Source organism: Arthrobacter sp. NPDC055138 (assembly GCF_053607305.1).
Genome location: NZ_JBSGTH010000005.1, coordinates 287,401 through 342,977, shown reverse-complemented (window position 1 = coordinate 342,977; position 55,577 = coordinate 287,401). Strand labels below are relative to the sequence as shown.

The 55,577-nt window shown below is 66.6% G+C and carries 56 protein-coding genes (2 of these 56 only partly in view); 34 read left to right on the top strand and 22 right to left on the bottom strand.

What is annotated here, in order from left to right; genetic code table 11:
• Positions 1 to 642, top strand: partial view of an ABC transporter permease gene (locus tag ACWF5H_RS14655; RefSeq protein ID WP_364648060.1) — the 3' portion only. 387 nt of this gene lie to the left of the window's left edge; only the last 642 of its 1,029 coding nucleotides appear in the window; its start codon lies off the left edge, out of view; the stop codon is at positions 640 to 642.
• A gap of 40 nt (positions 643 to 682) precedes the next feature.
• Here ACWF5H_RS14655 and ACWF5H_RS14650 read toward each other — a convergent pair whose 3' ends face one another.
• On the bottom strand, positions 683 to 1,306 hold the full coding sequence (locus ACWF5H_RS14650; RefSeq protein WP_452037698.1) for a PH domain-containing protein: 624 nt from the start codon (positions 1,304 to 1,306) through the stop codon (positions 683 to 685).
• Positions 1,307 to 1,386: 80 nt separating this feature from the next.
• Between ACWF5H_RS14650 and ACWF5H_RS14645 the strand changes: the two genes are divergently transcribed.
• From ACWF5H_RS14645 to ACWF5H_RS14615, 7 genes are all read left to right on the top strand, one after another.
• Positions 1,387 to 3,207, top strand: coding sequence for an ABC transporter ATP-binding protein (locus ACWF5H_RS14645; RefSeq protein ID WP_452037696.1), 1,821 nt, complete (start codon positions 1,387 to 1,389; stop codon positions 3,205 to 3,207).
• A gap of 133 nt (positions 3,208 to 3,340) precedes the next feature.
• The gene (locus tag ACWF5H_RS14640) at positions 3,341 to 3,877 is read left to right on the top strand and encodes a hypothetical protein (RefSeq protein WP_452037694.1); all 537 of its coding nucleotides are present in this window, start codon (positions 3,341 to 3,343) and stop codon (positions 3,875 to 3,877) included.
• Between the two features lie 634 nt (positions 3,878 to 4,511).
• Positions 4,512 to 5,984 (top strand): APC family permease, encoded by a 1,473-nt coding sequence (locus ACWF5H_RS14635; RefSeq protein WP_452037693.1) that lies wholly within the window; start codon positions 4,512 to 4,514, stop codon positions 5,982 to 5,984.
• Positions 5,981 to 6,430 carry a hypothetical protein gene (locus tag ACWF5H_RS14630; RefSeq protein WP_452037692.1) on the top strand — a complete coding sequence of 150 codons (450 nt, stop codon included), beginning with the start codon at positions 5,981 to 5,983 and terminating at the stop codon, positions 6,428 to 6,430. The genes ACWF5H_RS14635 and ACWF5H_RS14630 overlap by 4 nt, the downstream gene beginning before the upstream one ends.
• Complete coding sequence (locus ACWF5H_RS14625; RefSeq protein WP_452037691.1) at positions 6,427 to 7,770, top strand: M20/M25/M40 family metallo-hydrolase; 1,344 nt, start codon at positions 6,427 to 6,429, stop codon at positions 7,768 to 7,770. The genes ACWF5H_RS14630 and ACWF5H_RS14625 overlap by 4 nt, the downstream gene beginning before the upstream one ends.
• A 174-nt stretch (positions 7,771 to 7,944) precedes the next feature.
• Positions 7,945 to 9,867, top strand: a complete 1,923-nt coding sequence (gene typA, locus ACWF5H_RS14620; protein WP_364648082.1) for a translational GTPase TypA — start codon at positions 7,945 to 7,947, stop codon at positions 9,865 to 9,867.
• A 10-nt stretch (positions 9,868 to 9,877) separates the two neighbouring features.
• Positions 9,878 to 10,378 (top strand): hypothetical protein, encoded by a 501-nt coding sequence (locus tag ACWF5H_RS14615; RefSeq protein ID WP_452037690.1) that lies wholly within the window; start codon positions 9,878 to 9,880, stop codon positions 10,376 to 10,378.
• A 94-nt stretch (positions 10,379 to 10,472) separates the two neighbouring features.
• Here the strand turns inward: ACWF5H_RS14615 and ACWF5H_RS14610 are convergent, their stop codons facing one another.
• Positions 10,473 to 10,967, bottom strand: a complete 495-nt coding sequence (locus ACWF5H_RS14610) for an ArsR/SmtB family transcription factor (protein ID WP_364648088.1) — start codon at positions 10,965 to 10,967, stop codon at positions 10,473 to 10,475.
• A 67-nt stretch (positions 10,968 to 11,034) separates the two neighbouring features.
• Here ACWF5H_RS14610 and ACWF5H_RS14605 point away from each other — a divergent pair, with 67 nt between their 5' ends.
• On the top strand, positions 11,035 to 12,351 hold the full coding sequence (locus tag ACWF5H_RS14605) for an MFS transporter (protein WP_452037689.1): 1,317 nt from the start codon (positions 11,035 to 11,037) through the stop codon (positions 12,349 to 12,351).
• Here ACWF5H_RS14605 and ACWF5H_RS14600 read toward each other — a convergent pair.
• On the bottom strand, positions 12,339 to 12,599 hold the full coding sequence (locus ACWF5H_RS14600; RefSeq protein ID WP_452037688.1) for a putative acetyltransferase: 261 nt from the start codon (positions 12,597 to 12,599) through the stop codon (positions 12,339 to 12,341). The genes ACWF5H_RS14605 and ACWF5H_RS14600 overlap by 13 nt on opposite strands.
• Positions 12,600 to 12,690: 91 nt before the next feature.
• On the opposite strand from ACWF5H_RS14600, the gene fdxA reads away from it, so the two are divergent.
• The 3 genes from fdxA to ACWF5H_RS14585 all read left to right on the top strand — a co-directional run bounded on the left by fdxA (position 12,691) and on the right by ACWF5H_RS14585 (position 15,593).
• Positions 12,691 to 13,014: a ferredoxin gene (gene fdxA / locus ACWF5H_RS14595; RefSeq protein ID WP_127511272.1), complete on the top strand. Its 324-nt coding sequence runs from the start codon at positions 12,691 to 12,693 to the stop codon at positions 13,012 to 13,014.
• Positions 13,015 to 13,019: 5 nt separating this feature from the next.
• Complete coding sequence (dapC, locus tag ACWF5H_RS14590) at positions 13,020 to 14,147, top strand: succinyldiaminopimelate transaminase (RefSeq protein WP_452037686.1); 1,128 nt, start codon at positions 13,020 to 13,022, stop codon at positions 14,145 to 14,147.
• Positions 14,148 to 14,309: 162 nt separating this feature from the next.
• Positions 14,310 to 15,593: a citrate synthase gene (locus tag ACWF5H_RS14585; protein ID WP_452037685.1), complete on the top strand. Its 1,284-nt coding sequence runs from the start codon at positions 14,310 to 14,312 to the stop codon at positions 15,591 to 15,593.
• Positions 15,594 to 15,939: 346 nt separating this feature from the next.
• On the opposite strand, the gene galE is transcribed toward ACWF5H_RS14585, so the two are convergent.
• Positions 15,940 to 16,953 carry a UDP-glucose 4-epimerase GalE gene (galE, locus tag ACWF5H_RS14580; RefSeq protein WP_452037684.1) on the bottom strand — a complete coding sequence of 338 codons (1,014 nt, stop codon included), beginning with the start codon at positions 16,951 to 16,953 and terminating at the stop codon, positions 15,940 to 15,942.
• 184 nt (positions 16,954 to 17,137) lie between these two features.
• On the opposite strand from galE, the gene ACWF5H_RS14575 reads away from it, so the two are divergent.
• Positions 17,138 to 17,749 carry a hypothetical protein gene (locus ACWF5H_RS14575; RefSeq protein ID WP_452037683.1) on the top strand — a complete coding sequence of 204 codons (612 nt, stop codon included), beginning with the start codon at positions 17,138 to 17,140 and terminating at the stop codon, positions 17,747 to 17,749.
• Between the two features lie 15 nt (positions 17,750 to 17,764).
• Here ACWF5H_RS14575 and ACWF5H_RS14570 read toward each other — a convergent pair whose 3' ends face one another.
• Together ACWF5H_RS14570 and dapD are read right to left on the bottom strand one after the other, a co-directional pair.
• Complete coding sequence (locus tag ACWF5H_RS14570) at positions 17,765 to 18,625, bottom strand: hypothetical protein (RefSeq protein WP_452037682.1); 861 nt, start codon at positions 18,623 to 18,625, stop codon at positions 17,765 to 17,767.
• A gap of 21 nt (positions 18,626 to 18,646) precedes the next feature.
• The gene (dapD, locus tag ACWF5H_RS14565) at positions 18,647 to 19,618 is read right to left on the bottom strand and encodes a 2,3,4,5-tetrahydropyridine-2,6-dicarboxylate N-succinyltransferase (RefSeq protein WP_452037680.1); all 972 of its coding nucleotides are present in this window, start codon (positions 19,616 to 19,618) and stop codon (positions 18,647 to 18,649) included.
• A gap of 77 nt (positions 19,619 to 19,695) precedes the next feature.
• Here dapD and dapE point away from each other — a divergent pair, with 77 nt between their 5' ends.
• Positions 19,696 to 20,784, top strand: a complete 1,089-nt coding sequence (dapE, locus tag ACWF5H_RS14560; protein WP_452037679.1) for a succinyl-diaminopimelate desuccinylase — start codon at positions 19,696 to 19,698, stop codon at positions 20,782 to 20,784.
• A 98-nt stretch (positions 20,785 to 20,882) separates the two neighbouring features.
• Here the strand turns inward: dapE and ACWF5H_RS14555 are convergent, their stop codons facing one another.
• The 4 genes from ACWF5H_RS14555 to ACWF5H_RS14540 form a co-directional block, all read right to left on the bottom strand.
• Positions 20,883 to 21,746, bottom strand: a complete 864-nt coding sequence (locus ACWF5H_RS14555; RefSeq protein WP_452037678.1) for an amino acid ABC transporter permease — start codon at positions 21,744 to 21,746, stop codon at positions 20,883 to 20,885.
• Entirely contained in the window at positions 21,743 to 22,438 is a 696-nt protein-coding gene (locus tag ACWF5H_RS14550) for an amino acid ABC transporter permease (RefSeq protein ID WP_364648120.1), read from the bottom strand. The genes ACWF5H_RS14555 and ACWF5H_RS14550 overlap by 4 nt, the downstream gene beginning before the upstream one ends.
• Positions 22,439 to 22,505: 67 nt before the next feature.
• Complete coding sequence (locus ACWF5H_RS14545; RefSeq protein WP_364648123.1) at positions 22,506 to 23,360, bottom strand: glutamate ABC transporter substrate-binding protein; 855 nt, start codon at positions 23,358 to 23,360, stop codon at positions 22,506 to 22,508.
• A 58-nt stretch (positions 23,361 to 23,418) separates the two neighbouring features.
• Positions 23,419 to 24,237 (bottom strand): amino acid ABC transporter ATP-binding protein, encoded by an 819-nt coding sequence (locus ACWF5H_RS14540; RefSeq protein ID WP_452037675.1) that lies wholly within the window; start codon positions 24,235 to 24,237, stop codon positions 23,419 to 23,421.
• 166 nt (positions 24,238 to 24,403) lie between these two features.
• Between ACWF5H_RS14540 and ACWF5H_RS14535 the strand changes: the two genes are divergently transcribed.
• From ACWF5H_RS14535 to ACWF5H_RS14515, 5 genes are all read left to right on the top strand, one after another.
• The gene (locus ACWF5H_RS14535; protein ID WP_364648126.1) at positions 24,404 to 25,186 is read left to right on the top strand and encodes an LOG family protein; all 783 of its coding nucleotides are present in this window, start codon (positions 24,404 to 24,406) and stop codon (positions 25,184 to 25,186) included.
• A gap of 34 nt (positions 25,187 to 25,220) precedes the next feature.
• Positions 25,221 to 25,595, top strand: coding sequence for a DivIVA domain-containing protein (locus tag ACWF5H_RS14530; protein WP_364648129.1), 375 nt, complete (start codon positions 25,221 to 25,223; stop codon positions 25,593 to 25,595).
• A gap of 5 nt (positions 25,596 to 25,600) precedes the next feature.
• Complete coding sequence (locus tag ACWF5H_RS14525; RefSeq protein WP_452037672.1) at positions 25,601 to 26,836, top strand: hypothetical protein; 1,236 nt, start codon at positions 25,601 to 25,603, stop codon at positions 26,834 to 26,836.
• Positions 26,837 to 27,011: 175 nt separating this feature from the next.
• On the top strand, positions 27,012 to 27,191 hold the full coding sequence (locus tag ACWF5H_RS14520; RefSeq protein WP_127511285.1) for a DUF3117 domain-containing protein: 180 nt from the start codon (positions 27,012 to 27,014) through the stop codon (positions 27,189 to 27,191).
• A 12-nt stretch (positions 27,192 to 27,203) separates the two neighbouring features.
• On the top strand, positions 27,204 to 28,805 hold the full coding sequence (locus tag ACWF5H_RS14515) for a leucyl aminopeptidase family protein (protein WP_452037670.1): 1,602 nt from the start codon (positions 27,204 to 27,206) through the stop codon (positions 28,803 to 28,805).
• A gap of 51 nt (positions 28,806 to 28,856) precedes the next feature.
• On the opposite strand, the gene ACWF5H_RS14510 is transcribed toward ACWF5H_RS14515, so the two are convergent.
• Positions 28,857 to 29,489 carry an O-methyltransferase gene (locus ACWF5H_RS14510; protein WP_452037668.1) on the bottom strand — a complete coding sequence of 211 codons (633 nt, stop codon included), beginning with the start codon at positions 29,487 to 29,489 and terminating at the stop codon, positions 28,857 to 28,859.
• A gap of 292 nt (positions 29,490 to 29,781) precedes the next feature.
• Between ACWF5H_RS14510 and sigE the strand changes: the two genes are divergently transcribed.
• The 3 genes from sigE to ACWF5H_RS14495 all read left to right on the top strand — a co-directional run bounded on the left by sigE (position 29,782) and on the right by ACWF5H_RS14495 (position 32,006).
• A complete protein-coding gene (sigE, locus tag ACWF5H_RS14505; protein ID WP_452037666.1) occupies positions 29,782 to 30,387 on the top strand; it encodes an RNA polymerase sigma factor SigE in 606 nt (201 codons plus the stop codon).
• 8 nt (positions 30,388 to 30,395) lie between these two features.
• Positions 30,396 to 31,484, top strand: a complete 1,089-nt coding sequence (locus ACWF5H_RS14500) for an anti-sigma factor family protein (protein WP_452037665.1) — start codon at positions 30,396 to 30,398, stop codon at positions 31,482 to 31,484.
• 99 nt (positions 31,485 to 31,583) lie between these two features.
• On the top strand, positions 31,584 to 32,006 hold the full coding sequence (locus ACWF5H_RS14495; RefSeq protein WP_364648145.1) for a Sec-independent protein translocase family protein: 423 nt from the start codon (positions 31,584 to 31,586) through the stop codon (positions 32,004 to 32,006).
• Between the two features lie 40 nt (positions 32,007 to 32,046).
• Here the strand turns inward: ACWF5H_RS14495 and ACWF5H_RS14490 are convergent, their stop codons facing one another.
• From ACWF5H_RS14490 to ACWF5H_RS14480, 3 genes are read right to left on the bottom strand one after another with little or no spacing between them, the layout of a single operon-like run.
• Positions 32,047 to 33,198 carry an Mrp/NBP35 family ATP-binding protein gene (locus ACWF5H_RS14490; protein WP_452037664.1) on the bottom strand — a complete coding sequence of 384 codons (1,152 nt, stop codon included), beginning with the start codon at positions 33,196 to 33,198 and terminating at the stop codon, positions 32,047 to 32,049.
• A gap of 3 nt (positions 33,199 to 33,201) precedes the next feature.
• Entirely contained in the window at positions 33,202 to 33,804 is a 603-nt protein-coding gene (locus ACWF5H_RS14485; RefSeq protein ID WP_364648149.1) for a DUF1003 domain-containing protein, read from the bottom strand.
• A complete protein-coding gene (locus ACWF5H_RS14480) occupies positions 33,797 to 35,074 on the bottom strand; it encodes a magnesium transporter MgtE N-terminal domain-containing protein (protein WP_364648152.1) in 1,278 nt (425 codons plus the stop codon). The genes ACWF5H_RS14485 and ACWF5H_RS14480 overlap by 8 nt, the downstream gene beginning before the upstream one ends.
• A gap of 164 nt (positions 35,075 to 35,238) precedes the next feature.
• Here ACWF5H_RS14480 and ACWF5H_RS14475 point away from each other — a divergent pair, with 164 nt between their 5' ends.
• The gene (locus ACWF5H_RS14475; RefSeq protein WP_452037663.1) at positions 35,239 to 36,195 is read left to right on the top strand and encodes a general stress protein; all 957 of its coding nucleotides are present in this window, start codon (positions 35,239 to 35,241) and stop codon (positions 36,193 to 36,195) included.
• A 102-nt stretch (positions 36,196 to 36,297) separates the two neighbouring features.
• Here the strand turns inward: ACWF5H_RS14475 and ACWF5H_RS14470 are convergent, their stop codons facing one another.
• Positions 36,298 to 37,866 (bottom strand): aminopeptidase P family protein, encoded by a 1,569-nt coding sequence (locus tag ACWF5H_RS14470; protein WP_452037661.1) that lies wholly within the window; start codon positions 37,864 to 37,866, stop codon positions 36,298 to 36,300.
• Positions 37,867 to 37,940: 74 nt separating this feature from the next.
• On the opposite strand from ACWF5H_RS14470, the gene ACWF5H_RS14465 reads away from it, so the two are divergent.
• The 3 genes from ACWF5H_RS14465 (at position 37,941) to ACWF5H_RS14455 (ending at position 41,037) form a co-directional block, all read left to right on the top strand.
• Positions 37,941 to 38,804, top strand: a complete 864-nt coding sequence (locus tag ACWF5H_RS14465; RefSeq protein ID WP_452037659.1) for a PHP domain-containing protein — start codon at positions 37,941 to 37,943, stop codon at positions 38,802 to 38,804.
• A gap of 393 nt (positions 38,805 to 39,197) precedes the next feature.
• The gene (locus ACWF5H_RS14460) at positions 39,198 to 40,895 is read left to right on the top strand and encodes a sodium:solute symporter family protein (RefSeq protein WP_452037658.1); all 1,698 of its coding nucleotides are present in this window, start codon (positions 39,198 to 39,200) and stop codon (positions 40,893 to 40,895) included.
• Between the two features lie 10 nt (positions 40,896 to 40,905).
• On the top strand, positions 40,906 to 41,037 hold the full coding sequence (locus ACWF5H_RS14455) for a putative transporter small subunit (protein ID WP_240691681.1): 132 nt from the start codon (positions 40,906 to 40,908) through the stop codon (positions 41,035 to 41,037).
• Here the strand turns inward: ACWF5H_RS14455 and ACWF5H_RS14450 are convergent.
• The 3 genes from ACWF5H_RS14450 to ACWF5H_RS14440 all read right to left on the bottom strand — a co-directional run bounded on the left by ACWF5H_RS14450 (position 41,030) and on the right by ACWF5H_RS14440 (position 45,466).
• Entirely contained in the window at positions 41,030 to 41,947 is a 918-nt protein-coding gene (locus tag ACWF5H_RS14450) for a DNA-methyltransferase (protein ID WP_452037656.1), read from the bottom strand. The genes ACWF5H_RS14455 and ACWF5H_RS14450 overlap by 8 nt on opposite strands.
• Positions 41,947 to 43,566: a DEAD/DEAH box helicase gene (locus tag ACWF5H_RS14445; protein ID WP_452037783.1), complete on the bottom strand. Its 1,620-nt coding sequence runs from the start codon at positions 43,564 to 43,566 to the stop codon at positions 41,947 to 41,949. Before ACWF5H_RS14445 ends, ACWF5H_RS14450 begins: the two co-directional genes overlap by 1 nt.
• A gap of 328 nt (positions 43,567 to 43,894) precedes the next feature.
• Positions 43,895 to 45,466: an RNB domain-containing ribonuclease gene (locus ACWF5H_RS14440; RefSeq protein WP_452037655.1), complete on the bottom strand. Its 1,572-nt coding sequence runs from the start codon at positions 45,464 to 45,466 to the stop codon at positions 43,895 to 43,897.
• Between the two features lie 51 nt (positions 45,467 to 45,517).
• On the opposite strand from ACWF5H_RS14440, the gene ACWF5H_RS14435 reads away from it, so the two are divergent.
• Together ACWF5H_RS14435 and ACWF5H_RS14430 are read left to right on the top strand one after the other, a co-directional pair.
• Positions 45,518 to 46,213 carry a ferritin-like fold-containing protein gene (locus ACWF5H_RS14435; protein WP_127511297.1) on the top strand — a complete coding sequence of 232 codons (696 nt, stop codon included), beginning with the start codon at positions 45,518 to 45,520 and terminating at the stop codon, positions 46,211 to 46,213.
• 127 nt (positions 46,214 to 46,340) lie between these two features.
• Complete coding sequence (locus tag ACWF5H_RS14430; protein ID WP_127511298.1) at positions 46,341 to 46,676, top strand: 4a-hydroxytetrahydrobiopterin dehydratase; 336 nt, start codon at positions 46,341 to 46,343, stop codon at positions 46,674 to 46,676.
• A gap of 6 nt (positions 46,677 to 46,682) precedes the next feature.
• On the opposite strand, the gene ACWF5H_RS14425 is transcribed toward ACWF5H_RS14430, so the two are convergent.
• The 3 genes from ACWF5H_RS14425 to ACWF5H_RS14415 are packed head-to-tail and all read right to left on the bottom strand — an operon-like array spanning position 46,683 to position 47,891.
• Positions 46,683 to 46,982, bottom strand: a complete 300-nt coding sequence (locus ACWF5H_RS14425) for a hypothetical protein (RefSeq protein WP_452037652.1) — start codon at positions 46,980 to 46,982, stop codon at positions 46,683 to 46,685.
• Between the two features lie 5 nt (positions 46,983 to 46,987).
• The gene (locus ACWF5H_RS14420; protein ID WP_353915497.1) at positions 46,988 to 47,212 is read right to left on the bottom strand and encodes a DUF3107 domain-containing protein; all 225 of its coding nucleotides are present in this window, start codon (positions 47,210 to 47,212) and stop codon (positions 46,988 to 46,990) included.
• Positions 47,213 to 47,270: 58 nt separating this feature from the next.
• A complete protein-coding gene (locus tag ACWF5H_RS14415; protein ID WP_364648178.1) occupies positions 47,271 to 47,891 on the bottom strand; it encodes a TetR/AcrR family transcriptional regulator in 621 nt (206 codons plus the stop codon).
• A gap of 114 nt (positions 47,892 to 48,005) precedes the next feature.
• Here ACWF5H_RS14415 and moeB point away from each other — a divergent pair, with 114 nt between their 5' ends.
• A complete protein-coding gene (gene moeB / locus ACWF5H_RS14410; protein ID WP_452037649.1) occupies positions 48,006 to 49,190 on the top strand; it encodes a molybdopterin-synthase adenylyltransferase MoeB in 1,185 nt (394 codons plus the stop codon).
• 48 nt (positions 49,191 to 49,238) lie between these two features.
• On the opposite strand, the gene ACWF5H_RS14405 is transcribed toward moeB, so the two are convergent.
• Positions 49,239 to 50,570 (bottom strand): glutamyl-tRNA reductase, encoded by a 1,332-nt coding sequence (locus ACWF5H_RS14405; protein WP_452037648.1) that lies wholly within the window; start codon positions 50,568 to 50,570, stop codon positions 49,239 to 49,241.
• A 192-nt stretch (positions 50,571 to 50,762) separates the two neighbouring features.
• Here ACWF5H_RS14405 and hemE point away from each other — a divergent pair, with 192 nt between their 5' ends.
• From hemE to hemC, 5 genes are all read left to right on the top strand, one after another.
• Positions 50,763 to 51,824 carry a uroporphyrinogen decarboxylase gene (gene hemE, locus ACWF5H_RS14400; protein ID WP_452037646.1) on the top strand — a complete coding sequence of 354 codons (1,062 nt, stop codon included), beginning with the start codon at positions 50,763 to 50,765 and terminating at the stop codon, positions 51,822 to 51,824.
• A 2-nt stretch (positions 51,825 to 51,826) separates the two neighbouring features.
• Positions 51,827 to 53,302 (top strand): protoporphyrinogen oxidase, encoded by a 1,476-nt coding sequence (gene hemG / locus ACWF5H_RS14395; RefSeq protein WP_452037644.1) that lies wholly within the window; start codon positions 51,827 to 51,829, stop codon positions 53,300 to 53,302.
• A 64-nt stretch (positions 53,303 to 53,366) separates the two neighbouring features.
• Positions 53,367 to 54,074, top strand: coding sequence for a hydrogen peroxide-dependent heme synthase (gene hemQ, locus ACWF5H_RS14390; protein WP_364648191.1), 708 nt, complete (start codon positions 53,367 to 53,369; stop codon positions 54,072 to 54,074).
• A 56-nt stretch (positions 54,075 to 54,130) separates the two neighbouring features.
• Positions 54,131 to 55,264 (top strand): ferrochelatase, encoded by a 1,134-nt coding sequence (locus ACWF5H_RS14385; RefSeq protein WP_452037782.1) that lies wholly within the window; start codon positions 54,131 to 54,133, stop codon positions 55,262 to 55,264.
• Between the two features lie 2 nt (positions 55,265 to 55,266).
• On the top strand, positions 55,267 to 55,577 hold the start of the coding sequence (gene hemC, locus ACWF5H_RS14380; RefSeq protein ID WP_452037781.1) for a hydroxymethylbilane synthase. The gene runs 655 nt beyond the window's last position; 311 of the gene's 966 nt are visible here — the first part of the coding sequence; it begins with the start codon at positions 55,267 to 55,269; the stop codon falls past the right edge of the window.

The window sequence follows — 55,577 nt, the reverse complement described above, 5'->3', positions numbered from 1 at the left end:
ATCGGTGCAATGTCGGGTTACTTCCGCGGCTGGATTGAGACCGTGCTGATGCGGTTGACCGATGTCGTGATCGTGATCCCGCTGATCATCATTGCGGCCGTGATGGGTCAGGTGGCGGGGCGCGCCGTAGGCGCCGATGTCCAGCCGTACTTCCTCGGTCTGTTCGTGGGCGCCGTGGTCTGGACCGGCCTGGCACGCTTGGTGCGCGCCGAATTCCTGTCCCTGCGGGAGCGGGAATTCGTCGACGCTGCACGGATCGCCGGCGCGTCCAACGCCCGCATCATCTTCAAGCACATCCTGCCGAACGCCGTGGGCGTCATCATCGTCTCGGTGACCCTGAGCATGTCTGCGGCGATCCTGCTGGAGACCAGCCTGTCCTACATTGGGATGGGGGTTAAGGCGCCGGATGTGTCGCTGGGCTCGCTGATCAGCCAGAACCAGGAAGCATTCCAAACCCGTCCGTGGCTGTTCTGGTGGCCGGGTCTGTTCATCGTGGCGATCTGCCTGTGCATCAACTTCATCGGCGATGGGCTGCGCGACGCTTTCGACCCCCGGCAGAAGAAGTTCAATGCCAAAAGAGCGAAGGCCGCCGCGGTTTCCGCCCACCCCGAGACCGGAACCACCCAGACGACGGGCGTCTAAGATGCGAACCCGACGCTTCCCCGGCCGGACGCGGCCAGGCTCAGTTGGCCAGCGTCACCGCACTGAGAACCACCAGCGCGGTTCCGGCGGCAAGCAAAACCCAATTCGGCTTACGGCTCACCGGGACGCGGTCCGCCTCACCGATGCTGATCCTGTCCGCGGCCAGAAGCTCCGCCCAGCGTTTCCGGACCTGGTAGGCTGCTGCGCCGGAATCCGAGTTCGCCAGATCGCCCGGGCGGATCGACTGCGCCGGGCCGTATGTGGTCTCCGGAAGCCCTTGGACGTGATCGGTGCGGGCACGGTGGACACCGAACATTCCGGGAGCGGGTGCGGCCCACGAGCTGTACTTGCCGCGAGGGGTCACCAAGGTCAGTGCGTACTTGGTGTCAACGGTCACCAGGGCGTTCCAGGGCACGGAGATGGTCCGGACCGGGTTGCGCAGCACCACCCCATGGTCGCCGATAACCACCGCGGGGTACCAGGCCAGCCACCACGTCACGTAAGCGATAGTCAGCAGCGGCCAGGAGCCGAGCAAGCTGTCCGTCCCGTGCGTCAGCACCGAGGACGCCAAGCTGATTGCCACGATCGCCCAGACCACTCCGGTGAACCAGATTGCGGAGCGCGGACGGAAGACCGTGGAGCTGGCAGCAGCAGACGTTGTCATGCCCCCATAGTTTCAGGACTGGCCACCAGTTCTCCACTAGCATCAACCAACTGCGACAGGTTGGAAGGGAAAGACCAGCTATGACTGAAATCATCGATCCGACGCTGCCGGTAGGAAGCGTGGAAACGGCTCGCAGCTCAGCACCCGTCCTGGAGGTGACCAACCTCAGCGTCGATTTCGGCGTGGACAAGGAATGGGTACCTGCCGCGATCAACCTCACCTACGACGTCAAGGCAGGCGAAGTCCTCGCCATCGTGGGCGAATCCGGTTCCGGCAAGAGCGCCAGTTCCATGGCGCTGCTGGGCCTGTTGCCGTCCAACAGCCGCGCGACGGGGAGCGTCAGGCTCAACGGTCGGGAAATCCTGGGCCTGAGCAGCGCCAAGCTCCGGCAAGTCCGCGGCAACGATGTTGCAGTGATTTTCCAGGAGCCCATGACGGCGATGAACCCCGTGTACACCATCGGGTTCCAGATCGTGGAAACGCTGCGGCTGCACAATGCCATCTCGCCGGAGGACGCCAAACAGCGGGCGCTGCGGATGCTGGAACTGGTCGAGCTGCCCGACCCGGAAAAGGCCTTCCGGTCCTACCCGCACCAGCTTTCCGGTGGCCAGCGGCAGCGCGCCATGATCGCCCAGTCGTTGTCCTGCGATCCCAAGCTGCTGATCGCCGATGAGCCCACCACCGCGCTGGACGTCACCGTCCAGGCCGAAATCCTGGATCTGATGCGCAATCTGCGCAATAAGCTGGACAGCGCCATTGTGCTGATCACGCACGACATGGGCGTGGTGGCCGATCTGGCGGACAAGATCGCCGTGATGCGGCGCGGCCGGATCGTGGAGACCGGAACCGCGGTGGAGATTTTCAATAATCCGCAGCATGAATACACGCAGGCTTTGCTGGCCGCCGTGCCGCACCTGGGCGGAGGCTCAGAAAACGACGCCGAAGTGGACATCACAGCGGCCTTGGCCGCGGCGACCGGCGCCTCACTCAGCATCAACGAGACCGAGCTGCAACGGCGCGAACGCGAGAATGCCGAAGCCCTGGCACAGTCGCTCCATGACGTGGCCAGGGGCGAAGCCGTGCTTGAACTGGCCAATGTGGCCATCGAATACCCCAAGCAGGGGCGCGTCCCGGCTTTCCGCGCCGTGGAAGGCGCCAGCCTGTCCATCTACCCGGGCCAGGTTGTTGGCCTGGTGGGGGAGTCCGGCTCGGGCAAAACCACCATCGGGCGCGCCGCCGTGGGGCTGCTGCCCGTCGCGGAGGGCTCGTTGCGCGTGGTCGGGCAGGAAATCGCCGGTGCACGGCCCAAGCAGCTGCACACGCTGCGCCGGCAGGTGGGCATGGTGTTCCAGGACCCATCATCCTCGCTGAACCCTCGGTTGCCGATTGGCGAGAGCATTGGCGAACCCATGTACTTGGCCGGCGTGGCCAAGGGGGCCGCGCTGCAGCGGAGGATTGAGGCACTGCTGGACCAGGTGGAGCTGCCGCGGGCCTACCGCAACCGCTATCCGCACGAACTCTCCGGCGGCCAGAAGCAGCGCGTTGGCATCGCCCGGGCACTGTCGCTGGAGCCCAAGCTGATGGTGGCAGACGAACCCACGTCCGCACTGGACGTGTCGGTCCAGGCCACGGTGCTGGAGCTGTTCCAGAACCTGCAGCAGGAACTGGGCTTCGCCTGCCTGTTCGTGACGCACGACCTGGCCGTCATCGACGTGCTGGCCGACCGCATCTGCGTCATGCGGCACGGCCGGATCGTTGAGCAGGGCACCCGGGACGAGATTCTGCGCAACCCGCAGGAACTGTACACCCAGCGGCTCCTGGCGGCCGTGCCACTGCCCGATCCGGAGAAGCAGCGCGAGCGCCGCGAGCTGCGGGCCCTGCTGCTGGCCGCCGGCGACTGACTCCAACGAATTCCGCCATCCATAGTGTTGCGCCCCTGCCCATGGCGAAATGACGGGCAGGGGTTCAGCCCCATCCGGTCGGTGCGCTCAGCCGAGCGCACCGACCGGGCTACCGTTCACGTCAGGAGTGTCAGTGGTCCGCAGCATGAACATCGAGGCGATCGAAAACGGCATCGGCGTCAGCTGGTCCACGGTTGAAGAGTTCCTGGCCGGCATCGGTGCCGCAACGCTCAGCCACAAGGACATTGCCCTGGCCTTGAATGAGTCTGGTTTGGCTGAGGGATGGTGGGCGCAATCGGCGACCATTGCCTTCGAACAGCAGATCGGCCGGCGCCAGCCGGGCCAGGACTGCGACGGCGAGTTCCAGACCTCGGTGAGCAAGACGGTACGCGGCAGCATGGACGAGGCGCGGGATCAGTGGGTTGCCATAGTCGGCGGAGCGGAGGAATTCTCGGGCATAGTGGTCACCCGCGGACCCGAGTTGAGTGACACCGCAAAATGGCGTTACTGGCGCTGCGGCTTGGCGGACGGCTCCCGGGTCAATGTGCACATCTACGAGAAGGCCGCAGGAAAGGCTTCCGTCGGCCTACAGCATGAACGGCTTGAGTCGGTCGAGCAGCTCGATCACTGGCGGGCCTTCTGGAAGGCCAAACTCGGCGAGCTGGCCTGACCGCGGCCCTTGCGCCTCGACGCCGGAGAACTAGCGGGACCCTGGCTGGTCGCTGAAGCAGAGCGTGGACTCCCGCGGTCGCGGACGCCCTTCCAGACGAGATCCAGCAGGAGCGCTGCGGCCAGGATGACCACGAAGGCGATCGCGGTCTTCGGCTCGTCCACCAGCCGGGCCGGCTGCCTCCGCTGAGTCGACGACGTGCGCTTGGTGGAGGCATCATCCACAGGGGGTGAGAACCCCGCTCTGGCTGGCAGCTGATGAGTAGCTGGTGGGTCGCTGCATAGTCCCTTGGTGCACGGACCGACGGCCCCGGTACCGGCGAAGAGCCGCAGAAACCATTTCCTGCGTGGAGGGAGGCCCCCGGTCGGATCGGAGGAAACCCGCAGGTACTCTTCCGCCGGTCTGAGCTGCGGCAGAGTTCATCCTGCTCGGGGGATGCCGGACGACCCCAGGTTCTGCGACGATCCTCAGCATCAGATCGGTAACTCGACGCCACGGGTCAGAACATTGGGTGCCGTGAAGTGCAACGTCGAGGCGATTACCTGGAGGTGGACACCGTGGACATGCGGTTAAGTTTGGATCCTCACGGGTCCGCATGGCTGCGGGCAGCGATGCCCGGGCCGAGGAGGTCTTGATGAGTGCCGCCGATTCTTCAGACGGCCGCGCCAGCGCTTCGGGCCTGCCCGCGGCTAAGCCTCCCGCCGTCGCCTATATCTCGTGGGTCGCGCTGGCACTCATGACCACCGCTTCGGTGGCGAGCCTCAGGCCCTCGCCGACCATGGCGGTCTACGGGCTGGCTGCGGTCTTCTTATACCTTGTGCCGGCGATCGTGTTCCTGCTGCCGACCTCGCTGGTCTCGGCGGAGCTGGCGTCGGGGTGGAAGGGCGGTGTGTACAACTGGGTGGCCAAAGGCATTTCCAAGCCCATGGGCTTCCTCGCCGTCTGGTGCCAGTTCGCGATGACCATCTTCTACTATCCGACGCTTCTCGGGTTCGTCGCTTCGACGCTCGCCTACGTGATCAATCCCGACCTCGCTAGCAGCGGCCCATGGACCGCGCTGGTGATCATGGTCTGCTACTGGTCAGGCGTACTCATCTCGTCCCGCGGCACCAAGGGCGTCGCTGGCCTCGCCGGCGCCGGCCTGATCATCGGAACGCTGATTCCCGGAACCTTACTGGTGCTGCTCGGTGCTGTCTTCCTTGGTCAAGGGAACCCATCGGCGGCACCCATGACCGCCGCCAACTTCTTCCCGGAGTGGGCCGGCCTCGCCAGCCTGGTGCTCATCGTCAACAACTTCCTGTCCTACAGCGGCATGGAAATGAACGCGGTGCACGTGTCCTCGCTGCGCCAGCCCGCCAAGGAGTTCCCGAAGGCGATCTTCCTCTCGATGGGTCTGGTGCTGCTGATCTTCATCCTGCCGGCGCTGGCCATCAGCTGGATCGTTCCGGCCGACCAGCTCTCGCTCACCGCGGGGGTCATGCAGGCGTTCGACGCGGTGCTCGCCGTGTTCAGCTGGCAATGGCTCACCCCGATCATCGGCATCGCGCTGGTAGCTGCCTCCCTCGGCGGTATGCTGACCTGGCTCGCCGGGCCCTCGAAGGGCCTGCTGCTCATCTCCCGGCAGGAGGGGTATCTTCCCCCGTTCCTGCAGAAGCTGAACAAGAACGGCGTGCAACAGAACCTGCTGGTGACACAGGGGGTCGTGACCACGGTGATCGCCCTCGGCTACGCGCTCATCCCCAGCGTATCGAGCGCCTACTGGATCTTCTCCGTGATCACCACGCAGGTCTACCTGATCATGTACCTGCTCATGTTCGTGGCGGCCGTGCGACTGCGGCGCAGCCACCCCGACCACCCCCGCGGATACCGCGCCCCGATGCTCGTCGGCCTCTGCGGAGTCGGCTTCGCGGCATCGCTCGCCGCGCTGCTCGTCGGGTTCATCCCGCCGTCGCAGTTCGGCGGCGGCAACCCGTGGATCTACTTCGTGATCGTCGGCGGCGGCGCACTTGGCCTCGGACTGCTCATACCGTGGCTGTTCTACCGGTTCCGGAAGCCGTCCTGGAAGTCGCCGGACGCCGCCAGCGAGTCGGAGGAGGCAGCGGCATGAGCACTGTAACCGAGCAGCAGAGTCCACGCCAACGATCGGTGATCTACGTGGTGGTGACGGTGGTCCTTGTCATCCTTGCCGCGTGGGCTGTGGTTGCGTTCAGCACCGCACGCGAGAGCCAGCGGGCCGAGGAGAAGGCCACCGAACTCGTTCAGGTACTCAAAGACGCCGGCGCGACAGCTGCGCCCGCGCCGGAGGTCGTGGCCCGTGTGCTCGGCGACGACGGCGGCTCCGTCTGCGCCAATCCCAACCGGGCACTCAGCCGCTCGACGCTCTACGGACTGCTCACGAACGGTGCAAGCGGGCCCGGGATCCGCCCGGTCTTGGTGGACAACGCCCTCTTCCGCGGGCAGTTGGCGATCATCAAGGTCTATTGCCCCGATGAACTAAAGGAGTTCCAGCAGTTCGTCGACAGCCTCGAAACGACCGACTCGGCGAACGGATGACCATGGACCTGCGCGCCCGGATCAGCGAACTCATGGCGACCGTGCGTGCGGAGCTCTCGGAGCTGGTGGCCATGCAGTCGGTAGCCGACCCGCGCCAGTTCCCGCCCGAGGAATGCATGAGGACGGCGGAGTGGGTACGCGACAGGTTCACCGCGCTCGGTTTTGCCGATGCGCGTCTTGAACTCACCCCGGACGGGAGCCACGCCGTCGTCGGGAGGCGCATCGCCGCAGACCCGGACGCCCCGACGGTGTTGCTCTACGCGCACTATGATGTGCAGCCGCCGCTCGATGAGTCCGCGTGGCGCACACCGCCGTTCGAGCTCACCGAGGTTGGCGGCCGCTGGTACGGACGCGGGGCAGCAGACTGCAAAGGCAACATCGTGATGCACCTGCTGGCGCTGAGAGCGCTCGGCGACGACATTCCGGTGAACCTGAAACTCGTCGTCGAAGGTTCCGAGGAACAGGGCACCGGAGGCCTTGAATCCTTCGTGGAAGCCAACCCCGATGTCCTGCGCGCGGATACGATCCTGGTCTGCGACACCGGCAACGCGGCGGTCGGGCGACCCGCGGCAACCGTCAGCCTGCGCGGCATGGCGAACGTCGTCGTCACCGTGCAGGCACTAGCCTCCGAGGTGCATTCGGGCATGTTCGGCGGGCCGGCACCCGACGCGCTGGCCGCCCTCATCGAGATGCTCGCCGACCTCCGCGACGGGAAGGGCAACACGACGATCGCGGGGCTCGGCGCGACCCGTTCATGGCAGGGCGAGCCATATCCGTCCGAGCAGTTCCGCACCGACGCCGGCGTGCTCGACGGGGTGGAACTGCTCGGCGACGGAACGGTCTCGGACATGCTGTGGGCGCGGCCCGCCGTGACGGTTCTGGGCATCGACTGCCCTCCAGTGACGGGCTCTTCGGCCGCGATCGTGCCGCGTGCCGCCGCTCGGCTCAACCTCCGGATACCGCCGGGTACGGACGCTAACGAGGCCCACGACGCGTTGGTCGCGCAGTTGCGTGACACTGCCCCTTGGGGCGTGAATGTGGACGTGCGGACCGAAGCGATCGGCTCTCCGTTCGAGGCGTCCGTCGACGGACCGGGGTTTGGCGCGATGGGTGCGGCGATGCAGGAGGCGTACGGCACCCCGATGACCATGCTCGGGCAGGGCGGGTCCATCCCGCTGTGCAATGTGCTCGCCGATACCTATCCGGAAGCGGAGATCATCCTGATGGGTGTGGAGGAGCCGCTCGCGCTCATCCACGCACCGAATGAAAGCGTGGACCCCGGGGAAATCGAGCGTTTGGCGCTGAGTTTGGCGTTGTTCCTGCGCGGCTACGGCGCCTGACCCGCGGCGCGTGAGGCCGGGTTAGTGGTGCCGCCATCGGATTCGGATCCGGTCTCCGTTAGGCCATCAGTGGTACGCCGGATTACAATGGAGTGCCTACCCGCATCCGGGCACGGCGCTGGCTGTCCGATATTAGGCCCAGGTTCCATGTAATCCACGGAAGAGTAATCCCGCATGTCTGAAACCACCGCATCGACGCAGAGCGCCGTTCGCAGCGACCTTCGAAACGTCGCCATCGTAGCCCACGTCGACCACGGGAAGACCACCCTCGTGGACGCCATGCTGAAGCACACAGGTGCCTTCTCCAGCCACGGCGAAACCGAAGAGCGCGTCATGGACTCCGGTGAACTGGAACGTGAAAAGGGCATTACCATCCTGGCCAAGAACACCACCGTGTTCTACTCCGGCCCGGCCGCCCAAGGCGAGACCATCACCATCAGCGTGATCGACACCCCGGGCCACGCCGACTTCGGCGGCGAGGTGGAGCGCGGCCTGTCCATGGTGGACGGCGTGGTCCTGCTGGTTGATGCTTCCGAGGGCCCGCTGCCGCAGACCCGCTTTGTGTTGCGCAAGGCGCTGGCCGCCAAGCTCCCCGTCATCCTGGTGGTCAACAAGACCGACCGCCCGGACGCACGCATCGACGCCGTCGTTGCCGAGGCGATGGACCTGCTGCTGGGCCTGGCTTCCGACCTTGCCGACGAAGTCCCCGATCTGGATCTGGACGCCGTCCTCAACGTTCCCGTGGTCTATGCCTCCGGCAAGGCCGGCCGCGCCTCGCTGACCCAGCCCGCCGACGGCACCCTGCCGGAAGACGAGGACCTGGAGCCGCTGTTCGCCACCATCATGGAGCACGTTCCGGCCCCGTCCTATGATCCGGAGGGCGTGCTGCAGGCCCACGTGACCAACCTTGACGCTTCCCCGTTCCTGGGCCGTCTGGCGCTGCTGCGCATCTACAACGGCACCCTGCAGAAGGGGCAGACCGTGGCCTGGGCCCGCCAGGACGGACAGTTGAAGAACGTTCGGATCTCCGAACTGCTGGCCACCAAGGGACTCTCGCGTGTTCCGGCGGAATCCGCCGGCCCTGGCGAGATTGTCGCCGTCGCCGGCATTGAGGACATCACCATCGGTGAAACCCTGACCGACGCCGAGAACCCGCAGCCGCTGCCGCTCATTACGGTGGACGATCCGGCCATCTCGATGACCATCGGTATCAACACCTCGCCGCTGGCCGGCAGGGTCAAGGGTGCCAAGGTGACCGCCCGCCAGGTCAAGGACCGGCTGGACAAGGAGCTGGTGGGCAACGTCTCGCTGAAGGTGCTGCCGACCGAGCGCCCGGACGCCTGGGAAGTCCAGGGCCGCGGCGAGCTGGCGCTGGCCATCCTGGTGGAGCAGATGCGCCGCGAAGGCTTTGAGCTGACCGTGGGCAAGCCCCAGGTGGTCACCAAGACCATCGACGGCAAGGTCCACGAACCGATGGAGCACATGACCATCGACGTGCCCGAAGAGTACCTCGGCGCGGTGACCCAGTTGATGGCCGCCCGCAAGGGCCGGATGATCAACATGGCCAACCACGGCACCGGTTGGGTTCGGATGGAATTCATCGTTCCGGCCCGCGGCCTGATCGGCTTCCGCACCCGCTTCATGACCGAAACCCGGGGTGCCGGCATCGCGGCCTCCATTTCCGAAGGCTACGAGCCGTGGGCCGGGCCGATCGAGTACCGCACGAACGGCTCGATGGTGGCCGACCGGTCCGGCGTGGTCACTCCCTTCGCGATGATCAACCTGCAGGAACGCGGCTCCTTCTTCGTGCAGCCCACCTCGGAGGTCTACGAAGGCATGATCGTCGGCGAGAACTCGCGCGCCGACGACATGGACGTGAACATCACCAAGGAAAAGAAGCTCACCAACATGCGTGCCGCTTCCTCCGACAGCTTCGAGAACCTCACTCCGCCGCGGACCCTCACGCTGGAAGAGTCCCTCGAATTCGCCCGCGAGGACGAGTGCGTCGAGGTCACTCCGGAGGCGATCCGCATCCGCAAGCTGGTCCTGGACGCCAACGAGCGGCTCAAGGCCGCCCGTGCGCGCGCCAGGGCATAAACTGGACCGTATGACAGAGCAGAGGCAACCCGCCGGAGACCACGGCGGGTTGCCTTCCGCTTTTAACCCATCCGGCGAGGCGCCGGAACGGCCTGAGGCACGACGGCGGCGTCCCCCTTTCCAAGGCTGGGGCACCGCTGTCTTCGGAGCGGTGGTGACGGCGGTCGCCGGGACGGCCCTGCACTCACAGATCCTGTATGCCGAGGACGCCAGCTATCCGTGGGGAGCCGCGGCGGCTCTGCTGTTTGCCCTGGCGGTGATGGTCTGGGCCGGGCTCAAGACGCGCAATGTGCTGATGGCCGGACTAACCGGTGTTCTCGCGTATGTCCTGGTTGGACTGATGGCTCTGGCACCGGGAACCGAGCCGCTGATTGTCACGGGGACGTCCGCCGCGGTGGAATTGCCGATTGCCGTGGCCGGCCGGATCTGGATGATCGGGCTGGTGCCGGCCACACTGGCGGCGATGCTGGTCTGCATCTGGGCGCTCAAACCACGGCGGGCGAAAGCCTGATTCCATGGCCTGACTCCGTCCGGCCGGGGCCTGGTGCGTCCGGCCGGAGGCCTCACTCTGTCCGGCGGCAGCAGAGCAGGTGGGGCGAAGGGCGTCAGTTGGCCGTTTGATCCAGATGGTGGGCCAGGAAGATTGAGGTTGCCGTGCCGTCCTCGTCGGCGGGCAGCAGCGCGTATTCCTCGAAGATCGCCCGGATCTTCGCCAGCATCTCGTTGCGGTGCGCGTCGTTGAGCTTGATGCCCATCCGCGTCGTTTCGATCTCGTCCGGGGCCAGGCCCTCGATCTCCTGCAGGAAGGTTTCCACCAACACAGGTGCCGCATCCGGCATCTTGGCGCCCCAGGACATCCGGGTGGCACGGTAGGGGACTTCCTTGGCGCCCCGGTTACCCTTGCGTGGTTCTTCGGCCTCGAGGAAGCCGGTGTTGAGCAGCGTGCGCACATGGTGCAGCGACGTGGCCGGATTCAGGCCGAGCAGCTCCGCGATTTCCTTGTTGGTCCGGGACCGGTGCAGGCAGAGCCGGAGAATGCGCAGCCTGACCGGTGAGCTGAGCGCCCGCCCGGTGGCTTGCAGGTCCTGATCCGTAGGCATGAATCCAGCATACGACACCTGCGGCAGAATGATTGACTTTCCCCAATCGCTGATCAAGACTTTGACGGTGACCGAGCCTCCTGCCCCGCATGCTGCCGGAGCCACCGCGGAAGCCGAAGATTCCGCGCCGCGGGAAGCACCGCCGTCGTTATGGCGGGACAGGAACTTCGCCGACTTCTGGTCCGCCCAAACCATCAGCCAATTCGGGGTCCAGCTCGGCCACCTGGCCATGCCGGTGCTGGCGGTGGTGATCCTTGGCGCCAGCGAATTCAATGTGGGCGTGCTCACTGCCAGTGCCACCGCAGCGTTCCTGCTGATCGGGCTGCCGGCAGGAGCGTGGGTTGACCGCTGGCTCAAGCGGCGGGTCATGATCACGGCGGATCTGGTGCGGGCCGCCGCCATGCTGTCCGTACCGCTGCTGTGGTGGATGGACCTGCTGCAGATGTGGCATTTGTACGCGGTGGCGGGAGTGCTGGGCGTGGCCACCGTGTTCTTCGATGTGGCCTACCAGAGCTATGTGCCGGTGCTGGTCCGCAACGATCAGGTCCCGGGTGCCAATTCGAAGCTGGAGAGCACCGCCCAGTTGGCGAGGATGGCCGGGCCGGCCGCCGGAGGTGGCCTGCTGCAGGTGATCGCCGCACCGCTGCTGTTCCTGGCGGACACCGTGGGCTATCTCTTCTCGGCGCTGTTCCTGGCCCGAACCCGGGACCGCGAAGTGCCTGCGCCCAGGCACCAGCGGCGACCGCTGGCCGTCGAAATCAAGGAAGGGCTCGGCTTCGTGCTGCGGCATCCGCTGATCAGCCGGATCGCTGCCTGCACGGGCCTCACGAATTTTTTTGCGGGCTTGGCCTCGACGTTGTTTCCCCTCCTGGTGCTCCGCGAGCTGGGCCTGGGGCCGGCCTCATTGGGGCTGGTCTATTCGGTGGCCGCGGCCGGGGGACTGCTGGGAGCGGTGGCGGCGCCCCGGTTGGCCCGGTTGACCGGCGAGGGAGCCCTGATTCCGCTGGCCAGCCTTGCGTCGGCAGTCTTCCTGATGGCAATGCCGTTGTCGGTGCTCATGCCGGACAACGCGTCGGCGCTGGTCCTGTTGATCGTCGGCGAGGCCGGCCTGTCCTTCTGCTCGCTGGTCTACAACGTGATGCAGGTGACGATGCGCCAGCGCGTATGCCCGCCCCGGCTGCGGGGAAGAATGAACGCCTCCATCCGCTTTGTGGTCTACGGGGTCTTGCCGCTGTCCGGGCTGCTGGCGGGCGTGCTGGGCCAATCTATCGGATTGGTGTCCACGCTGTGGATCGCCGCGGCCGGGACCTTTCTCGCGGCGGCGCCGGTGCTGTTCTCCCCGCTGTGGTCCCTGCGCCAACTGCCGGACAGCTACGAGGGCTGACGGCCCGCCCGAGGAGCCCGCCGCGGCGGTGCGGGCGGAACCTGCTTGGCCGCCGTCACCGCAGACAACTGAACGACGACGTCCCCGTGCCGCGCCGTCCTGACCGTGCAGGTGTCCGCATCCGCGGCCAGCAGTTCACCGAGCGCGTCCGTGAACCCGCCCTCTATCCGGTAGCGGACCACCACCCGCGTTCCCGGCGCGGCGAAGGCCAGGAACGCGACAGGGGCTGAAGGAGTAGCGGGTATCACGTGACCATCCTAGGGGCGCGGCCTCCGGCTGGGGAGATAATGGTCCCAAGCGATACGCTTGGGCTAACTGTTCAGAAAGGTGCTGACGGACGTGACGTACGTAATCGCACAGCCGTGCGTGGATGTAAAAGACAAGGCATGTATTGAAGAATGCCCGGTGGACTGTATCTATGAAGGTGAACGGTCCCTCTACATCCATCCGGATGAATGCGTCGACTGCGGAGCGTGCGAACCAGTATGCCCGGTGGAGGCAATCTACTACGAGGATGACACTCCCGAGGAGTGGGCCGACTACTACAAGGCGAATGTGGAGTTCTTCGACGACCTGGGTTCCCCGGGCGGTGCTGCCAAGCTGGGCAACACCCACAAGGACCACCCGCTGATCGCCGCGCTGCCGCCGCAGAACCAAGACTGAACTCGATGAGCTCTTTCGGCTTGCAGCTGCCGGAGTACCCGTGGGATGCCATGGCGCCCTATGCGCAGAAGGCGGCAGAGCACCCCGGTGGCGCCGTGAATCTGTCCATCGGCACGCCGGTTGACCCTACCCCGGCCGTCATCCGCGAGGCCTTGACCGCCGCCGCCGACGCCCCGGGCTACCCGACCACGCACGGCACCGCCGATCTGCGTGCAGCGGTAGCTGACTGGTTTGCCCGCCGCCGCAATGTTCCCGGCATGGACCCGGAGGCGGTCATGCCCACCGTCGGTTCCAAGGAACTCGTTGCGTGGTTGCCCACCCTGCTGGGGCTCGGCGAGGGCGACGTGGTGGTGCGGCCCGTCGTCGCGTATCCCACCTATGACATGGGCGCCATCCTGGCCGGCGCCACCCCGGTGGCTGCCGACAGCCTGGCGGACCTGGACGCTCAGACCCGCAGCCGGGTGAAGCTGGTGTGGGTCAACTCGCCGGGAAACCCCACCGGCATCGTCCGGGACCAGGACGAACTGCGTGCCCTCGTCGAGGACGCCCGGACGCTGGGCGCCGTCGTCGCCTCCGACGAATGCTATGCGGAACTGGGCTGGGGGAGTTGGGACACCGCGCGCGGCGGACGGACCGTTCCCAGCGTGCTGGATCCCGTTGTAGCGCAGGGTTCGCATGAGGGCCTGCTGTGCACCTATTCGCTCAGCAAGCAATCGAACCTCGCCGGCTACCGGGCGGCCTTCCTGGCCGGGGACCCGGAGTTGATGCGCAATCTGATCAACAGCCGCAAGCACGCGGGCATGATTGTGCCGTTCCCGGTGCAGGCCGCGATGCGTGCGGCGCTGCAGGACGATGTACACGTGCAGGAGCAAAAGAACCTGTACCGGGGCCGGCGGGAGCGCCTGCTGCCGGCGCTGGAGAAGTTCGGCCTGGAGATCCACCATTCCGAGGCCGGGCTGTACCTCTGGGGAACTGCGGGTGAAGATACGTGGACAACCGTGGGCCGTTTTGCCGAACTGGGCATTGTGATCGGCCCCGGGGTGTTCTATGGCGACGCCGGGAACGGCTACGTCCGAGTGGCGCTGACCGGCAGCGATGAACGGATCGACGCCGCCGTCGAACGGCTTTCCTGACCCCGCGAAGATGGCCGCTGACTGTGGATACGAACAAAAATGTGAGTCGCGGATTAGATATATCGGTGACTGTGCGGGTAGCGTTTTACCCGAGTATGTGCATGCTCAGAGCCACAAGCGCCCGGCGTGCCGTTAGCTTCCAAACCTCCTGAAGGGGACTCAATGACTGAGCAGACCGGTGCCACGCTGCACTTTGCCGGCGGCGAACTCGAACTTCCGCGGCTCAAGGCCGCCGAAGGCAATGACGGTTATGACGTATCCAAACTGCTGAAGCAGACGGGCGCGGTCACCTTCGACCCGGGGTTCATGAACACCGCGGCGACCACCTCCGCCATCACCTACATCGACGGCGACGCCGGCGTGCTCCGCTACCGCGGCTACCCGATCGAGCAGCTTGCCGAGCACTCGTCCTTCCTGGAAGTTTCCTACCTGCTGATCTACGGCGAACTGCCGACGCCCACGGAGTTGGAAACCTTCGACCACAAGATCCGCCGGCACACGCTGCTGCATGAGGAGCTCAAAGGGTTCTTCGGTGGCTTCCCGCGCGACGCCCACCCGATGCCGGTGCTGTCCTCCGCCGTCAGCGCGCTGTCCACCTTCTACCAGGACTCGCTGGATCCGTTTGATGACGAGCAGGTGGAACTGTCCACCATCCGCCTGATGGCCAAGCTGCCGGTGATCGCCGCGTACGCGCATAAGAAGTCGATCGGCCAGGCGCTGCTGTACCCGGACAACTCCATGAACCTGGTGGAGAACTACCTGCGGCTCAGCTTCGGTCTGCCGGCCGAGCCCTATGAGCTGGACCCCACCGTGGTCAAGGCGCTGGACCTGCTGCTGATCCTGCACGCAGACCACGAGCAGAACTGCTCCACGTCCACCGTGCGCCTGGTGGGCAGCTCGAACGCCAATATGTTCGCTTCCGTCTCCGCAGGCATCAACGCCCTGTTCGGCCCGCTGCACGGCGGCGCCAACGAGGCCGTGCTGAACATGCTCCGCCAGATCCAGGCCAGCGGCCAGGAACCGGAGCAGTTCATGGAGAAGGTCAAGAACAAGGAAGAAGGCGTGCGCCTGATGGGCTTCGGGCACCGCGTCTACAAGAACTACGATCCGCGCGCCCGCCTAGTGAAAGCCACGGCGCACGAGATCCTGGGCAAGCTCGGCGGCAACGATGAGCTGCTGGACATCGCCATGCGCCTGGAAGAGAAGGCGCTGGCGGATGACTACTTCATCGAGCGCAAGCTGTACCCGAACGTGGACTTCTACACCGGCCTGATCTACAAGGCCATGGGCTTCCCGGAGAAGATGTTCACCGTGCTGTTCGCCATCGGCCGCCTGCCGGGCTGGATTGCCCAGTGGCGCGAGATGATCAAGGATCCGCAGACCAAGATCGGCCGCCCGCGCCAGCTGTACACGGGCTCCCAGGAGCGCCAGTACCCGGCCCGCTAAACCCGGTGGTCGACCAAGCGAGCGCCAGCGAGCGCGTGGAGACCATGCCGTAACGTCGACGGCCCCTGGAGCAATCCAGGGGCCGTCGGCATATCCCAAGGAGCGGGGACGCGCGGCCCGGTCTCCACGCGGCCGGGTCTCCACGCGGCCGGGTCTCCACGCGGCCGCAAGCGGCCTTGGTCGACCACCGGCCCCTGGAGCAATCCGGGGGCCGTCTGCATATCCAAAAGGAGCGGGGACGCGCGGCCCGGTCTCCACGGGGCCGGGTCTCCACGCGGCCGCAAGCGGCCTTGGTCGACCACCGGCCCCTGGAGCAATCCGGGGGCCGTCTGCTCCACCTACCCGATCAGCTGGCGTAGCCGTTGGGGTTGTTCTTTTGCCAGCGCCAATGGTCCTCGCACATCTGCTCCAGCGTCTTCGCGGCGGACCAGCCGAGTTCAGCCAGCGCGGCAGAGGGATCGGCGTAGCTGACGGCGGCGTCGCCGGGGCGGCGGTCGGTCAGCTCGTAGGGGATGTCGAATCCGGCGGCCTTGCCGAATGCGGCAAGCACCTCCAGCACGGACGATCCCTTGCCGGTGCCTAGGTTCCAGCGGCGCACTCCGGACCGTTGCGCGATGAAGTCCAGTGCCGCCAAGTGGCCGGCGGCCAGGTCCATCACGTGGATGTAATCGCGCACACCGGTGCCATCCGGCGTCGGGTAATCGCTGCCGAACACCCGGACCTTGTCCCGGCGTCCCACGGCCACCTGGGCCACGAACGGCAGCAGGTTGTTCGGTACACCGGTGGGATCTTCGCCGATCAGGCCGGACTCGTGGGCGCCCACCGGATTGAAGTAGCGCAGCAGGGCCACGTGCCAGCGCGGGTCGGAGGCGCCCAGATCGGACAGGATGTCCTCGATCTGCTCCTTGGTCCGGCCATAGGGGTTGATGGCGTCCAGCGGCAACTTTTCGGTCAGCGGGACTTCCTCGGTGGAACCGTACACCGTGGCAGAGGAGCTGAAGACAATGGTGCGGACGTTGTGGGCATCCATCGCCCGGAGCAGGTTCAGCGTTCCGCCCACATTGTTGTGGTAGTAATACAGCGGTTTCTCAACGGACTCGCCCACGGCCTTCAGCCCGGCGAAGTGGATCACGGCGTCGACGTCTTCGGCCCCCAGCACCCGGTCCAACGCGGACTCTTCCAGGAGATCGGCCTGGTAGAACCGTGCTTCCCTGCCCGACAGCTGCTGGACCCGGCGCAGCGATTCTTCGCTGGAATTGGCCAGATTGTCGAGCACGACCACGTCATGGCCAGCCTCCAGCAGAGCGAGGGTGGTATGCGAGCCGATGAAGCCGGTTCCTCCGGTGACCAAAATTCTCATGCCTATCAGCTTAGTAGCTGGCCCACGTTCCCCCGGCCGGATCCGCTGCAGGGCCCAGTAGAGCGGCTGGACAGCAAGGTCTAGAGTTGAGCTACCGGCAGCAGCGGAATCCCGTGCAGTAGACCGCAGCGGGAGCATTACGGCTGCGCTGCTCTCGCCCTACGAGCGAAAGGATGCGGACCGGATGCACCTCACAGGTGGACCGGGGTGGCGGGTTACCGCCGACACCTCTGGGCATATGCTGCTGGCCCTGTATCTTCGAGACGTCGCCGACCTTGAGGGAGCCGGATCACCGGCGGTCTCGCCGGTGTTGCCCGCCGTCCGCACTGCCGATCCACGCCAACTGACCGCGCACGTCGGCGGTCCCTCCGCGTTGCGGGGCGAGTGGGAGGAATGGTGGGAGGACCTGGTCCGGGAGCGCCCGGGAAACGCCGCCAAACTTACGCCGCCATCGTTTCCCGCCTTTGCCAACAGCCCGGCCTTGCAGCGGCTCCTTCAGGCCCACTTCGGCGCAGCGATGAGTTGGTCACGGGCCAGGATGGCCGAGTACGGAGAGCTGGCGCAGGAGCGTGAAGCCAAGGGCAAATCAGAGCTGGTTCGCGAACTCGTCCAGGACCGGGAGATGGAACTGGGGCGTGCGGCGCGGTCCTTCGAGTTGAAGCTGATCGAGCTACCGCTGTGCGAGCCCCGTGCCTGGTTCGTGGAGCCGGACCGCATCCTCATGTCCCAGACGCTGATGGACGACGAGTCCACCTTCCGCAGCTACGTGCAGCCGATTGTTGAGCTCATGGTTTAGCTCCGTCCGAACGGTTCAAACTTCGGTGCCCTGCGCCACGGTCATCACCACGTAACCGGTGGCGGTATCGGCGGCGACCCACGCGCCGTCGTCGCGCTGCCAGCTCAAGCCCGCATAGGCGACCGACTCCAGGTCGAGCTGCTTCGCGGACGCGACTGCCCACTGGGCAACGGCCCAACCTCGTTGATCGGTGGCGGCCACCCGGAGTTCGCGTCCGGCAACGGCCATGTCCAAACCGGGGTGCACGGCAGCCAGCTGCGCCAGCACCGCACTCGGGTCCCCGGTCGCCTCGGCTTCCTTAAGCACGCAGTTCAAAGCGGCAGGGGAGTGGCCGGTCAGCGCCGAAGCAAAGGCCTTGGCCTCGGCCTCATGGTCCGCATAGGCGAGGGGATAGGCGCTGCGCTGAACCGTCTGGGCGGCGTCGGTCACCGGCATCGACTCATAATCCGGAACCTTTTCGAGCACCTCGTAGAACTTGTTCGCCGCATACACCGGATCCTGTACCTGCTCTTCGGTGCCCCAGCCCTGCGACGGCCGCTGCTGGAACAACCCGCGGGAGTCCGGGCCGGCCGTATCGCCATAGTCGATATTGCGCAGCTTGGACTCCTGGATGGCCGTCGCCAGGGCAATCGACGCGGCCCGCGCGGGCAGCCCACGCTCGATGGAGACTCCGGAGATCAGCGCGGCATTCGCAGCCTGGTCCGGTGCCAGTTCAAAGGTGTCCGAGCCAACCACGGCGGTGCACCGCTCCCTGACCAGGGTCTGGCTCCGGTCAATGACGGTGGCGGCAAAGTAGACGCCGACGCCGACCAGGGCCAGCAGCACGATCAGGCTGACCAGACTTCGTCTCCGGCGTATGCGTGCTGCCCTGGACATGGCGGTGGCGTGGGAATGCGGCTAGTTGGCGTGCAGGACGGCGTTGAGTTCGACGCTCTGCCCCTTGCGCGGCAGGACTTCCACCGCGCCGCTGGTGGAGTTGCGGCGGAACAGCAGACTGGACAGGCCGGACAGCTCGACGGCCTTGACCTGGCGATGGTCCCCGCTGGCTACGTCGAGAAGGCTGACCCGGGTGCCGGCGGTAACGTACAGGCCGGCCTCGACAACGCAATCGTCGCCGATGCTGATGCCGACGCCGGAGTTGGCACCCAGCAAGACACGCTCACCGATGCTGATTCGTTCTTTGCCGCCGCCGGAGAGGGTGCCCATGATCGAGGCGCCGCCGCCGACGTCGGAACCGTCCGCCACGATGACACCCGCAGAGATGCGGCCTTCCACCATGGACGTGCCCAGCGTGCCGGCGTTGAAGTTGACGAAGCCCTCATGCATCACGGTGGTGCCGGCGGCCAAATGCGCGCCCAGCCGGACGCGGTCGGCATCGGCAATGCGCACGCCGGAAGGGACCACGTAATCAACCATGCGGGGGAACTTGTCCACGCCGTACACAGTCACCGGCCCGCGGCGGCGCAAACGGCGGCGAACTGATTCGAAGCCTTCCACGGCGCAGGGACCGAAATTGGTCCACACCACATTGGCCAGCTGGCCGAAGACGCCGTCCATGTTCAGCGAGTTGGGTTCCACGAGGCGGTGGGAGAGCAGGTGCAGGCGAAGGTAGGCATCCGCCGTGTCCGCCGGAGGAGCGTCCAGGTCGATGCTGCGACTGAGGACCTCAAGATGGGTGCCGCGGTCGGCGTCGGCGCCGTCAGCGGCATCGGCCGCCAGATCGGCTTCGGCCTCCTGGGCCGCCGGCGGGGTGCCCAAGGCCGGGGCTGGATACCAGACATCCAGGACGGTGCCGGCGTCGGTGACGGTGGCCAAGCCGGTGCCATAGGCGGTGCGGGGCGCGGTTACAGCCGTGGTGCTCTCAGTCATGGTTTCAAGTCTACCGAGCGCGCTTGGCGCCTTCGGTACGTTGAGGGCACCGCGGGTCGGCTGGCTAAGCTGGGGAAGTGACTTCTACCATCGCCCTGGACCTGACCGCCGACGTCGCCGACCTGACGGCCTCGCTGATCGACATTAACAGCGTTTCCGGGAACGAAACGGTATTGGCCGACGCCGTCGAGGACGCCTTGCGCGCCCTGCCCCATCTGGACGTGGTCAGGGATGGCGACGCCATTGTGGCCCGCACGCAGTTGCGGAGGAAGGAACGGGTCATCCTGGCCGGGCATCTGGACACCGTGCCGCTGCCGACCACTGCCGGCTCCCGCGGTACCGTGCCGTCGGCCTGGGACGGGACTGTGCTCTACGGGCGGGGCGCTACCGACATGAAGGGCGGAGTGGCCGTGCAATTAGCCTTGGCCGCCGAGCTGACCGCGCCGGCCCGCGATGTCACCTACGTGTTCTACGATCACGAGGAAGTTGAAGCATCACTGAGCGGGCTGGGCCGGTTGGTGCGCAACCACCCGCAGTTGCTGCAGGGCGACTTCGCCATCCTGCTGGAACCAACCGACGGAACGGTGGAAGGAGGCTGCAACGGCACCGCCCGGTTCGAGGTCGGCACCGTCGGGCAAGCAGCCCATTCCGCACGGGCGTGGATGGGGGTCAACGCCATTCACGCTGCGGCGGAGATCCTGGTCCGGCTCCGCGACCATGAACCGGCCACTGTGACGGTGGACGGGCTGGACTACCGCGAGAGCCTGAACGCCGTGAAGATCAATGGCGGCACGGCCGGAAATGTCATCCCGGATGGCACCACGGTGGAAATCAACTATCGGTTTGCCCCCGATAAGTCGCCCGAGGACGCCGAGCAGTATGTGCGCAATCTGCTGGATGGCTTCTCCGTGGTGCGCACCGATGCTGCGGCAGGGGCCCGCCCCGGCCTGAACCACCCCGCCGCCGCCGACTTTGTTGCCGCCGTGGGGGCGGAGCCGAAGCCCAAATACGGCTGGACCGACGTGGCACGGTTCAGCGAGCTGGGCATTCCGGCGGTGAATTTCGGCCCCGGCGACGCACTGCTGGCCCATACCGAAAACGAACATGTGCCGGCGGAGGCCATCCGTCAGTGTCTGGCCGCGCTCCGGCGCTGGCTGGCTGACTGACTTTGTGGCCGGATCCGTAGGATCAGGCTGCCGACCTAACGGTGAAGGGGAGGATGCGCAGGCATCCTCCCCTTCCTTGTCCCGCTTTCCGTCCGAGATCAGATCTTGGTGGCCATCGGCTGGGTGGTCAGCGGCTTGGTTTCGCCCGCCGTCCGGCTGCTCAGGAACCTGGACAACCAGTTTGCCAACCACGACAGGGCAAAGTTGATGATGATGAAGAGGACAGCAGCTACTGTCAGCGCCTGCAGAATCGGCCCGGCGGAACCGTAGATCTGCAGAGACCGCAGCAGTTCCGCGTAGGTGATGATGTAACCGAGGGCGGAGTCCTTCAAGATCACCACGAACTGGCTGACCAGGGCCGGCAGCATGGCCACGAGCGCCTGCGGCAGTTCGATGTTCCGCAACGACTGGCTCCGCGTCATGCCGATGGCCATGCCGGCCTCGCGCTGGCCCTTGGGCAGGCCGAACACACCCGAACGGACCAGTTCGGCGATGACCGAACCGTTGTACAGCGTCAACGCCACCACGACGGCGTAGAACGGAATGTCAGCCGGTGTGCCAATCTGCAGCTGTCCAAACAGCAGATAGAAGAAAATCATCATCAGCAGCACGGGGACGGCCCGCAGGAATTCGACAATCACGCCGCAGATCCGGCGGAGCGTGGCGTTCGCGGCGAGCCGGCCCACGCCAAAGAGCAGTCCGAAGATGACCGAGGTGACAATGGCCACCGCGGCGGCCTTAAAGGTATTCATCAGGCCCGGCAGAATGGTGAACTGCCAGACTTCGGCGGTCAGGAAGGGGCTCCACAGTTCGGGTGCCAATTGACCTTTGTCGCTGAGACCCTTCAGCACAAAGAACGCTGCGGCTAGGAAAATGACGATTCCGAGGATGTTGGTTCCCAAGATCCGTGCCCTGGCCTTGGGGCCGGGCGCATCGAAGAGGACGCTTTGCTTGACGCTCATCGTGCCACCGCCAGTTTCGTCGAGAGCCATGTGGTCAGCAGGCCGATCGGTATCACGATGAGAACGAAACCGGCGGCAAAGGTGGCGAAAATAGCCAGAATGACGTCGGGCCGGAACTCAATCATGGTCTTCATCAGGCCGGCGGCTTCGGGGACCGAGGCCGCTGCTGCCACGGTGGTGTTTTTGGTCAGGGCGATCAGCGTGTTGCCAAGTGGGGCAATGGCTCCGCGGAAGGCCTGCGGCAGGATGATGATCCTGGCCGCCGGCAGGAAGCTGAGGCCGATGGCACGTGCCGCTTCGGCCTGGCCCAGCGGCACGGTATTGACACCGCTGCGGATGGCTTCGCAGACGAAGGCGGCGTGGTAGACGGTCAAGCCGACAACGGCCCAGAGGAAGAAGTTGAAGTTGAAGTCGCTTGAGAGGTTGATTTGCAGCTGGAACACGAGGACCAAGATGCAGAAGGTCATGATGATGGTCAGCGGCGTGTTGCGGAAAATATTGACGTATGCAGAACCTACCCATTGAAAGCTGGGCACGGGAGAGATACGCATCAGCGCCAGGACAGTGCCCAGGACCGCGGAGCCCAGTGCGGCCCAGAACGCGAGCTGGATATTGACCCAGAAGGCTCCGACGACGTCATAGCTCTCCAGCGCCGTCAGAAAGCTCTGGAAATACTCGGACAAACTGTCCATCCCCTTTCGGTGGGAAGAGGCGTGTCATGCTGTGGGGCGGGAATGCCCCGCCCCACAGCAGTTCTGGCTAGGCGCAGGCTTCGCCCGGCTTCGGCGGGTTCAGCTTGGTGTTGTAGGAGTAGTCGACGCCCTCTGTGTTCTTCTTCAGGGCCTCTTCCCACGAGCCGTCTTCGACCATCTTGTTGATCGCGGCGTTGATATCGGCGCACTTGTCGGTGCCCTTCGGCAGACCGACGCCGTAGTTCTCCTCGGAGAACGGGTTGCCGACCACCTTGTACTTGCCGGCATTGTTCGGCTGCGCGGCCAGGCCGGCCAGGATGATGTCGTCGGTGGTCACCGCGTCGATCTGGCCGCCCTGCATGGCGGTGACGCATTCTGCGTAGCTGGGCCGCTCGACCAGGTTCACGTTGGAGGCGTGCTCGTCCTTGATCCGCTGGGCCGAGGTGGAGCCGGTCACCGAGCAGAGGTTCTTGCCGTTGAGCGAGTCCGGGCCGGTGATGGAAGTGTCGTCCGCACGGACCAGCAGATCCTGGCCGGCCACGAAGTACGGGCCGGCGAAATCGACAGTCTTCTTCCGCTCATCGGTGATGGAGTAGGTCGCGAAGATCATGTCCACCTGATTGTTGGCGAGCATGTTTTCGCGGTTGGCCGAGGGCGACTCGACGAATTCGATCTGGCCCTCGGAGTAGCCCAGCTCGTTGGCCACGTACTTGGCTACGTCCACGTCGAAGCCGCTGAACTGGCCGCCTGAGGAAAAGCCCAGGCCCGGCTGGTCGTACTTGATGCCGATGCGGACCTTCTCGCCGCCGCCGCTGCCGCCGGACGCTTCTCCGCCGCCTTCGGTGCCGCCGCCGCCACAGGCGGACAGCACGAGCGCGGCTCCGGCCGCCATCGCAGCCAATCCGTAACGAGTCTTTCGCATGTCTTCTCCTTGCGTTTGTCGACCCTCCTTGGGCGGAGGGCCAGGTGTGTAAGGGGTCTTAGTGTTCGAGAATCTTGCCCAGGAAGTCCTTGGCCCGGTCGCTCTTCGGGTTGGTGAAGAATTCTTCCGGCGTGGCCTGCTCCACGATCCTGCCGTCGGCCATGAAAATCACCCGGTCCGCCGCCTTGCGCGCGAAGCCCATCTCATGCGTCACCACGATCATGGTCATGCCCTCCTTGGCCAACTGCACCATGGTGTCCAGCACTTCGTTGATCATTTCCGGATCAAGCGCGGAGGTGGGCTCGTCGAAGAGCATCACCTTGGGCTTCATGGCCAGCGCCCGGGCGATCGCCACGCGCTGTTGCTGGCCGCCGGAGAGCTGAGCCGGCAGCTTCTGCGACTGGTTGGCCACGCCCACCCGCTGCAGTAGGCTCATCGCCAGTTCCTTGGCCTCGGATGGCTTCATCCCCTTGACCTTGATCGGGCCCAGAGTCACGTTCTCCAGAATCGATTTGTGGGCAAAGAGGTTGAACGACTGGAAGACCATCCCGACGTCGGCGCGCAGTTTGGCCAGAGCCTTGCCTTCGGCCGGCAGCTTGGTGCCGTCGACGAGGATCTCGCCGTCGTCGATGGTTTCCAAGCGGTTGATCGCCCGGCAGAGGGTGGACTTGCCCGAGCCGGACGGCCCGATCACCACCACCACTTCGCCTTTGGTGACTTCCAGGTTGATGTCCTGCAGCACGTGGAGGGCACCGAAGTGCTTATTCACGTTCTTCAAGGAGACCAGCGGCTGACCCGTCGGGGTGGCAGACCTGGCTCCGGTTGCCGCCGCCGGAGCAGCAGGCGGCGTTTCACTATGCGATTCGTCACTGGTCATGGAACGAATCTAGCGAAAGATTCCCTTCAAGCAATGCATTAGCGACCGGACGGTCGGAATTGTGATTCAAGAGCAACCTGCCCAGGGAGGGCCAAAAACGCCGAATCCTTAGCCGAATCGATGGAAAAACCGCCCCGGACGGCCGCCGAATCTGTAGCCTTGGGAAATGACAAACCAGCAAGATGTTCCGCTGCCGTCCCAACGCCCCGGCGCTCCGAAGATCCGTTTCAAGGGACCGGTGGAACTGCGGCGCGGCCAAGCGGACATCCCGCAGGCCGATCAGTATCTGTTGGATACCAAGGACCGGGCGGAATTCACGCATACGGATCCCTGGCGGGTGCTGCGGATCCAGAGCGAATTCGTGGAAGGCTTCGGCACCTTGGCCGATCTTGGCCCGGCGATCAGCGTCTTCGGCTCCGCCCGCACCAAGTCGGGCAGCAAGCATTACGCCATTGCGGAAGAGATTGGGCGTTTACTGGTCCGGCAGAACTTCGCCGTCATTACCGGCGGCGGTCCCGGTTCGATGGAAGCGGCCAACAAGGGGGCCAGCGAGGCCGGTGGCGTCTCCGTGGGACTGGGCATTGAGTTGCCGTTTGAGCAAGGGCTGAATAACTGGGTGGATCTGGGTATCAATTTCCGGTACTTTTTCGCCCGCAAGACCATGTTCGTCAAGTACGCTCAGGGGTTCATTGTGCTGCCCGGCGGCCTGGGCACCTTGGACGAACTGTTCGAGGCGATGGTGCTGGTCCAGACCAAGAAGGTGACGTCCTTCCCGATTGTGCTCGTTGGCACCGCTTTCTGGTCGCCGCTGATCGACTGGATCCGGAACACCCTGCTGACCGAGACCATGATCGCGGAGGTCGACCTGGACCTGATCAGCGTGGTGGACACGGCCGAGGAAGCGGTCCAACAGATCGTCTCCGGGTTGTCTGCCCGCACCGGTTTCTAAGCCCGCGGCGCACGCACTCTGGCACGATGGTCCTGTGAGCGTATTTCTGGTTTTCCTTGCCATCGCCGTCGCCGGCGCGGCTGCTGTGGCCGCGTCCGGACGCTGGGGGCGGAAGAAGGCAACCAGCGACGATGACGCCGCCGGCGGCTGGGAAGTGGGACACGTGGCCGCCCTCCACGGACTGAGCGAGCATGAGGCGCGGCTGCCGGCGGTGCTGCTGCCAGAACATCCGCGCGCCGAAGACCTGGACAGCCTGCGGTTTTCCACCGCCTTGCGGGGCTACCGGATGGACCAAGTGGACGAAGTGCTGGAGGTCCTGCGGTCCGAACTGGGTGCCAAGGAGCGGCTGATCCGGCAGTTGAGCCAGCCACAGCACGACGGCGGGTCCCGCCCGGCGCGGGAAGGGTGACTCGGGTGCAGGACCGTCTCCCGCGGACGCGGGTGCTGCGGGAGGCCGTGAACGCCGAGTTTTTCTTCTGGCGCCAACGGATCGCCGGCTGGCCGTGGTGGATCCAAGTCACTCTGCTCTATGCCGCCTCACGGGTGTATTCGCTGGTGGTCTTCCTGGCGGTGGCCCGGCAGCAAGGCCCGAATCCGTGGACCGACGCGCACCCGGAATATCTCTCCTTCATCGGCATTTGGGACAGCGCCTGGTACCACCAGGTCTATTTGGAAGGCTATCCGTCAGACATTCCGCGCGGTGTGGATGGGCGGGCGGTGGAGAACCAATGGGCGTTCTACGCCCTCTTCCCCGGCATTGTGCGCGGCCTGGCGGCAGCCACCGGGCTGGGCTGGCAGGTGCTGGCCCCGCTGGTGGCCACCATCGCCGGCTTTGCGGCCGTGCTGGTGATCTTCAAACTCTTCCGGCGGTACGCACCGCACGGCACCGCACTCTGGGCCGTGGCGTTTGTGGCGGTCTTTCCGGTCTCGCCGATCCTCCAGGTGCCGTACGCGGAGTCGCTGAACCTGGCGCTGTTGGCAGCGGCGCTGTTGCTGCTGGTGCAGCGGAAGTACCTGCTGGCGATTCCGGTGGTGGTGCTGATGTGCCTGTCCCGGCCGGTGGGCGTGCCCTTCGCGGCGCTTGTTGGCCTGCACCTGCTGTGGCGGATCAAGCGGCGCCGCATGGACCCACTGGACACCCCGGAGTTCCTCCGCGCGGCAGCGCTGGCGCTGGTCAGCTGTGCCGCCGCCGTGGCTTGGCCGGTGTTGGCCTGGTCGGTCACCGGGGAGCCGACCGCCTACACGGACACGGAGACTGCCTGGCGGGGTGATGACCTGGTGCTGTTCAGGCCGTGGTTCGACATGGGCGTGCACTTGTTCGGGCCGGTGGGCGGAATGATGGCGCCCCTGCTGCTGGTCGCCGCGGCGGCCTGGTTCTTGTGCAGCCCGCCGGTCCGGAGCATTGGCGCCGATTTGAGGCTGTGGTGTGTCTGCTATCTGGGCTACCTGCTCGCCTTCCTGCACCCGCAGACCAGCACGTTCCGGCTGATGCTTCCGCTCTTCCCGCTGGCCCTGGCAGCGGCCTTCGTGTCCCGCAGCCGGGCCTACCGTTTCTGCCTGGCCGTGATGTTCCTGGCGGGGCAGATTGTCTGGGTCGCCTGGCTCTGGTCCTGGTCGCAACTGCCCGGCGGCGGGGACTATCCGCCGTAGCGGCGGGCCGGTGTCCGCCGCACCGCGCCGGGGCGGAATTAGCACCCGGTTGTGATGTACGCGATAATAGAAAGTGGTTGGACATGGCGGCCACACAAATGAAGGCCGTTGATGTGAGGTTGGCGGGCAGTGCGATCACGGATCGGACTGCCCCATGGCGGAAGGGAATTCCCAGATGGCTGCGATGAAACCGCGTACCGGTGACGGTCCGATGGAAGTAACCAAGGAGGGGCGCAGCCTCATCCTGCGGGTTCCCATCGACGGCGGCGGGCGTCTGGTGCTGGAACTCAACGCCGAAGAAGCGGGCAACCTCAAAGACTGCCTGCTGGGCGTCACCAGCGACGTGGCGAGCTAGGAACCGTTTGCTGTGAGCCGCGTTCCCGCCTCCGCAGCGGAACACACCGCCCACACTCTGGAGTCGACCCTGACCGAACCGCCGATGGCGCAGGTCCGGGCACACTCCCCGCTTGGTCGAGGAGAATCGCCGGTCCGGGCTGCCGCCGGCGTCGCGGTGGTTGCCGTGCCGATTGCGGCGGGCGAGGGCGGCGCTGAGCGGGCCACGCCACAACCCCGCCACGGTGCGGGCGAAGCGGCGGCGGACTTCGGCGTCGACGTGGTGGCCTTGGCCGAGGTCCACGGGATCTCCGGCAAGGCTGGCGACGTGCTGGCCGTGCCCGCCCCGCCGCATTCCCAGGGTCTGCCCTCGCGGCTGGTCCTGATTGGGCTGGGCAGCGGCAGTCCCGCAGAGCTGCGCAAGGCCGGGGCCGCCCTGGCACGGGCGACCATGGGCACCGAGACGGTGCGCACCACCGCCGTCGACAGTTTGCCCGAAGAGTTGCAGCAGGCGTTTATCGAGGGATTCCTGCTCGGTGGCTACCGGCCTCCGCGTGCGGGTTCCTCGACGGCGCCGCAGCCGATGGCGGCGGTTTTGGAAGTCAGCGGCCTGGCGGAGGGGACGGCCACGGCTGCCTCTGCCGGTGCCCGGGCCACTTGGCTGGTCCGGAATCTGGCGAACATGCCGTCCAACGTTAAGAACCCGGAGTGGATGGCCGGCCAGGCCAGCCGGATCGCCGGCGCCAGCGGCTTGAGCATCCACGTCTGGGACGAGCAGCAATTGGCTGCCGAGGGCTTCGGGGGACTGCTGGCCGTGGGATCGGCGTCCCCGACTCCGCCCAGGCTGGTCCAGCTGGACTACACGCCCGCACACGCCGGCAAGGACACCAAGCACATTGTGATCGTCGGTAAGGGCATTACCTTCGACACCGGCGGGCTGTCACTCAAGCCGCGTGAGCCCATGGTCCCGATGAAGACCGACATGGCGGGCGCCGGCGTCGTCATGGCCGTGCTCGCCGCCGCCGCGGAGCTGGGGGTGCCGCACCGTGTCACCGGACTGCTAGCCCTGGCCGAGAACTCCATCGGCGCCGGCTCCTACCGGCCGGGCGACGTGGTGACCGTCTACAACGGCACCACGGTGGAGATCGGCAACACGGACGCCGAGGGCCGCATGGTGCTGGCCGACGGACTCGCCTACGCCGTGGCGCGGTTGCAGCCCGACGTGCTGGTGGACGTCGCCACCTTAACCGGTGCCGCATCCATGGGCCTGGGCAAGCGGCACGCGGCGCTTTACGGCACCCTGCCGGGCCTGCTGCGTGCCTTCGAAGCCGCCGGTGAGGCAACCGGGGAGCGGGTCTGGCACATGCCGCTGGACGAGGTGGCCGCCGAGTACAGCTTCGCGCTGGAGTCGGGCATCGCCGACATCTCCCACATTGCCTCGCAGAAGTCGAAGGTCGGCGGCGGATCGATTACCGCGGCCCTGTTCTTGCGCGAGTTCGTGGGCGGGACGCCGTGGATCCATCTGGACATCGCCGGTCCGGCGCGCGCCGACTCCGATCAGGGCGAAGTCACCAAGGGCGCCACCGGCTACGGTGCCCGGCTGCTGTTGTCCTTCCTGCGCTCCTACCGGGGCTAGGCCGGAGCGCCCGGGCCCAGCCCGCAGGTGGGCAGGGCGGCATCGGAGCCGTCAGCGTTTGACGGCCAGCAGCAGCCCGTCGCCGGTCGGCAGGATAGTGGACACCAGCTGGTCGTTCTCGCGGATAGCCTTGCCGACCTTGCGCAGCGTGGTGGTGGAGTCTTCGCGGATGGCCGGATCGGAGACCCGGTCACGGTCCAGCGCATCGTTGACAATCAGCATGCCGCCGCGCTTGAGCAGCCGGACCGCTTGCTCCACGTACAGCGGGTAAGAGGGCTTGTCTGCATCGACGAAGACCAAGTCATAGGCGTTGTCCGTCAGCCGCGGCAGCACGTCCGCCGCGCGGCCGGAGATCGTGCGGGTGCGGTTGCCGGGGACCCCGGCATCGACGAAGGCCTGGCGCGCGGCCCGCAGGTGGTCGACATCTGCGTCGATAGTGGTGAGCACCGCGGCCTGGGGCAGTCCGCGCAACAAGCAGACTCCGGAGACGCCGGCGCCGGAACCGATTTCCACCACGGTTTGCGCCTTGGTGCCGGCGGCGAGTACGGTCAGGGCCGCACCCACGCCGGGTCCCACCGCTGCTACTCCCAGCTCATAGGATCGTTCCCGGGCGCGCAGCAAGACGTCATCCTCGGCGGGAAGCCCCTCCGTGTAGGACCAACTCGTCTGCTTGTCGGCGCTCATGGATCATCGCTTTCTCTTCAGGTTCTTCAGGGGAAAACGGCCAAGGGCCGCAGTGCCAAGCCTACTGCCAGAAATAGCCGCATTTCCGCGCGTGCGGCGGGAACCGAGGCCATGGTCGGCAAAAGGAGCGCAACGCCGCCGAGGTTGGCGGGGTTCGCAAAGCTTGTTTACAGAATTCTCCCAGTTTTCTGGGCCAAGATGGTTACCCGGGACGCCGTTAGCCAGACCGGCAACTCGCGCGCCGCATTCCCGGATTTGAGGGACGGTGGCGAGCCGTGGAAGGGGCACTACGATGACGAAGCTTCAGGGCGCCGCGCAGGACGCAGCGGCCAGCCAGGAACAGTGGGTTGCCCCGACCTGGGAAGAAGTGGTCCGCAACCACTCGGCAAAGGTTTACCGGCTGGCGTTCCGGCTGACGGGAAACCGTTACGACGCCGAAGACCTTACCCAGGAAGTGTTTGTCCGGGTCTTCCGGTCGCTGGATAATTTCAAGCCCGGCACACTCGACGGCTGGCTCCACCGGATCACCACCAACCTCTTTCTGGACCAGGCCCGGCGTAAGAGCAGGATCCGCTTCGACGGACTCAGTGAGGACGCCGAGGCCCGGCTGCCCGGCAAGGACCCGGGGCCCGAGCGCAGCTTCGAATTCAACAACCTGGACATCGATGTCCAGGCCGCATTGGAGGAGCTGCCGCCGGACTTCCGCGCCGCAGTTGTGCTCTGCGACCTGGAAGGGTTGTCCTACGAGGAGGTCTCCGCAGCCTTGGACGTCAAGCTGGGAACTGTCCGCTCGCGCATCCACCGCGGCAGGACCATGCTCCGTGAAAAGCTCGCGCACCGGGATCCGGGCGGCAAGCGTCCGCGCCTGAAACTGCCCCGGATCGTCGGAGCCCGCTGATCGCTGCAATGCTCCACCCGGACAAAGAGCTGGCGGAGTACTTGGACGGTGAACTTTCGGATGATCGCCGGCCTGCCCTCGAACGCCATCTAAAACGCTGCAAGCGCTGCCGCCGCAGCGTGGACGAGTACCGCTACATCCAGGAGCGGCTGCGTTCCCTGGACGTGCCGCCCCCTGGCGAGGACCTGACCGCCCGCATTATGCGCTGCAGCCAGTCCGATGGCGCGACGGCTGAGGTCAAACCCACCGGCACGGGGGCCCGGGGGAACAAACCAGCCGACACCGGATCGTTGATCGAGTGGTCCGGCGCGCCAGCGGACCGGCCCGATTCGGCCGTTCCCGATGCCGAAGTCGGGCAAGCCGACGCCGGATCCCCGGCGGACGACCCGGCTCCGGCAGGCAAACGGTCCGCGCGTGTGGTGGTGGTTGTCGGCGGTGTCATGGCTGGCTGCGCCGCCGTGGCGTTGTCCGCAGCCTACGTCCTGGGCGGCGAGGCACAGACCGCAACCTCGGGTTCGGGCTCCGGGTTAACCTGGGCGCAGGTCTCCGCGAATGCGGCCGTGGTGCGGCCGGTCGCCTTGGACAGTTCGGGCCTGGATGCACTGCGCCGCAGCGGTTGGACCTGCCCGCTGTTGCTGGGACTTGGCTACCGCTTGCAAAGCGCCGAACAGCTGCTCGTGGGCGGCCAACCGGCCGTCAGGCTCGACCTGAGCGATGACAACCACCGGGTTGTCATCACCGAACAGCGGCGGACCGGCGCCAGCGGGGCGGGAGCGGAATCCGCACACCCCACGCCGCCGCTGAACGCCGCGACGGGTCATCCCGTGACCATGGATGGCTTCCAGGAAGTCGCCGGACTGGATCGCGCAGTCTGGGTGCGCGGCGGCGACGAGTGGACGGTGGTCCTCGACTCCGAGGATGTGACCTATACCTTACGGTCCGACCTTCCGATGGCGGAGATGCCGGATACCGTCAGCCAGGTGGTCCTGATGGAGAACTCGAGTCTGGAGCTGCCGCCTCCGGCCCCGTCTGACGACCCGCTCAGCCGCATCATCCGCGGGCTGGGGATGATGGTCAGCCCGCCATCTTCGGATTGACCCGCAGCCGGGACGGGCGGAAAGTCACAGGACCACACTCAGGGCCGGAATACAGCGCCAAAGTGGCTGACCGGCACAACGAACGGGTAATCTTCAATCGTGTTTGGAATCAACGGCTCAGAACTGATCATCCTGGCAATCCTTGCCGTGGTGATCCTCGGTCCTGAGCGGTTGCCCGAATATGCCGCCCAGCTGGCCCGGTTCGTCAAGCAACTGAAAACGATGGCCGCCGGCGCCAAGGAACAGCTGCGCGAAGAAGTCGGCGACGACATTGTGGATATGGACTGGCGGAAGCTGGATCCGCGGCAATACGACCCCCGCCGGATCATCAAGGAAGCCTTGTTGGACGACGACGATGCGCCGCGTCCGGCGCCGGCGGCACCCGCAGTGGCCGCGGCGGCAGCAGCGGCGGCCGGCACCGCAGTGTCCACCGGCTCACGGGCGCCGGGACGTCCGGCATCCAAGCCGGCAGTACAGCTGGCTGCGGGCGAGCCCGCCCCGTTCGATTCCGAGGCGACCTGAGCTAGGCAGCGCAGCACCCGCCGTCGTTCGGCAGGGGCCCTCAGCGGGGCGTGACGCCCAGCGGGCGTCCGGCCAGCCCGCGCGGGCGCGCAGCCAATTCCGCGGCTATCCTCCGCAGCTCGTCCGCGGCGGCTCCCGCGTCGGGTTCGGCGTCCCGGTCCAGGACGATCGGTCGTCCTGCATCGCCGCCGGCACGCAGCGCCGGTTCCAGCGGGATGCTTCCCAATAACGGTACCGGCGCCTCCAGCACCGTGGAGAGCCGCTCGGCGACCGCGCTGCCGCCGCCCGAGCCGAAGACCTCCATCTTCGATCCGTCCGGCAGGAGCAGCCAGGACATGTTCTCGATCACTCCCGCCACCTGCTGCCCGGTCTGTGCGGCAATGGCGCCGGCGCGCTCGGCCACCTCGGCTGCGGCGGTCTGCGGGGTGGTCACCACCAGGATTTGCGACGCCGGCAGCAGCTGGGCCACCGAGATGGCCACGTCCCCGGTGCCCGGCGGCAGGTCCAGGAACAGCACATCCAGGTCGCCGAAGTAGACGTCGGTCAGGAACTGCTCCAAGGCCCGGTGCAGCATCGGTCCGCGCCAGGCGACCGGCTTGTTATCCGCGACGAACATGCCGATGGAAATAACCTTCACCCCGAACGCCACTGGCGGCAGGATCATCTCGTCCACCTGGGTCGGGGCCTGCGTGATGCCCAGCAGCCCGGGAACGGAGAACCCGTAAACGTCGGCGTCGACGATGCCCACCCGGAGACCCTGGGCGGCCATGGCGCAGGCGAGGTTGACGGTCACGCTGGATTTGCCCACGCCGCCCTTGCCGCTGGCCACGGCGTAGACGCGGGTGAGCGAGGAAGGATCGGCGAACGGGTTGCCGCGTTCGGAGCCGCGCAGCTGTTCCTTCAGCTCGGCCCGCTGCTGCGGCGTCATCACGTCCAGCTCCACCTGCACCCCGGATACTCCAGGAACGGCTGCCAGCGCCTGTTCGACGTCGGCGGTAATGGTGCCGCGCAGCGGGCAGCCGGCGATGGTGAGCAGCACACCCACGGTGACCAGTCCGGCGTCGTCAATCCGGACGTCTTTGAGCATGCCCAGTTCCGCGATGGGCCGGCGAAGCTCCGGGTCAATCACCGTTCCCAGCGCGCGCCTCACGGCCGCCGGGTCCGGTAGCAGGGACGTGTATGGATCAGCCATGAATCAGTACTCCTGGGCGCCGTTCTGGGTCTGCGGCAGCCTGGGCAGAGCGGCGGTGGCGTCGGAGGGCCTGCGCCGGCCGCGGCGGCGTTGTTCGTCCCCGGACTCGTCCTCCAGCAGTTCCTCCAACACCGAGCGGAGCTCGCTGCGGACAAAGTCACGGGTGGCCACTTCGCGGATGGCGATCCGCAGCGCGGCCAGCTCGCGGGTCAGATACTCGGTGTCGGCCAGATTGCGTTCGGCGCGCTGGCGGTCCTGCTGCAGCGAGACTTTATCGCGGTCGTCCTGCCGGTTCTGCGCCAGCAGCAGCAGGGGAGCAGCATAGGAGGCCTGCAGCGAGAGCATCAGGGTCAGCGCGGTGAAACCCAGCGCCGCGCTGTCGAACTTCAGTGAGTCGGGACCGAAGGTGTTCCAAGCGAGCCAGAGGACACAGAAGACGGACATCCACATCAGGAACTGCGGGGTGCCCATGAAGCGGGCGAAGTTCTCGGTGGCATGGCCGAAGGCATCCGGGTTGGGCCGCAGCCGGGTCAGCAGGCGGGTACGCGTCTCGCGCGGGGTGTCGAGTCCGGCGACTTTGATTTTGCGGTCAGTCTTTTCAGCCAACGCGTCCGCCTCCAATCACGGGGGAGTCGTCCTGTGCCCGCCAATCGTCGGGCAGCAGATGGTCAAGCACATCGTCAACGGTCACGGCGCCAACCAGCCGGCCGGCCCTGTTGACCACAGCCAGTGCGTTCAGGTTGTAGGTGGCCAGGGTGCGGGCCACGTCGCTGACGTCGGTCTGGTCCAGCACGGGTTCCAAATCCGAGTCCACAATGTTGCCCAGCGCCTCCGGCGGGGGATAGCGCAGCAGTTGCTGGATATGGACCACGCCCAGGTACTTTCCGGTGGGTGTCTCCAGCGGCGGGCGGCAGACAAAAATGGCCGATGCCAGCGCCGGCGTGAGTTCTTCGCGGCGCACGTGGGCCAAGGCTTCGGCCACCGTGGCTTCCGGCGGCAGGATCACCGGCACCGGCGTCATCATGGAACCGGCCGTGTTTTCCTCGTACTCCAGCAGCCGCCGGACATCCTTTGCTTCCTCCGGCTCCATCAGCTGCAGCAGCTCTTCCTTCTGCTCCTCGGGCAGCTCGGCGAGCAGGTCCGCGGCATCGTCCGGGTCCATTTCTTCCAGCACGACGGCGGCGCGCTCCGCATCCAGCGACGTCAGGATCTGCACCTGGTCGTCATCCGGCAACTCCTGCAGGACATCCGCCAGCCGGTCGTCCTGCAGTTCGCTGGCGACTTCCAGCCGGCGCTTCTGCGTCATTTCGTGCAGCGCCTCGGCGAAGTCGGCGGGCTTGAGGTCCTCATGGCTGGCCACGAAGGTGGCGGCGGCCTGCGGTTCGTGGCGGGCGCCTTGGAATGCCTCCTGCCAGTCAACGATCAGCGTTTCGTTGCGGCGCAGGCTGCGCAAGGGCGAGCTCGAATACCCGCGCCGGACGAAGAGCTGGGACACATACCAGTCGCCGTCGCGGGACTGCTCCATGCCGATGTCCAGAATGGTGGCATCGCCGCTGCCGTCGGCGAGCGTGACCCGACGGTCGAACATTTCGGCGACCACCAGGGTCTCGGCGCCGCGCTGTTCGAACCGGCGCAGGTTGACCAGCCCGGTGCAGATGATCTGCCCGGCGTTGATGGAGGTGACCCGGGTCATCGGGACGAACACCCGCTTCTTGCCCGGGACTTCCACGACCAGACCGACGACCAGCGGCGGCTTGGCCGGGCCGTAGTCCAGGACGACGGCGTCGCGCAGCCGGCCCAGACGGTCGCCAAGCGGGTCGAAGACATCCAGGCCCAGGAGCCGGGCGACGAAGACGCGGTTGGTTTTTGTGCTCACCCCTTTAGGCTACGTGCTGGGCCCCGAAATCCGGGATCCGGCAGGCAACTGGGTGTCGGACTGCGGGTCGCCTCCGCCGCTATAACCGAGGCCAAAACCGGGTATCGCGTTCACCTGAAGCGATACGCAGACCATCTGCCGGGTATATCAGGGACAATGAGGGTATGTCGATGCTTGGCCGCACAGATTCCCGGGACCTCAACCGTGCTCTTCCACAGGGCGAGCTGATCGGTAACTACCGGTCCTACCTGGATGCCCAAAAAGTGGTGGACTACCTGGCGGACCAGGAGTTTCCCGTCCAGCACGTGACCATCGTCGGCAATGACCTCAAGACCGTCGAACGCGTCACCGGCAGGCTCAGCTACCCCCGCGTGGCCCTCTCCGGGGCCGCAACCGGCGCCTGGTTCGGCCTGTTCGTCGGGCTGCTGCTGATGCTGTTCGGCGGCGGCGAAACCTACGTGCTGCTGATCTCGTCGATGGCCATGGGTGCGGCCTTCTGGATGCTGTTCGGCATCATTTCCTACGCACTGCAGCGCGGCAAGCGGGACTTCACCTCCACCAATCAGGTGATCGCCACCAGCTACGACGTGGTTGTTTCCACTGAGGTGGCGCAGGAAGCACGCCGCCTGGCCGCGCAGTTGCCGATGGCCGGGACCGCCCATGCGGGAGCGCCGGTCAACCAGGCGCCGGCGCCCTTTGGCCAGCAACCTCCGGCCGGTTATGGCCAGCAGCCGCCCTTTGGCCAGCAGCCGCAGCCGCCGGAGCGGCCCGCCCAATGGGGCGACGACCCGTATCAGGGCAATGCCCCGGTCCAGCAGCCCCAGCCCGGGCCGGGCGGGCAAGAAACGCAGCCCGGACCCGGCCAGCCGGTGCGCGGACGCTACCCGGACCTGCCGGACGGCCGCCCGCAGTATGGAATTCGCGTGACTCCCGAACCCCAAGCCTCCCCGACGCATCAGCAGACCGGATCTGGACAGCAGACGGAGCCGACACAGCAGGCGGGCCCGGCTGAGTCCGAGGCAAGCAGCCAAGTGGCCGGCGCGCCCCAGGCCGACGGCAGCGCGGAAGGTCCGGAACGGAACGACGGTTCCTCCGACGGTAACGGCCGCTCCGGTACGTAGCTTCCCAAAGCGCAACAGCACCGAAACGCGCAAGGGGTCCGCCGTGGCGAACGGCGGACCCCTTGCGCGTTGTCTGGGTTAGGCCGCTGCCGGCCGTCCCGTTTACTCAGATGTGCCGTAGATACCGGCCATCCAGGATTCTACGTCCTCGGGCTTGCGCGGCAGGGCCGCCGACAGGCTGACCGGACCGTCTGCGGTCATCAGGATGTCATCCTCGATCCGGACGCCGATGCCCCGGTATTCGGCCGGCACCGCCAGGTCTTCGTTCTTGAAGTACAGCCCGGGCTCGATCGTGAACACCATGCCCGGCGTGAGCACACCGTCCAGGTACAGGTCACGCTTCGCCTGGGCACAGTCGTGGACGTCGAGGCCCAGATGGTGGCTGGTGCCGTGCGGCATCCAGCGCCGGTGGTGCTGGCCTTCTGGGGAGAGGGCCTCCTCCAGCGGGACGGGCAGCAGGCCCCATTCATCCAGCCGCTCGGCGAGCACGGTGACCGCGGCGGTGTGGATGTCACGGAACTTCACGCCCGGCTGGGCGGCGGCGAAACCGGCGTCGGCAGCGTCGAGGACCGCCTGGTAGACCTTGCGCTGGATGTCGGTGAAGGTGCCGTTGACCGGCAGCGTGCGCGTCACATCGGCGGTGTAGAGCGAGTCGGCCTCCACGCCGGCATCGAGCAGCAGCAGGTCGCCGGACTTCACCTGTCCGTTATTGCGGATCCAATGCAGGATGGTCGCGTTGTTTCCGCTGGCGGCGATGGTGTCATAGCCCAGATCGTTGCCTTCTTCGCGAGCCCTGGCGAAAAAGGCGCCCTCCACCACGCGTTCGCCGCGTTCATGCGTCAGCGCACGCGGGAGCACCTTGACCACCTCGTGGAAGCCATTGACCGTGGCCGCCACTGCCTTCTTCATCTCCTCGACTTCCCACTCGTCCTTGAGCAGGCGCAGCTCGGACAGAGCTTCGGCGAGTGTGCCGTCGAGTTGGTCGGACTCTTCCAGATCCACTCCGGTATTGATCCGGGAGGTGTCCACCAGGGCGTCTACGTTCAGGTCGACTTCGCGCAGCAAGCGGATGCGCATGCCGCCCACATGGACCACTCCGGCATCTTTGGTGATCGCAACTTCCAGCTCTCCCAGATCAGCGGTGGGCAGCCCCAGCCGCCGGTTCAGCTCTTCCAAGGTGGGCCGGGGCCCGATCCAAAACTCGCCGTAGCGGGCGTTTGCGTAGAACTCGGCGGAATCGCGGCCGGACATCGGGCGGAAGTACAGTGTGGCCCGGTGATGGCCGCCGTCGTCGCCCGTTCCTGCCTCGGTGGGCTCCATGACCAGCACCGCGTCGGGTTCATGGTCCAGGCCCAGGCCGGTGAGGTGCGCGAAGCCCGAGTGCGGGCGGAAGCGGTAGTCGGTGTCGTTGGAACGGACCTTCAGAGGGCCGGCCGGAATGACGAGGCGCTCGCCTTGGAACTGGTCGGACAGGGCCCGGCGGCGACGCGCTGCGTAGGGCGCCACGGCCGACGGCTCAGCGGCGGACGAGTCGGCCGGAGCCCAGTGGCTGCCCATGAATTCCTTGAAGGCATCGGATTCGGGGCGCTGGGAGCGGTTGTTGACGCGGTCTTCCAGCGGCTGCTCTCCGGCAGGCGGCTGCGAGGCGTTTTCGGTCTGGTTAGTACTCACCGGTCCATCGTCTCACCGGCCCAAGATGCTGCCAACATCCGCCGTCCGTGGAGGTCCTGGCGTAAATTGGTCCTGTGATGATCGACCTGCACGCGCATTCCACTGTTTCCGACGGCACTGAGCCGCCGGCCGACGTGATGTGGGCCGCTGCGGCCGCCGGGCTCGACGTGGTCGCGCTGACGGACCACGACAGCACCGCCGGCTGGGAAGCGGCACAAAGCGCCGCGATCGCGGCAGGCATTGGCTTTGTGCCGGGCATGGAAGTCACCTGCCGGACGGTGGACGGCATCAGCGTGCACGTCTTGTCCTACTTGCATGATCCAACCCATCCCGGCCTGCTCGCTGAAATCGGCAAGGCGCGTGAAGCCCGCATGACCCGCGCCGAACGGATGGTGGAGCTGCTCGCCGAAGACTTTCCGATCACGTGGTCCGAGGTCGCCAACCATTTCGGCCACGGCACCACGATCGGCAGGCCGCACATCGCCGACGCGTTGGTGGCCGCCGGCGTCGTGTCCGACCGCAGCGAGGCGTTCGCGCAGATCCTGACCGCGCATTCGCGCTATTACGTGCCGCACTACGCCCCGGATCCCGCCACCGCCGTCGCTTTGGTTCGGGAGGCTGGAGGAGTGCCGGTCTTTGCGCATCCGGTGGCCAGCAGCCGCGGCCGGATTGTCGGCGATGTGGTCTTTGCGGAGATGATTGACGCAGGACTGGCCGGCGTGGAGATCGACCACCGGGACAACCCGGAAGCGGGCCGGCAGAAGCTGCGCCGGATCGCCGCCCGGCATGAGCTGCTGATCACCGGATCCAGTGATTACCACGGTGCCGGCAAGCCCAACCGGCTGGGCGAAAACACCACCGATGAGACCATGCTGGACCGCATCCTGTCGATGGGCAGCGGCACTAAGGCATACCTTCCGGGACGCCTCGCCCGCTGAGTTGGTTACGAGTTTGTTGTCACCTTCTTCCAGCCCGGACGCCGAAAAATGTTACAGTCATCCTGCACTTGACGCTGGCTCAGGCCAGGTTTCCGATGTCTTGGATCCGGAAATCGCCTGACGCTGGCGTCCATGTCCCGCGGTTGGCTGACGACCAGCAACCGCCTGTGTAGAGGACGGCGCGGATGCGATGCGCCGTCATTTTTATGCCGCACAAGCGGCTGGTTTTGGGGTCCGGGTCAGTTCCGGGCGGGACTGCGCGCTTCGAATCCTCCACCGGATTCCTTGGTCCGATGCACTTTGGCCGGACCACACGGCAATCGAGCCTGACTGCTCGGCGCGCACTTGGTCTGGTTGGCATCCGGTGGGCCGGCCATGAACGAGAGGAACGGAATGACGCAGCCTAATGCGGATTTCTATCAACTCAGCGGCTGGACCGTGATCCTGCTGCTCGTGCTGTTCTATGGCGGCACACTCCTGATGTCTGCCCTCATCGGGAAGAAGAAGGAGAACGCCGACGGCTACATGACCGCCGGCAACAAGCTGGGCTTCGGCATCTCGGCCGCCAGCATGACGGCGACCTGGATCTGGGCGTCGTCGATGTATGCCTCGGCAACTTCCGGCTACACCTACGGTATTTCCGGGCCGATCCACTACGGCCTCTGGGGCGCGTTGATGATCCTGTTCATCTACCCCTTCGGCCGGCGGATCCGCGCGGTGGCACCGAAGGCACACACACTGGCGGAAGTGATGTACGTTCGGCACGGCCGGTCCAGCCAGCTGATGCTGGCCGGCTCCAACATTGTCGGCAGCTTGATCAGCCTGACCTCCAACTTCATCGCCGGTGGCGCGCTGGTGGCGCTGCTCTCCCCGTTCAGCTTCGGCCAGGGCGTCATCGCCGTGGCAGCCGGCGTGCTGCTTTACACCCTGTGGTCTGGTTTCCGCGCCTCGGTGCTGACCGACTTCGCCCAGGTGCTCGCCATGCTGGGCGCCGTCGTCGTGATCATTCCTGCGGTGTTCTTTGCGGCCGGGGGACCGGGGATGTTTGAAGCGGGGGCGCAGAACCTGACGCCTGAGCAGTCCAACTTCTTCTCCAGCGAGGCCTTCCTGAACCAAGGCGCCCCGTACATCGCGGCGGTCCTGGCCTATGCCATTGGCAACCAGACCATCGCGCAGCGGCTCTTCGCGGTGCGCGAGGACCTGATCAAGAAGACGTTCGTCACGGCCACCGTGGGCTACGGGGCTACCGTGATCGGGGTGGGCATGCTGGGCGTGATGGCGCTCTATCTGGGCCTGGCTCCCGCCGGCGGCGACCTGAACAACCTGATCCCGCAGATGGCTTCCACCTACCTGCATCCGATCCTGCTGGGCGTTTTCCTGATCATGATCATCGGGGCGCTGTCCTCGACGGCCGATTCGGACCTCTCCGCGCTGTCGTCGATCATGATGGCCGACGTTTACGGCCAGACCGTGGGCAAGGCCAAGGCCAACGCCAAGACCATGCTCCTAGTGGGCCGCGTGACCATGATCGTGGCAACTGCCGCCGCGTTGTACTTCGCCAGCGGGCAGATGAGCATCCTGGACCTGTTGGTCTTTGTGGGAGCCCTGTGGGGCGCGCTGGTCTTCCCGGTGATCGCCAGCTTCTACTGGGAGAAGGTCACCAACAAGGCCTTCACCGTGTCCGTGCTGGCGGCGCTGGCCGTCTTCCTGCCGGTGCGCTTCGGCTGGATGCCGATGAACGGTGCCGTCGGCATCGCGATCGACGTCATTTCCGTCATCGGCATCGGCGTGGTGCTGGGCCTGATGGCCTTCGGCTTCTTCGGCCTCAAGTGGGCCAAGATCATTGCTGTCGCCGGCGCCATCATCTCCGCCCCGTTCGCGCTCGGCAACCTGCACGAGTACACCGTGCTCAGCGGTTCGCTGGTCGCCTACGCGGTCAGCACCGTGGTCTGCTACCTGATGTCTGCTCGCAGCACCATGAACTTCGACTTCGACACCATCAAGGCGCGGATCGGCGACTTCGACCCGAGCGAGCCGGCATCTTCCAGCACCGAAACTGAAGCTGCGGGCCACACCGCGGCCCTGAAGTAAGGAGACTTATATGGAGACTCTGCTCCTGACGGTTTACGTCCTCATCTGGCCGGTCATCGTGGCCGGCACCCTGTACGTGATTTCCCGCGGCTTCTTCAAGGAATGGGCCGAGTCGCGCCGCGAGGGCCGCAGCATCATCTAGCTGCCCCTCGGCGGAACCACTTTTCCCGAACGACGGCGGCTGCCTCGCCGGCATCGATGACCGTGGCATGGCTGCCCAGCCGCTTGCGCATGACGTCGATGGCCTGCGGGTTCTGGTCCACGCAGACGAACCGCCGGTCCAACCGGGCTGCCACCGCGCCGAGGGTCCCTGAGCCGGCGAAGAAGTCCAAGACCCAGTCGCCGGGCCGGCTGCTGGCGGCCACCATCCGGCGCAGCAGGCCTTCCGGCTTCTGCGTCGGGTACCCGGTTTTCTCCCGGCCGGTGGGGGAGACGATGGTGTGCCACCAGACATCGGTGGGCAGCTTGCCGCGTGCGGCCTTCTCCGCCGTCACCAGGCCTGGTGCCATGTAGGGCTCGCGGTCCACTTCGGTGTTATCGAAGTGGTAAGTCTTGGGGTTCTTCACGTAGACCAGGATGTTGTCGTGCTTGGCCGGCCAGCGATTGCGCGCACGGGCGCCGTAGTCGTAAGCCCAAATGATCTCGTTCAGGAAGCTCTCACGGCCGAACAAGATGTCCAGCAGCACCTTGGCATAGTGCACCTCGCGGTAGTCCAGGTGCAGGTACAGCGTGCCGTCGTCGGCCAGCAGCCGCCAGGCTTCGGACAACCGCGGTTCCAGGAATGACCAGTAGTCGTCGAAGGCGTCGTCATAGCTGGCGAGCGTGCCTTTGACCGTCTGGTAGGACCTTCCCTTGAAGCCGATCCGGTCACCTTCGCCGTCGGCGCTGCGGACCATCGAGGTCTGCTGCCGGCGCTGGACCCGCCCGGTGTTAAAGGGCGGGTCCAGATAGATCATGGTGAAAGCGCCGTCGGGCAGCGTGGGAAGGAAGTCGGCGTTGTCCGCCTCAACTACCAGCGAGCTGCCGTCCTGCGTCCACCGGGCGGCGGCCACTATTCCCCGCTGGCGCCGTCGGTGCCCTGCTGGGCCGCCTCATTGACGACCTCGCCGTTGCGGCGGCGGGTACGCGAGCGCTTCCGGCGCGGCTTCTCGGCGGAGGCGCCGGCCGGGCTCTCGGCCGGGGCTTCCTCGCCGCTGCGGCGCTGGCGGCGGTTGCCCGAGTCGGACCGGCCCTGCGGGCCGCCCTGGTGGGCGCCGGCGCGGCGTGACCCGCTGCGTCCGCCGTCCTGCCGCTGGCCGCCGGACCGCGCCGGGCGCTTTCCGGTCTCACCGAGGTCCTCGAGCTTTTCGGCGTCGATACCGGCGAGCTTGCGCTGGCTGCGCGGCAGCCTGCCCTTGGTGCCCTCGGGGATGTTCAGGTCCGAGTACAGATGCGGCGACGAGGAGTAGGTCTCCTGCGGTTCCGGAACGTCCAGGCCCAAGGCCTTGTTGATCAGGCCCCAGCGGGGCACATCGTCCCAGTCCACAAACGTGACGGCGGTGCCCTTGTTGCCGGCGCGGCCGGTGCGGCCCACCCGGTGCAGGTAGGTCTTCTCGTCCTCGGGGCACTGGTAGTTGATGACGTGCGTGACGTCCTCCACGTCGATGCCGCGGGCGGCAACATCGGTGGCGACCAAGACGTCCACCTTGTTGTTGCGGAAGGCGCGCAGAGCCTGTTCGCGGGCGCCCTGGCCAAGGTCACCGTGGATGGCGCCGGCGGCGAACCCGCGGTCCACCAGTTCCTCGGACAGCTTGGCGGCGGTGCGCTTGGTCTTGGTGAAGATGATGGTCCGGCCGCGGCCTTCGGCCTGCAGGATGCGGGCCACGACCTCGGACTTGTCCAGGTTGTGCGCACGGTAGACAACCTGGCGGATGTCCTTCTTGGTGATGCCTTCGTCGTCCGGGTCGGCGGCACGGATGTGCGTCGGCTGGGTCATGTACCGCCGGGCCATGGCAATGACCGGCCCCGGCATGGTGGCGGAGAAGAGCATGGTCTGGCGAACGGCCGGCGTCGCGGCCAACAGGGTCTCGACGTCCGGCAGGAAGCCCAGGTCCAGCATTTCGTCGGCCTCGTCCAGCACGACAATGCGGACGTTCTTCAGGCTCAGATGCTTCTGCCGGTGCAGGTCGATCAGCCGGCCCGGGGTGCCGACCACAACCTCCACGCCCTTCTGCAGCATCTCGATCTGCGGCTCGTAGGCGCGGCCGCCGTAGATGACGGCGACGCGCGCATTGCGCTGCTTGGACGCTGTGGTGAGGTCGTTGCTGACCTGAACCGCCAGTTCGCGCGTCGGCACGATGATCAGGGCCTGCGGTGCACCGGGCACCGGAAGCTTGTCGAAGCCGTCGTCATCCGGCCCCACAACCCGCTGCAGCGCCGGGATGCCGAAGCCCAGCGTCTTGCCGGTTCCGGTCTTGGCCTGGCCGATGATGTCGTGGCCGCCCAGGGCCACCGGCAGGGTCATGGCCTGGATCGGGAAGGGGTGGGTGATGCCGGCGTCGAAAAGCGAACGCACAATGTCCGCCCGGACATTGAAATCGGCGAAGGTCTGTTTGGGCAGCTCGTGCGGGCGTTCGTCCGAGGCCAACGAGGCCTCAACGGCGAGTTCTTCGGCGCTGTTGTCGGCGTGGATGAGCGTTTCGCCGCCCACTTGGATGTTGTCAGTGTTCAATTACATACCGTTCATTCAGGCGCCGACGCCGCCGGTGCTCAACGGTCCTGCCACAGATGATGGCGGCAGCGGAACAAAGCGGAAGCGTGGCGCAACCAGTGGAAGCCGATCGCGGGCTAACAACTGCTTTCCTCGCCGGCCAAAATGGCAACCAAGGAGGTTAAAGATCGCGTAGGGGCTGATCTGTTGATGGATTCAATTCACTCAATCAACGACCGGGCATCCAGTACTACACGATTAAGTCTACCGGTGCTGGGCAAACCGGGACTTTCGGCGCACCGAAGGGACGCTATCCCTCGGCCAATTCGAAGCGAAGGCGCCGTTCTTCAATGTCCGCCACGGACAACCGAACGCGCACGGTGGCCCCAGCCTCCAAAACCCCCGAGCACCGTGCGGTGACCGGCGGATCGCTCAGCTGCACCACGCCGTACGGCTCCTGGCCGCCGTTGCCCTGCCCGTTGCCGTTTCCGTTGCCTTTGCCCCGGCCCGCCACCAGGACTCTCCCGTTTCCGTTGCCGCTGCGGTTGCCTGGGCTTCCGTTGGCGCCGCCGTTTGAATGGCCGTTGCCGTTTCCATTGCCCGGGTTGCGGGTGCCGGTAATGACCACGGCGTCGAACTCTTCGCCCACCCGGTGGCTGAGCAGCGCCGTTTCCACCGCATCCAGCGCGGCGCGGTCCACCCGCCCCGCCAGCTGGTCGGAGGCCGCCATCAGCTTGGGCAATTCGTCCAGCGCGTCCCGCGCCCACTGCGGCACCGGGTCCCCGGCGCACAGGGCATGGCAGATCACCAGCACAAAGCGGTCCACCAGCCGGCGCAACGGAGCGGTGGTGTGTGCGTAGGGTGCGGCTATGGCTGCCTGGAGCTGTTCGGCAGGCAATTCGCCGTCGAACGGCGTGTAGCCGGCGCCGCGGAACAGCGTGGTGGCCGCATGCATCAGGGCCAGCTGCCGAGGATCGGTGGTGTCAAGGCTGCGAAGGTAGTCACCGTAGGCCACGTCCTGGGGCCACGGAAAGCCGAGGGCTTCGGTCTGCCGGCGGTACTGGGCTTCGGCCTCGGCATCCGGGCCCGGCATCGTGCGGAGGATGCCGATCCTGCCCTCCAACATGATCCGTGCCGCGGCCATCCCGGTCATCAGCGAGATCTGCGCGTTCCAATCCTCCACCGGCAGCGGGGGCTTGGTGACAATAAAGTAGTGCCGTCCGTCGTGGGCGATCTCCTGGTCCGGAACGTTGAGGCTGGCGCCGCCTCGTTCGCGTTCCAGTTGCACGCGCTTGAGGCCCACTTCCTTCAACAGCAGCAGCGTGGGGGCCGCGTCGCCCGAATTGATGTCCTGCTGCACCTGCTCATAGTTCAGCTTGGCCCGGGAACGCACTCGTGCGCGCTCCACCGTGGCCGCGGTGACGCGGGCACCGGCGTCGAGCTCGAAGCGCCACACATAGGCCGACCGCACCTGGTCCGCCAGCAACGATCCGGCCTCTTCACCGATGACGTCCGGATGCAGCGGGATCCGCCCGTCCGGGGCGTAAATGGTCTGGCCCCGCCGCCGCGTTTCGGCATCAAGTTCCCCACCGGCCGCCACGAAGGATGGAACGTCGGCGATCGCATACCAGACCGTATAGCCGCCGTCGCGGGTTTCGATGTACATCGCCTGGTCCAAGTCGGTAGAGGACGGCGGGTCGATGGTGACGAACTCCAGCGACGTCAGATCCGTCTCCGGCAGTCGATGGGCGGCAACGGCGGCCTCCGCTTCGGCCAGTGCGCCCGCGTCGAAGTCCTGCGGCAGGTCGAACTCTGTCCGCAGGTCGTTCAGCACCCGGGCCAGCAGGTGCTGGGACTCATTGACCAAATGCGGGGACGGCACAGGGTTAGCCTAACGTCAGCCGCGTCGAATTGGGACGCTACCCTTGAATTCATGAGCACCGAGAGCACCGTGCCCGCGGCGGCCGGAGAGGACTCCGACCGCCGCCGGCAGTTCCTGATCGATCTGTACGGCGTCATGGCCTATGGCGAATTGTCCGCCTTCGAGCGGTTTTCCTCCGACGCACGTTTTTCGCCCACGTTGCACGATCGCGCTGCGGTGGGGCGGCTGGCCGTGACCGAGTTTGAACATTTCGAGGCGGTGGCCGCCCAGCTTGAGCAACTCGGTGTTGACGTGGAGACGGCGATGGCTCCGTTCCAGCCATCCATCGATGCGTTCCATGACCGGACCCGGCCGGCCGACTGGTATGAATCCCTGATGAAGGCCTATGTCACCGACGGCGTGCTGGGCGACTTCTACCTGCACATCGCCGGAGCGCTCGACAGTGAGACGCAGAAGCTGGTGGCCAGGATCAAGGAAAACACCGAACAGATTTCCATGATCGCGGCCAGGCTCAAGCAGGTGCTGGCCGACGATCCGCGGCTGTCCTCGCGACTGGCGTTGTGGGGGCGCCGGCTGGTGGGCGAAGCGCTGACCCAGGCCCAGCGGATCGGGATTGAGCGGGCCGTCCTGAGCGAGCTGATGCGTGGACAGGACCCGGACCGGCAGGCGCAGGCCACCGGAGAGCTGTTTGCCCAGCTCACCCAGAACCACTCCCGGCGGATGAACGATCTGGGCCTGACGGCTTGAGCGGGACCCTTTAAAGCTGGGGGGATCGCCGGTAGGCTGACGGTGGCCGCCTTCGAGTGCGCTCGCCGGCTTTTCGCCGCGGAGCCCGGCGGCCGGATCTGGCCCTGCAGCAGACCGGGAGGACATCGTGGGACGTGCCAAGGACGTACTGAGCAGCGAAGAGATTGACCGGCAGCTCATCGGGCTGCCGCAGTGGCGCTATGCGGGCGGGGCGCTGGTCAGCGTGTTCACGCTGGACAACGGGCGCGAGGCGCTGAATTTCATCGCCTCCGTCGGCGACCTGGCCGAGGAGCAACAGCACCACCCGGACTTGGACTGGCGGTACAACAAGGTTTTCCTGCGGTTCACCTCGCACGACGCCGATGCCGAAGTTACCACCCGCGACGTGTCCGCGGCGGCAGCGGTCAGCGTGCTGGCGGGGAAGCTCTCCGCGGACGCGGACCCGGACGCTTACCCGGGGTAGCCTGGCTCAGCCCAACAGGGCGGTCAGGCGCTCGGTGTCCCGCTGCACGCGGCGGCGCCCAATCAACCAGGCGCCAACCCACGCAGCGGGAATGGATACCGCCATCGGCAGCAGCCATGACAGGTAGTGCACGCCGGGCTCCGATCCCAGCCCTGCGGCCATCAGGATGAACCAGAGCAGCACCGCCGCCGCCACCGCTATGCCCGGCAGCAGCAGCACGCCATAGGCGTTCCGGCGGGAGTCCACAGCCCACGCCGTGAATCCGACGGCGGCGGCCACCAGCAGCAGCAGGACCAGCGGGACCACGACGCCTAGAGTGCGCCGAAACCGACGGGGCGGGGGCCTTCGGCGCCGATTTCAATGTAAGCCAGCACGTTGGACGGGATGATGACCAGGCGGCCCTTGGAATCGGTCAGGCGCAGTTCGGCGCCGCCGTTCATGGCCCGGCTGGCAATCTCGGCCACCTCGTCCGGCGACTGCGCCGAATCGAGCACGATTTCACGGCCGACGTTCTGCATGCCGATCTTCACTTCCACGCTGATGCCTCCTGCTTGAATGCTGTGTGTGGGTAGGTTCCCTACTGGCGAATCTATCCTAGGGTTCCTTCGGGAAGCGTGAAATTCCGCGCCAAGCTAAACGGTAGATCAGTTCGCTGGCGGCATCTTGGTCCAGATCGCCGCCGGCACGCAGCCAATGCCGCGCACTGATCTGCGCCATGCCGGCCAGGGCACGGCCCAGCAGTGTGGCCTCCACCTCGGACAGCTTGGTGTCCTCGGCGATGACTTCGGCGATGGCGCTGGCCAGCCTCGCGTTGAAATCCTCCAGCCGGGAGCTGACATCCGGATCGTTGTTCAGATCGGATTCGAAGACCAGTCGGTGTGCCTGACTGTCCTGCGCGATGAACTGGTAGTAGGCCCGGATGGTGGCGTGCACCCGCAGCTTGTTGTCCGTGGTCGAATTCAGTGCGGCCATCAACATGGCGTTCAGCGATTCCAAATGGTGATCCAGCAGCGCCAAGTACAGCTCCCGTTTGCCCGGGAAGTGCTGGTAGAGCACCGGTTTGCTCACGTGTGCGGCGTCCGCGATCTCGTCCATCGCCGCGGCGTGGTAACCGTTGGCCACGAACACCTCGTGCGCCGCCTGCAGCAACTGGCGCCGCCGTTCCTCCCGGGGCAGTCGGGTGGGCCGGGCAGCGGGGCGGGGTTCTGTAGTCACGGCGGTACACGGCCTCTTCCGGCGCTCGGTGGGTAAACCAGCGCCACAATGCAGTAGGTGTCAGTCCCGACCAGTTTACGCACCAGTAACCGTCCAGCGGCGTAGATTGGAACAATGACCACCCAGGAAACCGGGCAGCTGCCGCCGCTGGTGGAACCGGCCGCGGCGCTCAGCAAGGACGAGACCGAACGCTACTCGCGGCATTTGATCATTCCGGAAGTAGGCATGATTGGCCAGCTGCGGCTGAAAAACGCCAAAGTCCTGGTGATCGGCGCCGGCGGTCTGGGCTCGCCGGCCATGCTGTATCTGGCGGCAGCGGGCGTGGGCCGCATTGGAATTGTGGACGACGACGACGTGGAGGTCAGCAACCTGCAGCGCCAGGTGATCCACGGCGTGGCCGATCTGGGGCGCAGCAAGGCGGCCTCGGCCAGGGACAGCATTCTGGCGCTGAACCCCGGTGTGGACGTAGTGCTGCACGAGGTCCGGCTGGACTCGGGCAACGCGCTGGAAATCTTCGCCGGTTACGACGTGATCCTGGATGGGACCGACAACTTTGCCACCAGGTATCTGGTCAACGATGCCGCCGCGCTGCTGGGCAAACCCTACGTGTGGGGATCCATCCTCAGATTCGACGGACAGGTCAGTGTCTTCTGGGACGCCTACGGTCCGAACTACCGCGATCTCTACCCGGAGGCGCCGCCGCCCGGGTCGGTGCCGTCGTGCGCCGAGGGCGGCGTGCTGGGCGTGCTGTGCGCGCAGATCGGCTCCGTCATGGTGAACGAAGCGATCAAGCTGATCACTGGGATCGGCCGGACGCTGCTGGGACGCGTGCTGATCTTCAATGCCCTCCAGATGAGCTGGCGCGAACTCAAGGTGCGTAAGGATCCGGACGCCGAACCGATCACCCGGTTGGTCGACTACGAGGCCTTTTGCGGGGTGGCTCCGGCGCGTGAGGTGGACGGCGGCCACGCCGTGGACGCGCGTACCCTCTCCCGCATGCTGGCCGACCGTGATGCGGGCAAGCGGGATTTCCAGCTGATTGACGTCCGGGAGCCCGGTGAATACGAGGTGGTCAACATTCCCGGGGCGGTGATCATCCCGAAGGGCCGGATCCTGTCCGGCGAGGCACTCGACGACCTGCCGCGGGAGCAGGAGTTGGTGTTCCACTGCAAATCGGGGGGCCGCTCATCCGAGGTGCTGGAAAACCTGCTGGCGCAGGGCTATACCCGGGTGTCCCACCTGGACGGAGGAATCCTGGCCTGGGTCAGGGACGTGGAGCCGGCCAAGCCGGTGTACTGAGGCCGCGCCTGCGGATGTGGGGCCAGACCGCTGCCCGGGGGCAGCGAATCAGGCGGTGGCTGCGTCGTCGTCGTGCACCACTGCCACCGGACAGGAGGCGGCATCCGCCGCTGCCGGCAGCGCCGGTTCCTCCACCGTGATGCCGTAGAGCGCTTCCAGCGCGGCAATGTAGCGGTCCTGCTCGCCGCTGGCGGCAAGCTCGCGCGCCCGCACGGTGGGCAGGTGCAGCAGTTGCTTGACCATGCGGCGCATGGCGAATTCGACTTCCTGGGCCGGGCCGGTGCAGCCGTGCTGGGAGCGGACCTTTTCCAGCTCGCTTTCCAGCACCTGCATGGTGTGTTTGCGCAGCGCCACGATGGCCGAGTCCACGCTGCGTGCCTGCTGGCTGGCCTCGAAGCTGCGGGCCGCGGTGGCGACGATTTCCGCCGCCTGCTGGACCGATTCCGCCTGTTCCTCGGGAGCTGCCATGCGCACGGATTCCAGCGTGATCAGTTCCACGCCGTCCAAGCCGCCTACGGCAGGGTCGAAGTCGTGGCTCAGCGCCAGGTCAATGATGGTCAGCGGCTTGTCCACGCCGGCGCGGACGCGGGCCACGCGGTCGGCGCTGACCTGGTTGTCGCCGCCGCTGCAGCCGATGACCACGTCGGCGGCGGCGATGGCCGGGCCCAACGCAGCATGCGTCAACGGCGCGCCGCCGCGGGTCTCGGTGAAGGTTTCGGCGCGTCCGGACGAGGAGTAGACGCTGATCTGGCTGCAGCCGCGCTCACGCAGCAGCGCCATGGTGGCCCCGGCGTACGCGCCGGTTCCGAAGAGCACAACCTTCTTGCCGGACCAGTCCTTGTCTGCCGCCAGATCCGTGGCCAAGTCGAGGGCGACGGAAACGATCGAGAGCCCGCGGCCGCCGAGCGCGGTCTGCGTGCCGACGTCCTTGGCTGTGCGGGACGCGGTCTGGAACAAGCGGACCAGTCCGCCGCTGGCCGTGCCCTTCTCTTGGGCTTCGATCAGCGCCCGGCGCACCTGGCCGGCCACCTCGCGTTCGCCGACAACGGCCGAATCGAGGCCGGCCCCGACGGCGAACAAGTGGCGGGCAACGTCCTCGCCGGTATTCAGGTCGAAGGAGTCGGCCACCAGCGATTCGTCAAGACCCGAGCTGCGGCTGATCTGTTCGATCAGGGCGGCGCGGGCGGATTCCAGATCGGATTCGCTCTCGGCCTCGCAGTACACTTCCACCCGGTTGCAGGTGGCCAGGACAACGGCGCCGGCGACCGGGGAGCCGTCCGCGAGCACGTCTGTATCGATCCGGGAGGTGCCGGCGCTCAGGCGGGCCACCGTTTCCAGATCGACCTTGGAATGGGTTGCAACGAGTGAAAGTAAGACCACAGCGCCTCTATCTTAGCGGGAAGGAAGCCTCAGCTCATTCAAGCTTCGCCCATTAACCCTGCGTTAACCTGCAGACTGCCGTGCCAACGACGGTGATATTGCCCACTCCGGCCTGCGGGAAGCCGGATTATGGGCCGGGTGCGGCTCCTCCGGGTTGGCCAGAAGTGCGGCCGCTGGATGAGAATCTATGTCATGACACTGAATGCTTCCCATCCCTTGATGGACGGGCGTACCGCCGACTCCGACCTGATCACCGCCTACCGCGGCGGCAAACCCGGCCGCCGTCCGGTCTGGTTCATGCGGCAGGCCGGGCGGTCCCTGCCCGAATACCGGGAAGCACGCCAAGGCATCGCCATGCTCGATTCCTGCCTGAAGCCGGAGCTTGCCGCCGAGATCACGCTGCAGCCGGTGCGGCGCCACGACGTGGACGCCGGAATCTTCTTCTCCGACATCGTCATCCCGCTGAAGCTGGCCGGGGTGGACGTGGACATCGTTCCCGGCGTCGGGCCGGTCCTGGGCGCCCCGGTCCGCACCGCCGCCGACGTCGCGGCGTTGCCGGAGCTGACGGACGAGGCACTGGAACCGATCCGTGAAGCGGTCCGGCTGACCGTGGCCGAGCTGGGCAAGAAGCCGCTGATCGGTTTCGCCGGCGCACCGTTTACGCTTGCGGCGTACATGGTGGAGGGCCGGCCGTCCCGCGACCACCTGGGCCCCCGCACCATGATGCACTCGGACCCGGAGACCTGGAATGCGCTGGCCGCTTGGGCGGCCGACGCGTCCGGCAAGTTCCTGCGCGCCCAGCTGGAAGCGGGAGCCAGCGCCGGGCAGCTGTTCGATTCCTGGGCCGGTTCGCTGTCGCTGGCGGACTACCGGCGGCGGGTGGCGCCGGCATCGACCCGCGCCCTTGACCACGTCCGCGGCCTGGGTGTCCCGCTGGTCCACTTCGGCACCGGCACCTCGGAACTGCTGGTCGCCATGCGCGATGTCGGCGCCGACGTGATCGGCGTTGACTACCGGTTGCCGCTGGACGAGGCAAACCGACGGCTGGGCGGCCGCACGCCGCTGCAGGGCAACATCGACCCGGCGCTGCTGTCGGCACCGTGGGAGGTCCTCGAAGCCCATGTCCGCGATGTGCTGGCCTCAGGCAGCGCCGCCCCCGGCCACGTGGTCAACCTGGGCCACGGCGTGCCGCCGGAAACCGACCCGACGGTGCTGACCCGCGTGGTCGAGCTGATCCACTCGGTGGCCCCGTAATCATGCAGCACCCCGACCCGCAGCACGCACCCGGCCGCCACGAACGGCACGGCGGGCGCAAACCCAAGCCGAGCACCGCCGTCGTCATCGGTGGCGGAATAGCCGGCCTGGTGTCCGCGCGCGAACTGGCCCTGGCCGGCGTCGAGGTGACGGTCCTTGAGCGCAGCCCCAGGTTCGGCGGCTGCGTCACGCGGCACGAAGTCGGCGGGCTGACGCTCGACGCCGGTGCCGAGTCGTTCGCCACCCGCTCCAGCGTGGTGTCCGACCTTGTCGCCGAGCTGGGGCTGGGCGCCGAGCTTGTGCAGCCGAACCCGGCCGGCGCCTGGATCCACCTGCCCGACGGCGCCCAGCGGCTGCCCAAAACGGGCGTGCTCGGCATCCCCGCGGACCCCTCGGATCCGGACGTGGTGCAGGCGATCGGCCGCCGGGCTGCGCTGCGCGCTTCCGGCGACAAGGTCATGCCGCTGGGATCGTTGCTGCGCCGCGAACAGCTCAGCCTGGGCGAGCTGGTGCGGACCCGGATGGGCGATGCCGTGCTGCAGAAACTGGTGGCACCGGTGGTCGGCGGAGTGTATTCGGCGGATCCGGATGTTCTGGAAGTGGATTCGGTGATGCCGGGGCTGCGTGCCTCGGTGGCTTCGCACGGTTCGCTGACTGCCGCGGTGCGTGCCATCCGCAAGGCGGCCCCGGCCGGATCCAACGTGGCAGGCATTGCCGGCGGAATGGGACGGCTGACCGAGGCGCTGCTGGCGGACCTGAAGTCACGCCACGTTTCGCTGCACGCCGGGGCGGCGGCCACCGCCCTCACCCAGCACGACGACGGGTGGCTGGTGGAGTCTGCGGCGGGCACCTTCGCCGCGGACGCGGTGATGATGGCCGCCGACGGGCGTGCAGCTGTCCGCCTGCTGGCCGGAACGGTGCCGGGCCTGGCCGGTCTGGAACCCGAAGCCGGACCCTCGGTGGCGCTGGTGACATTGGTGGTGGACCTGCCGGAGCTGGATGCCATGCCGCGCGGCACCGGTCTGCTGGTGGCGCCCTCGGTGCAAAACGTCAAGGCGAAGGCGCTCACCCATGCCACCGCCAAGTGGCCGTGGCTGGCGGACGAAGCCGGTCCGGGTAGCCACGTGCTGCGGTTGTCCTTTGGGCGCGCGGTGGGGCAGCAGGGCGCCGAGGACTTCACCGGCTGGAACGACGACGAGCTCTACCGGCAGGCGCTGGCGGATGCCAGCACCCTGATGGGTGTGGGCATCGGCGACGACGACGTGGTGGGTTGGAAGGTGGTGCGCTGGATCGGTGCACTGCCGTCCGCAACGCTGGGGCACCGCGACCGGGTGGCCGCGGTGCGCCGCGAACTGGCCGCGCATACCGGGGTGGACGCGACCGGCGCCTGGCTGGCCGGCACCGGTTTGGTGGCGGTGGTGGGCGACGCACGCCGCCGCGCGCGGGAGTTGGCCGCCCGGCTGCAACCCGCAGCCTGATCTTCTACAATGTGTAGAAGCAGAGTTTTCGATTAATTACGATGCAGAAGGCAGACTGGTAAGCATGAGCGAATCGGCAAAGTCAGAGTCAGCAACCACCGCCGCCGGCGGCACCGACGAGGAGCTGTTCTACACCCTCTGGACGGTATTCAAGCGCACCGGTGCGCCGGCAGATCCGTCCGCTGTGGCAGCGTTCGATGAAACGGTTGCAGAACTGGCCGGCCGCAAGGTCACGCTGCGCGGCGCCTACGATGTGTCCGCCATGCGCGAAGACGCCGACGTGATGATCTGGCTGCACGGCCCGCAGCCGGACGAGCTCCAGGCCGCCGTGCGCGCGATCCGCCGCACCGGGCTGTTCGCCGCCACCGAACTCGTGTGGTCCGCGATGGGTGTCCACCGCGACGCCGAGTTCAGCAAGAACCACGCGCCGGCTTTCTCGCTCGGCAAAGAGCCGGAAGCCTGGCTCTGCGTGTACCCGTTCGTGCGCTCCTACGAGTGGTACCTGCTGCCCGCCGAGGAACGCGGCAAGATGCTGCGCGACCACGGCATGCTCGGCCGCGACTACCCGCAGGTGCTCGCCAACACCGTTGCCTCCTTCGCCCTGGGCGACTGGGAATGGATCCTGGGCCTGGAAGCTCCCGAGCTGATCGACCTGGTGGACCTGATGCGCCACCTGCGCTACACGGACGCCCGCAACCATGTGCGCGAAGAGATTCCGTTCTACACCGGCAAGCGCATCAGCACCGCCGAGATCGCCGAGGTGCTGCGGTGAGCCAGCCAGCCGAAGCCACCTTCGACCCGCGTGCCGGCGTGGCGCCCGACGGGACCATGCAGCCGAAGAACTATGACGCCCTGCTGCTGGCCTCCTTCGGCGGGCCCGAGGGCCAGGACGACGTGATCCCGTTCCTGCGCAATGTCACCAGCGGCCGCGGCATCCCCGACGAACGGCTCGAGGAAGTCGCCACCCACTACCGCGCCAACGGCGGCGTCAGTCCGATCAACGCACAGAACCGTGCGCTGAAGTCGGCCCTGGAAGCAGAGCTGGCCCGCCGCGGGATCAACCTGCCGGTGCTCTGGGGCAACCGGAACTGGAACCCCTACATCACCGACGTTTTCAAGGAAGCGTACGACGCCGGCCATCGCCGCGTGCTTGCCGTGAGCACCAGCGCGTACTCCGGCTACTCCAGTTGCCGGCAGTACCGTGAGGACTTCGGCATGGCACTGGTGGAGACCGGGCTGGCCGGAAAGCTGGAAGTGGACAAGGTCCGCCAGTACTTCGACCACCCGGGATTCGTGGAACCGTTCGTGGAAGGACTGGCCGAGGGGCTGAACCGGGTCCGTGCCGAGCTGGCCGCACAGGGTGCCGAGGACGCGCCCGTCCACATCCTGTTCGCCACCCATTCCATTCCGACCGGGGACGCCGAGAACGCCGGACCCCGCGGCGTGGAGTACGAGGGTGGCAGCGCCTACGTGGCGCAGCACCTGGCCACCGCGCGAGCGGTACTGGACCGGGTACCGGAAGCCGCCGGCGTCGATTGGTCGTTGGTCTATCAGTCCCGCTCCGGCGCTCCGCATGTGCCGTGGCTGGAACCGGACATCAACGACGCAATCGAGGAACTGCCGGCGCACGGCGTGAAGGGCGTGGTCATCGTTCCGCTGGGCTTTGTCAGCGACCACATGGAGGTGGTCTGGGACCTGGACACCGAGGCGCTGGAAACCTGCCGCAACCTCGGCCTGGCCGCAGCCCGCATCCCGACGCCGGGCGTACACCAAAAATTCGTCGAGGGCCTGGTGGACCTGGTCTGCGAACGGACGCTGGAGCAGCACAAGGCCGAGCGTCCCGCGCTGTCCGCGCTGGGCCCCTGGATGGACGTCTGCATGCCCGGCTGCTGCGCCAACCGCCGCGGCGAGAAGCCGACCGTCGCGGGCATGGATTCGACCGTCGGGGTGACGCAGCCATGACCGTGACCGTCCGCGTGGGTACCCGCGCCAGCGCCCTGGCCGTCACCCAGACCACCACCGTGGCCGAGGCACTGGCCGCCGGGGGAGCGCTGGAGTACGAACTGGTCCGGATCAAGACCGAGGGCGACGTGCTCAAGGGGCCGCTGGCCCAAATCGGCGGCACCGGTGTGTTCACCGCCGCCCTGCGCGAGGCGTTGTTGGACGACCGCTGCGACGTGGCCGTGCATTCGCTCAAGGACCTGCCCACCGGCGTGGCGGAGGGTTTGCAGATCGCCGCCATTCCGGTGCGGGTGGATGTCCGGGACGCGTTGTG

Bases quoted from the DNA above. Each gene is read 5' to 3' on its own strand.
- ACWF5H_RS14650 (WP_452037698.1), bottom strand. From the start codon at position 1,306: ATGACAACGTCTGCTGCTGCCAGCTCCACGGTCTTCCGTCCGCGCTCC.
- ACWF5H_RS14645 (WP_452037696.1), top strand. From the start codon at position 1,387: ATGACTGAAATCATCGATCCGACGCTGCCGGTAGGAAGCGTGGAAACG.
- ACWF5H_RS14635 (WP_452037693.1), top strand. From the start codon at position 4,512: ATGAGTGCCGCCGATTCTTCAGACGGCCGCGCCAGCGCTTCGGGCCTG.
- ACWF5H_RS14630 (WP_452037692.1), top strand. From the start codon at position 5,981: ATGAGCACTGTAACCGAGCAGCAGAGTCCACGCCAACGATCGGTGATC.
- ACWF5H_RS14625 (WP_452037691.1), top strand. From the start codon at position 6,427: ATGACCATGGACCTGCGCGCCCGGATCAGCGAACTCATGGCGACCGTG.
- typA (WP_364648082.1), top strand. From the start codon at position 7,945: ATGTCTGAAACCACCGCATCGACGCAGAGCGCCGTTCGCAGCGACCTT.
- ACWF5H_RS14615 (WP_452037690.1), top strand. From the start codon at position 9,878: ATGACAGAGCAGAGGCAACCCGCCGGAGACCACGGCGGGTTGCCTTCC.
- ACWF5H_RS14610 (WP_364648088.1), bottom strand. From the start codon at position 10,967: ATGCCTACGGATCAGGACCTGCAAGCCACCGGGCGGGCGCTCAGCTCA.
- dapC (WP_452037686.1), top strand. From the start codon at position 13,020: ATGAGCTCTTTCGGCTTGCAGCTGCCGGAGTACCCGTGGGATGCCATG.
- ACWF5H_RS14585 (WP_452037685.1), top strand. From the start codon at position 14,310: ATGACTGAGCAGACCGGTGCCACGCTGCACTTTGCCGGCGGCGAACTC.
- galE (WP_452037684.1), bottom strand. From the start codon at position 16,953: ATGAGAATTTTGGTCACCGGAGGAACCGGCTTCATCGGCTCGCATACC.
- ACWF5H_RS14575 (WP_452037683.1), top strand. From the start codon at position 17,138: ATGCACCTCACAGGTGGACCGGGGTGGCGGGTTACCGCCGACACCTCT.
- ACWF5H_RS14570 (WP_452037682.1), bottom strand. From the start codon at position 18,625: ATGTCCAGGGCAGCACGCATACGCCGGAGACGAAGTCTGGTCAGCCTG.
- dapD (WP_452037680.1), bottom strand. From the start codon at position 19,618: ATGACTGAGAGCACCACGGCTGTAACCGCGCCCCGCACCGCCTATGGC.
- ACWF5H_RS14555 (WP_452037678.1), bottom strand. From the start codon at position 21,746: ATGAGCGTCAAGCAAAGCGTCCTCTTCGATGCGCCCGGCCCCAAGGCC.
- ACWF5H_RS14550 (WP_364648120.1), bottom strand. From the start codon at position 22,438: ATGGACAGTTTGTCCGAGTATTTCCAGAGCTTTCTGACGGCGCTGGAG.
- ACWF5H_RS14545 (WP_364648123.1), bottom strand. From the start codon at position 23,360: ATGCGAAAGACTCGTTACGGATTGGCTGCGATGGCGGCCGGAGCCGCG.
- ACWF5H_RS14540 (WP_452037675.1), bottom strand. From the start codon at position 24,237: ATGACCAGTGACGAATCGCATAGTGAAACGCCGCCTGCTGCTCCGGCG.
- ACWF5H_RS14535 (WP_364648126.1), top strand. From the start codon at position 24,404: ATGACAAACCAGCAAGATGTTCCGCTGCCGTCCCAACGCCCCGGCGCT.
- ACWF5H_RS14520 (WP_127511285.1), top strand. From the start codon at position 27,012: ATGGCTGCGATGAAACCGCGTACCGGTGACGGTCCGATGGAAGTAACC.
- ACWF5H_RS14510 (WP_452037668.1), bottom strand. From the start codon at position 29,489: ATGAGCGCCGACAAGCAGACGAGTTGGTCCTACACGGAGGGGCTTCCC.
- sigE (WP_452037666.1), top strand. From the start codon at position 29,782: ATGACGAAGCTTCAGGGCGCCGCGCAGGACGCAGCGGCCAGCCAGGAA.
- ACWF5H_RS14500 (WP_452037665.1), top strand. From the start codon at position 30,396: ATGCTCCACCCGGACAAAGAGCTGGCGGAGTACTTGGACGGTGAACTT.
- ACWF5H_RS14490 (WP_452037664.1), bottom strand. From the start codon at position 33,198: ATGGCTGATCCATACACGTCCCTGCTACCGGACCCGGCGGCCGTGAGG.
- ACWF5H_RS14475 (WP_452037663.1), top strand. From the start codon at position 35,239: ATGTCGATGCTTGGCCGCACAGATTCCCGGGACCTCAACCGTGCTCTT.
- ACWF5H_RS14460 (WP_452037658.1), top strand. From the start codon at position 39,198: ATGACGCAGCCTAATGCGGATTTCTATCAACTCAGCGGCTGGACCGTG.
- ACWF5H_RS14455 (WP_240691681.1), top strand. From the start codon at position 40,906: ATGGAGACTCTGCTCCTGACGGTTTACGTCCTCATCTGGCCGGTCATC.
- ACWF5H_RS14435 (WP_127511297.1), top strand. From the start codon at position 45,518: ATGAGCACCGAGAGCACCGTGCCCGCGGCGGCCGGAGAGGACTCCGAC.
- moeB (WP_452037649.1), top strand. From the start codon at position 48,006: ATGACCACCCAGGAAACCGGGCAGCTGCCGCCGCTGGTGGAACCGGCC.
- hemE (WP_452037646.1), top strand. From the start codon at position 50,763: ATGACACTGAATGCTTCCCATCCCTTGATGGACGGGCGTACCGCCGAC.
- hemG (WP_452037644.1), top strand. From the start codon at position 51,827: ATGCAGCACCCCGACCCGCAGCACGCACCCGGCCGCCACGAACGGCAC.
- hemQ (WP_364648191.1), top strand. From the start codon at position 53,367: ATGAGCGAATCGGCAAAGTCAGAGTCAGCAACCACCGCCGCCGGCGGC.
- ACWF5H_RS14385 (WP_452037782.1), top strand. From the start codon at position 54,131: ATGCAGCCGAAGAACTATGACGCCCTGCTGCTGGCCTCCTTCGGCGGG.